Source organism: Halarchaeum salinum (assembly GCF_039520965.1).
Classification (GTDB): domain Archaea; phylum Halobacteriota; class Halobacteria; order Halobacteriales; family Halobacteriaceae; genus Halarchaeum; species Halarchaeum salinum.
Genome location: NZ_BAAABL010000033.1, coordinates 53,009 through 107,869 on the forward strand (window position 1 = coordinate 53,009; position 54,861 = coordinate 107,869).

General features: G+C 68.4%; 57 protein-coding genes and 1 tRNA gene (2 of these 58 only partly in view). 33 read left to right on the forward strand and 25 right to left on the reverse strand.

Annotation, left to right across the window (positions count from 1 at the left end):
- Nucleotides 1-289 carry the end of a DNA primase regulatory subunit PriL gene (gene priL, locus ABDZ36_RS03480; RefSeq protein WP_211311650.1) on the forward strand. Its footprint begins 788 nt before the window's first position, so 289 of the gene's 1,077 nt are visible here — the last part of the coding sequence; its start codon lies off the left edge, out of view; its stop codon occupies nt 287-289.
- A gap of 1 nt (nt 290) precedes the next feature.
- On the opposite strand, the gene ABDZ36_RS03485 is transcribed toward priL, so the two are convergent.
- Entirely contained in the window at nt 291-494 is a 204-nt protein-coding gene (locus tag ABDZ36_RS03485) for a DUF7472 family protein (protein ID WP_211311649.1), read from the reverse strand.
- 99 nt (nt 495-593) lie between these two features.
- Nucleotides 594-1,091, reverse strand: coding sequence for a Holliday junction resolvase Hjc (gene hjc, locus ABDZ36_RS03490; protein ID WP_343749212.1), 498 nt, complete (start codon nt 1,089-1,091; stop codon nt 594-596).
- Between the two features lie 95 nt (nt 1,092-1,186).
- On the opposite strand from hjc, the gene ABDZ36_RS03495 reads away from it, so the two are divergent.
- Complete coding sequence (locus ABDZ36_RS03495; RefSeq protein WP_343749204.1) at nt 1,187-2,011, forward strand: formate/nitrite transporter family protein; 825 nt, start codon at nt 1,187-1,189, stop codon at nt 2,009-2,011.
- 10 nt (nt 2,012-2,021) lie between these two features.
- Here the strand turns inward: ABDZ36_RS03495 and ABDZ36_RS03500 are convergent, their stop codons facing one another.
- The 5 genes from ABDZ36_RS03500 to ABDZ36_RS03520 form a co-directional block, all read right to left on the reverse strand.
- On the reverse strand, nt 2,022-3,305 hold the full coding sequence (locus tag ABDZ36_RS03500) for an adenosylhomocysteinase (protein WP_211311646.1): 1,284 nt from the start codon (nt 3,303-3,305) through the stop codon (nt 2,022-2,024).
- A 62-nt stretch (nt 3,306-3,367) separates the two neighbouring features.
- Complete coding sequence (locus tag ABDZ36_RS03505) at nt 3,368-4,657, reverse strand: amidohydrolase (RefSeq protein ID WP_211311645.1); 1,290 nt, start codon at nt 4,655-4,657, stop codon at nt 3,368-3,370.
- 25 nt (nt 4,658-4,682) lie between these two features.
- Nucleotides 4,683-5,756: a hypothetical protein gene (locus ABDZ36_RS03510; protein ID WP_211311644.1), complete on the reverse strand. Its 1,074-nt coding sequence runs from the start codon at nt 5,754-5,756 to the stop codon at nt 4,683-4,685.
- A gap of 51 nt (nt 5,757-5,807) precedes the next feature.
- On the reverse strand, nt 5,808-6,170 hold the full coding sequence (locus ABDZ36_RS03515) for a hypothetical protein (protein ID WP_211311643.1): 363 nt from the start codon (nt 6,168-6,170) through the stop codon (nt 5,808-5,810).
- Nucleotides 6,171-6,359: 189 nt separating this feature from the next.
- Nucleotides 6,360-6,920 carry a TATA-box-binding protein gene (locus tag ABDZ36_RS03520; protein ID WP_211311642.1) on the reverse strand — a complete coding sequence of 187 codons (561 nt, stop codon included), beginning with the start codon at nt 6,918-6,920 and terminating at the stop codon, nt 6,360-6,362.
- A 114-nt stretch (nt 6,921-7,034) separates the two neighbouring features.
- Here ABDZ36_RS03520 and ABDZ36_RS03525 point away from each other — a divergent pair, with 114 nt between their 5' ends.
- Nucleotides 7,035-8,003, forward strand: a complete 969-nt coding sequence (locus ABDZ36_RS03525) for a THUMP domain-containing protein (protein WP_211311641.1) — start codon at nt 7,035-7,037, stop codon at nt 8,001-8,003.
- Here ABDZ36_RS03525 and ABDZ36_RS03530 read toward each other — a convergent pair.
- Entirely contained in the window at nt 8,000-8,374 is a 375-nt protein-coding gene (locus ABDZ36_RS03530; protein ID WP_211311640.1) for a hypothetical protein, read from the reverse strand. The genes ABDZ36_RS03525 and ABDZ36_RS03530 overlap by 4 nt on opposite strands.
- 94 nt (nt 8,375-8,468) lie before the next feature.
- Here ABDZ36_RS03530 and ABDZ36_RS03535 point away from each other — a divergent pair, with 94 nt between their 5' ends.
- Complete coding sequence (locus ABDZ36_RS03535) at nt 8,469-8,696, forward strand: hypothetical protein (protein WP_343749205.1); 228 nt, start codon at nt 8,469-8,471, stop codon at nt 8,694-8,696.
- Nucleotides 8,697-8,703: 7 nt separating this feature from the next.
- Here the strand turns inward: ABDZ36_RS03535 and ABDZ36_RS03540 are convergent, their stop codons facing one another.
- A complete protein-coding gene (locus tag ABDZ36_RS03540) occupies nt 8,704-9,714 on the reverse strand; it encodes an AAA family ATPase (protein ID WP_211311638.1) in 1,011 nt (336 codons plus the stop codon).
- Nucleotides 9,715-9,893: 179 nt separating this feature from the next.
- On the opposite strand from ABDZ36_RS03540, the gene rnz reads away from it, so the two are divergent.
- The 9 genes from rnz to thsA all read left to right on the forward strand — a co-directional run bounded on the left by rnz (nt 9,894) and on the right by thsA (nt 21,391).
- Entirely contained in the window at nt 9,894-10,814 is a 921-nt protein-coding gene (rnz, locus tag ABDZ36_RS03545) for a ribonuclease Z (protein WP_211311637.1), read from the forward strand.
- A gap of 74 nt (nt 10,815-10,888) precedes the next feature.
- Nucleotides 10,889-12,463, forward strand: coding sequence for a hypothetical protein (locus ABDZ36_RS03550; RefSeq protein WP_211311636.1), 1,575 nt, complete (start codon nt 10,889-10,891; stop codon nt 12,461-12,463).
- A 48-nt stretch (nt 12,464-12,511) separates the two neighbouring features.
- Nucleotides 12,512-13,915, forward strand: coding sequence for an MmgE/PrpD family protein (locus ABDZ36_RS03555; protein WP_211311635.1), 1,404 nt, complete (start codon nt 12,512-12,514; stop codon nt 13,913-13,915).
- A gap of 48 nt (nt 13,916-13,963) precedes the next feature.
- Nucleotides 13,964-15,928, forward strand: coding sequence for a DUF460 domain-containing protein (locus tag ABDZ36_RS03560; protein WP_211311634.1), 1,965 nt, complete (start codon nt 13,964-13,966; stop codon nt 15,926-15,928).
- 75 nt (nt 15,929-16,003) lie between these two features.
- Nucleotides 16,004-16,984, forward strand: a complete 981-nt coding sequence (locus ABDZ36_RS03565) for a tyrosine--tRNA ligase (RefSeq protein WP_211311633.1) — start codon at nt 16,004-16,006, stop codon at nt 16,982-16,984.
- Nucleotides 16,985-17,161: 177 nt separating this feature from the next.
- The gene (eif1A, locus tag ABDZ36_RS03570) at nt 17,162-17,443 is read left to right on the forward strand and encodes a translation initiation factor eIF-1A (RefSeq protein ID WP_211311632.1); all 282 of its coding nucleotides are present in this window, start codon (nt 17,162-17,164) and stop codon (nt 17,441-17,443) included.
- Between the two features lies 1 nt (nt 17,444).
- Nucleotides 17,445-18,311, forward strand: a complete 867-nt coding sequence (gene rio1, locus ABDZ36_RS03575; protein ID WP_211311631.1) for a serine/threonine-protein kinase Rio1 — start codon at nt 17,445-17,447, stop codon at nt 18,309-18,311.
- A gap of 642 nt (nt 18,312-18,953) precedes the next feature.
- Nucleotides 18,954-19,508, forward strand: a complete 555-nt coding sequence (locus ABDZ36_RS03580; protein WP_211311630.1) for a KH domain-containing protein — start codon at nt 18,954-18,956, stop codon at nt 19,506-19,508.
- 194 nt (nt 19,509-19,702) lie between these two features.
- Entirely contained in the window at nt 19,703-21,391 is a 1,689-nt protein-coding gene (thsA, locus tag ABDZ36_RS03585) for a thermosome subunit alpha (RefSeq protein WP_343749206.1), read from the forward strand.
- A 245-nt stretch (nt 21,392-21,636) separates the two neighbouring features.
- Here thsA and ABDZ36_RS03590 read toward each other — a convergent pair whose 3' ends face one another.
- Nucleotides 21,637-21,837, reverse strand: a complete 201-nt coding sequence (locus tag ABDZ36_RS03590; protein ID WP_211311629.1) for a hypothetical protein — start codon at nt 21,835-21,837, stop codon at nt 21,637-21,639.
- 84 nt (nt 21,838-21,921) lie between these two features.
- Here ABDZ36_RS03590 and ABDZ36_RS03595 point away from each other — a divergent pair, with 84 nt between their 5' ends.
- Nucleotides 21,922-22,908, forward strand: coding sequence for an ornithine cyclodeaminase family protein (locus ABDZ36_RS03595; RefSeq protein WP_211311628.1), 987 nt, complete (start codon nt 21,922-21,924; stop codon nt 22,906-22,908).
- A 3-nt stretch (nt 22,909-22,911) separates the two neighbouring features.
- On the opposite strand, the gene ABDZ36_RS03600 is transcribed toward ABDZ36_RS03595, so the two are convergent.
- A complete protein-coding gene (locus ABDZ36_RS03600; protein WP_211311627.1) occupies nt 22,912-23,142 on the reverse strand; it encodes a DUF7535 family protein in 231 nt (76 codons plus the stop codon).
- 60 nt (nt 23,143-23,202) lie between these two features.
- On the reverse strand, nt 23,203-26,100 hold the full coding sequence (gene leuS, locus ABDZ36_RS03605) for a leucine--tRNA ligase (protein WP_211311626.1): 2,898 nt from the start codon (nt 26,098-26,100) through the stop codon (nt 23,203-23,205).
- A 92-nt stretch (nt 26,101-26,192) separates the two neighbouring features.
- On the opposite strand from leuS, the gene ABDZ36_RS03610 reads away from it, so the two are divergent.
- The gene (locus tag ABDZ36_RS03610; protein WP_211311625.1) at nt 26,193-26,708 is read left to right on the forward strand and encodes a hypothetical protein; all 516 of its coding nucleotides are present in this window, start codon (nt 26,193-26,195) and stop codon (nt 26,706-26,708) included.
- Here the strand turns inward: ABDZ36_RS03610 and ABDZ36_RS03615 are convergent.
- The 3 genes from ABDZ36_RS03615 to pheA all read right to left on the reverse strand — a co-directional run bounded on the left by ABDZ36_RS03615 (nt 26,694) and on the right by pheA (nt 28,645).
- A complete protein-coding gene (locus tag ABDZ36_RS03615) occupies nt 26,694-27,140 on the reverse strand; it encodes a peroxiredoxin (RefSeq protein ID WP_211311624.1) in 447 nt (148 codons plus the stop codon). The genes ABDZ36_RS03610 and ABDZ36_RS03615 overlap by 15 nt on opposite strands.
- 156 nt (nt 27,141-27,296) lie before the next feature.
- The gene (locus ABDZ36_RS03620; protein WP_211311623.1) at nt 27,297-27,716 is read right to left on the reverse strand and encodes an Hsp20/alpha crystallin family protein; all 420 of its coding nucleotides are present in this window, start codon (nt 27,714-27,716) and stop codon (nt 27,297-27,299) included.
- 119 nt (nt 27,717-27,835) lie between these two features.
- Nucleotides 27,836-28,645 carry a prephenate dehydratase gene (gene pheA / locus ABDZ36_RS03625; RefSeq protein ID WP_211311622.1) on the reverse strand — a complete coding sequence of 270 codons (810 nt, stop codon included), beginning with the start codon at nt 28,643-28,645 and terminating at the stop codon, nt 27,836-27,838.
- Between the two features lie 128 nt (nt 28,646-28,773).
- Here pheA and ABDZ36_RS03630 point away from each other — a divergent pair, with 128 nt between their 5' ends.
- The 4 genes from ABDZ36_RS03630 to ABDZ36_RS03645 all read left to right on the forward strand — a co-directional run bounded on the left by ABDZ36_RS03630 (nt 28,774) and on the right by ABDZ36_RS03645 (nt 34,604).
- Complete coding sequence (locus ABDZ36_RS03630) at nt 28,774-31,131, forward strand: DEAD/DEAH box helicase (protein WP_211311621.1); 2,358 nt, start codon at nt 28,774-28,776, stop codon at nt 31,129-31,131.
- Between the two features lie 35 nt (nt 31,132-31,166).
- Complete coding sequence (locus tag ABDZ36_RS03635; protein WP_211311620.1) at nt 31,167-31,895, forward strand: endonuclease NucS domain-containing protein; 729 nt, start codon at nt 31,167-31,169, stop codon at nt 31,893-31,895.
- A gap of 69 nt (nt 31,896-31,964) precedes the next feature.
- Nucleotides 31,965-32,996: a tRNA-intron lyase gene (gene endA / locus ABDZ36_RS03640; protein ID WP_211311619.1), complete on the forward strand. Its 1,032-nt coding sequence runs from the start codon at nt 31,965-31,967 to the stop codon at nt 32,994-32,996.
- Nucleotides 32,997-32,999: 3 nt separating this feature from the next.
- The gene (locus tag ABDZ36_RS03645; RefSeq protein WP_211311618.1) at nt 33,000-34,604 is read left to right on the forward strand and encodes a tryptophan--tRNA ligase; all 1,605 of its coding nucleotides are present in this window, start codon (nt 33,000-33,002) and stop codon (nt 34,602-34,604) included.
- A gap of 1 nt (nt 34,605) precedes the next feature.
- Here ABDZ36_RS03645 and ABDZ36_RS03650 read toward each other — a convergent pair whose 3' ends face one another.
- On the reverse strand, nt 34,606-35,295 hold the full coding sequence (locus ABDZ36_RS03650) for a plastocyanin/azurin family copper-binding protein (RefSeq protein ID WP_211311617.1): 690 nt from the start codon (nt 35,293-35,295) through the stop codon (nt 34,606-34,608).
- A 171-nt stretch (nt 35,296-35,466) separates the two neighbouring features.
- On the opposite strand from ABDZ36_RS03650, the gene ABDZ36_RS03655 reads away from it, so the two are divergent.
- From ABDZ36_RS03655 to ABDZ36_RS03670, 4 genes are read left to right on the forward strand one after another with little or no spacing between them, the layout of a single operon-like run.
- Nucleotides 35,467-36,048: a hypothetical protein gene (locus tag ABDZ36_RS03655; RefSeq protein ID WP_211311616.1), complete on the forward strand. Its 582-nt coding sequence runs from the start codon at nt 35,467-35,469 to the stop codon at nt 36,046-36,048.
- Nucleotides 36,049-36,050: 2 nt separating this feature from the next.
- Nucleotides 36,051-36,713, forward strand: coding sequence for a QcrA and Rieske domain-containing protein (locus ABDZ36_RS03660; protein ID WP_211311615.1), 663 nt, complete (start codon nt 36,051-36,053; stop codon nt 36,711-36,713).
- A gap of 4 nt (nt 36,714-36,717) precedes the next feature.
- Complete coding sequence (locus ABDZ36_RS03665) at nt 36,718-38,118, forward strand: cytochrome b (protein ID WP_211311614.1); 1,401 nt, start codon at nt 36,718-36,720, stop codon at nt 38,116-38,118.
- A gap of 10 nt (nt 38,119-38,128) precedes the next feature.
- Entirely contained in the window at nt 38,129-38,314 is a 186-nt protein-coding gene (locus tag ABDZ36_RS03670) for a DUF8120 family protein (RefSeq protein ID WP_211311613.1), read from the forward strand.
- Here ABDZ36_RS03670 and ABDZ36_RS03675 read toward each other — a convergent pair.
- The 5 genes from ABDZ36_RS03675 to ABDZ36_RS03695 all read right to left on the reverse strand — a co-directional run bounded on the left by ABDZ36_RS03675 (nt 38,311) and on the right by ABDZ36_RS03695 (nt 41,320).
- On the reverse strand, nt 38,311-38,562 hold the full coding sequence (locus ABDZ36_RS03675; protein WP_211311612.1) for a glutaredoxin family protein: 252 nt from the start codon (nt 38,560-38,562) through the stop codon (nt 38,311-38,313). The two genes, ABDZ36_RS03670 and ABDZ36_RS03675, sit on opposite strands and share 4 nt — an antisense overlap.
- A complete protein-coding gene (locus tag ABDZ36_RS03680; RefSeq protein ID WP_211311611.1) occupies nt 38,563-38,772 on the reverse strand; it encodes a DUF8123 family protein in 210 nt (69 codons plus the stop codon).
- 101 nt (nt 38,773-38,873) lie between these two features.
- Nucleotides 38,874-38,947 (reverse strand) — tRNA-Lys (locus ABDZ36_RS03685).
- A 45-nt stretch (nt 38,948-38,992) separates the two neighbouring features.
- The gene (locus ABDZ36_RS03690; protein WP_211311610.1) at nt 38,993-39,652 is read right to left on the reverse strand and encodes a DUF7119 family protein; all 660 of its coding nucleotides are present in this window, start codon (nt 39,650-39,652) and stop codon (nt 38,993-38,995) included.
- Nucleotides 39,653-40,030: 378 nt separating this feature from the next.
- The gene (locus ABDZ36_RS03695; RefSeq protein WP_211311609.1) at nt 40,031-41,320 is read right to left on the reverse strand and encodes an MBL fold metallo-hydrolase; all 1,290 of its coding nucleotides are present in this window, start codon (nt 41,318-41,320) and stop codon (nt 40,031-40,033) included.
- A gap of 127 nt (nt 41,321-41,447) precedes the next feature.
- On the opposite strand from ABDZ36_RS03695, the gene ABDZ36_RS03700 reads away from it, so the two are divergent.
- The 4 genes from ABDZ36_RS03700 (at nt 41,448) to ABDZ36_RS03715 (ending at nt 47,856) form a co-directional block, all read left to right on the forward strand.
- Nucleotides 41,448-43,382 (forward strand): acetate--CoA ligase, encoded by a 1,935-nt coding sequence (locus tag ABDZ36_RS03700; RefSeq protein WP_211311608.1) that lies wholly within the window; start codon nt 41,448-41,450, stop codon nt 43,380-43,382.
- 115 nt (nt 43,383-43,497) lie between these two features.
- Nucleotides 43,498-45,213, forward strand: coding sequence for a bacterio-opsin activator domain-containing protein (locus ABDZ36_RS03705; protein WP_211311607.1), 1,716 nt, complete (start codon nt 43,498-43,500; stop codon nt 45,211-45,213).
- Nucleotides 45,214-45,292: 79 nt separating this feature from the next.
- Nucleotides 45,293-47,278 (forward strand): acetate--CoA ligase, encoded by a 1,986-nt coding sequence (acs, locus tag ABDZ36_RS03710; RefSeq protein WP_211311606.1) that lies wholly within the window; start codon nt 45,293-45,295, stop codon nt 47,276-47,278.
- Between the two features lie 2 nt (nt 47,279-47,280).
- Nucleotides 47,281-47,856, forward strand: coding sequence for an acetate uptake transporter (locus tag ABDZ36_RS03715; RefSeq protein WP_211311605.1), 576 nt, complete (start codon nt 47,281-47,283; stop codon nt 47,854-47,856).
- 27 nt (nt 47,857-47,883) lie between these two features.
- Here the strand turns inward: ABDZ36_RS03715 and ABDZ36_RS03720 are convergent, their stop codons facing one another.
- On the reverse strand, nt 47,884-48,156 hold the full coding sequence (locus tag ABDZ36_RS03720) for a WNWW family protein (protein WP_211311604.1): 273 nt from the start codon (nt 48,154-48,156) through the stop codon (nt 47,884-47,886).
- 114 nt (nt 48,157-48,270) lie between these two features.
- Between ABDZ36_RS03720 and ABDZ36_RS03725 the strand changes: the two genes are divergently transcribed.
- On the forward strand, nt 48,271-48,639 hold the full coding sequence (locus ABDZ36_RS03725; RefSeq protein WP_211311603.1) for a universal stress protein: 369 nt from the start codon (nt 48,271-48,273) through the stop codon (nt 48,637-48,639).
- Complete coding sequence (locus ABDZ36_RS03730; protein ID WP_211311602.1) at nt 48,636-49,193, forward strand: GNAT family N-acetyltransferase; 558 nt, start codon at nt 48,636-48,638, stop codon at nt 49,191-49,193. The genes ABDZ36_RS03725 and ABDZ36_RS03730 overlap by 4 nt, the downstream gene beginning before the upstream one ends.
- Here the strand turns inward: ABDZ36_RS03730 and ABDZ36_RS03735 are convergent.
- Nucleotides 49,172-49,624 (reverse strand): universal stress protein, encoded by a 453-nt coding sequence (locus tag ABDZ36_RS03735; protein WP_211311601.1) that lies wholly within the window; start codon nt 49,622-49,624, stop codon nt 49,172-49,174. The two genes, ABDZ36_RS03730 and ABDZ36_RS03735, sit on opposite strands and share 22 nt — an antisense overlap.
- Nucleotides 49,625-49,700: 76 nt before the next feature.
- Between ABDZ36_RS03735 and ABDZ36_RS03740 the strand changes: the two genes are divergently transcribed.
- Both ABDZ36_RS03740 and ABDZ36_RS03745 read left to right on the forward strand, forming a co-directional pair.
- Nucleotides 49,701-50,156, forward strand: coding sequence for a universal stress protein (locus ABDZ36_RS03740; protein WP_211311600.1), 456 nt, complete (start codon nt 49,701-49,703; stop codon nt 50,154-50,156).
- 37 nt (nt 50,157-50,193) lie between these two features.
- Nucleotides 50,194-51,294: a DHH family phosphoesterase gene (locus ABDZ36_RS03745; protein WP_211311599.1), complete on the forward strand. Its 1,101-nt coding sequence runs from the start codon at nt 50,194-50,196 to the stop codon at nt 51,292-51,294.
- Between the two features lie 63 nt (nt 51,295-51,357).
- Here ABDZ36_RS03745 and ABDZ36_RS03750 read toward each other — a convergent pair whose 3' ends face one another.
- Together ABDZ36_RS03750 and ABDZ36_RS03755 are read right to left on the reverse strand one after the other, a co-directional pair.
- A complete protein-coding gene (locus ABDZ36_RS03750; RefSeq protein ID WP_211311598.1) occupies nt 51,358-51,789 on the reverse strand; it encodes a DUF5807 family protein in 432 nt (143 codons plus the stop codon).
- A 191-nt stretch (nt 51,790-51,980) separates the two neighbouring features.
- Nucleotides 51,981-52,496: a deoxyuridine 5'-triphosphate nucleotidohydrolase gene (locus tag ABDZ36_RS03755; RefSeq protein WP_343749213.1), complete on the reverse strand. Its 516-nt coding sequence runs from the start codon at nt 52,494-52,496 to the stop codon at nt 51,981-51,983.
- Nucleotides 52,497-52,675: 179 nt separating this feature from the next.
- On the opposite strand from ABDZ36_RS03755, the gene ABDZ36_RS03760 reads away from it, so the two are divergent.
- Both ABDZ36_RS03760 and rimI read left to right on the forward strand, forming a co-directional pair.
- The gene (locus tag ABDZ36_RS03760) at nt 52,676-54,664 is read left to right on the forward strand and encodes an aconitate hydratase (protein ID WP_211311596.1); all 1,989 of its coding nucleotides are present in this window, start codon (nt 52,676-52,678) and stop codon (nt 54,662-54,664) included.
- Nucleotides 54,665-54,764: 100 nt separating this feature from the next.
- A protein-coding gene (gene rimI, locus ABDZ36_RS03765) for a ribosomal protein S18-alanine N-acetyltransferase (RefSeq protein WP_211311595.1) crosses the window boundary here: on the forward strand, nt 54,765-54,861 show its 5' portion. It continues 374 nt past the right edge of the window; only the first 97 of its 471 coding nucleotides appear in the window; it begins with the start codon at nt 54,765-54,767; the stop codon falls past the right edge of the window.

Sequence of the window (54,861 nt, forward strand, 5' to 3'; positions counted from 1 at the left end):
GGACGAGATCGTCGAACTCTACGAGGTGAACCCGGGGTTCGGCGAGGAGATGACGCGCTATCAGACCGACCACATCAAAGGCGAATCGAGTCCGACGGAGTACACCGCGCCGTCCTGTGCGACGATGCAGGCCTACGGCGACTGTGTGAACCCGGACGCGCTCTGCGAGCACATCAGTCATCCGCTCAGCTACTACGAGGCGAAAATCGACGACGCCGACGAGGAGGAACTCGAGGACTGGCGTGAGGGTCGCGATGGCGACGAGGAGAGCGCCGACGCGGACGCCTGAGCTACTCCTGTTTCGTCGAGAGATAGAAGCCCGCACCGGCCATCACGAAGATGAAGGCAACGATGGCACCGACGACGGCGTACGCCCCACTCTCGGTGAGCCCCGCGGAACTCACCTCGCCACCGAGGATCACGATGGCGACGAAGACGGCGACGGCGACGAGCGTGACGCCAGCCTCAACCGCGGTTTCGCGTTCCATGTACATACTCCGTGTTCCCGGAGTGCGCGCAAAAACGTGGCGGTCCGCTGCGACCAAAGCGGCCGTCACGGTCGGCTCACGGGCCGCGGCGACGGTTTCGCCGTCTCAGTCGAGCATCTCCGTGGCTTCCTCAACGCTCAGCACGCCCTGCGCGACGGCCTGGAGGACGCCCTCGACGTCTGCGCCGTCGTCCCCGTTTGCCTCGCCCTCGCCCGCGGCCGCGAGGTCCGCGATCGTGTCGCCCGCCGAGAGCGCCGTCTCCTTTTTAACGCGGTAGTTTCCCCCGTCAGTGACGTGGAGGTCGCTCGGGTGGAAGAAGTACCAGTCCTCCCTGTCGAATCGGACGCCGATCTTCGGTCTCGCCCCGAAGTTCTGCGAGAAGTAGACGAGCGCCTCGACCTCCTCGCCGGTGAGATAGATCGGATCACCCGCGGACGATTTCGCCTCGACGGCGTAGAAGACCTCGCCGTCGCCCGCGAGGACGTCGGGGAGCTCGCGCGTCGTCGCGGCCCCCGAGGCGGGCGCGCGCATCACCGCGAAGCCGGCCTCGTCGAGGCGGTTGACGAGCTCGCGCTCGCGGCGATCGCCCTTCTCGTTTCGCACCATGCGCTCACTCGCCGCCGCTCGCGGATAAACCGGCCGATGGTGTCGGGATGCGGGCACGGGGCTTAATCGGCTCCGCTCCGAACCCCCACACAGTGAGCGACGACGAATCACCCGCCGAGTTCGAGGCCGACGTCCCCCCTGATCAGGGGACGTCCGGCACCGACATCCTCGCCCGACAGATCCGATCGGGGTTGAACGAGCTCCAGCGGCCCGCGGACGGCCTTCTCCTCTCCGCGCTCTCCGCCGGCCTCGACATCGGCTTCGGGCCGCTCTTCATGGGGATCGTTCTCACGTTCACGGCGGGCGTCTACGACCCCGCCACCCAACGGCTGCTCGTCGCGAACGCCTACGCGATCGGCTTCGTCTTCGTCGTGCTCGGGCGCTCCGAGCTCTTCACCGAGCACACGACGCTCGCCGTACTCCCCGTGCTCGACGGGCGTTCCACGTTCGCATCGCTTGCACGCCTCTGGGGGCTCGTCTACGTTGGCAACGTTGTCGGCGCATCTATCTTCGCCGCCGCGATGGTGTGGCTCGCGCCCGCCTACGGGATCATCAACTATGGCGTGTTCGCCGAACTCGCCGCGCCGCTCCTCCACCACAGCGCGCCCGTCGTCTTCGCGGGCGCGGTCCTCGCCGGCTGGCTCATGGGCCTGCTCTCCTGGCTCGTCGCCGGTGCCGACGGCACGATCGCACGCTTCGCCGTCGTCTGGCTTGTCACCGCCGCGATCGGCCTCGCACACCTCCCACACTCCATCGCCGGAACCGTAGAAGTGCTTGCCGGCGTCCTCACAAGCGACGCCTACCCGCTCGTTGCCTACCTCCGGTTCCTCGTTGTCGCCACCACCGGGAACATCGTCGGTGGCGTCGTCTTCGTCGCCCTTCTCAAGTACGGCCACGTCGTCCGCGGGAGCGAGTAGTCGCGACGTTTCAGGTCCCGTGCCGCCAGGAGCCCATATACTCCTCCTGCGTCGTCGAGAGCACGTCGTGCTCGATGCCCTCGGCGTCGAGTTTCGTCTCCGCGACCTCGCGGTCGAGCTCATCCGGCACGCTGTGAAGGCCAGCGTCGTACTCGTCGCCGCGCTCGGCGAGCTCGCGCACGCAGACCGCCTGCACGCCGAAGGACTGGTCCATGACCTCGACGGGGTGGCCGAGGGCGTTCGGCGCGGCGAGGTTGACGAGCCGGCCCTCGGCGAGCACGTTCACCCGACTGCCGTCGTGGAGCTCGTACTCACGGACGCCTTCGCGGGCCTCGCGCTCGTCCACAGCGAACTCGGAGAGTTGTTCGAGATTGATCTCGACGTCGAAGTGCCCGGCGTTCGCCAGCACGACGCCGTCCTGCATGACTTCGAAGTGCTTCTCGGTGATGACGTCGCGATTGCCCGTCGTCGTGACGAAGACGTCGCCCACTTTGGCGGCCTCGTCCATCGGCATGACCTCGTAGCCCTCCATGTGGGCCTCGAGGGCGCGTCGTGAGTCGACCTCGGTGACGACGACGTTCGCGTTCTGCCCGGCCGCCTTCTTCGCGACGCCGCGCCCGCAGTAGCCGTAGCCCGACACGACGACGGTCTTGCCCGCCCACGAGAGGTTCGTCGTCATCGCGATGTTCGCGAGCGCGGACTCCCCGGTGCCGTGCACGTTGTCGAAGAGATGCTTCATCGGGGTGTCGTTCACGTTGAACATCGGGTAGTCGAGCGCACCCTCCTGGTCCATCGCGCGGAGGCGATGGACGCCGGTCGTGGTCTCCTCCGTCCCGCCGACGATGTCCTCGATGAGCTCGGGGTACTCCTGGTGGATGCGGAAGACGAGGTCGCCGCCGTCGTCCACGGTGATGGTCGGCTCCGTCGCGATGACGGCGTCCATCGCCTCGTAGTACGCCTCGTCGTCCACGCCGCGCTTCGCGTAGGACGTAATGTTCTCGTGGGCGTCGAGCGCCGCGCTCACGTCGTCGTGTGTCGAGAGGGGGTTACAGCCCGTGATGGCGACCTCGGCACCGGCCTCGGCGAGCGTCTCCACGAGGACGGCGGTCTTCGCCTCGACGTGGAGCGCCATCCCGATGCGGTGATCGCGTAGGGGTTCGCCCGCCTCGAACTGTTCGCGCAGCGCGGTGAGGATGGGCATGTGTTCGAGCGCCCAGTCCATCTTGCGTCGCCCCTCCTCGACGTGCTCGTCGACGTCGTCGAGGCGGTCGCTGATAGGTGCGGCCGTGTCCATATCCCGAAATCGGCGGGCCGGGTGGAAAGCGCTTCGATACCGCGCGTGGCGTTCTCGGGCGCTCACTCGGCCCGCGCGACGAGGTCGGCCGCGTGCTCGGCGGCCCGCTCGCGTACCGCGTCCTCGTCCAGCGTCAGCACCTCTCGATCGCACATTACCACCTCGCCGTCGCAGATCGTGTGCCGGACGTCGCTCCCGCGCGTCGCGTACGCGAGGTTCGACACCGCGTCGTGCGTCGGCGTCAGGTGTGCGGCCTCGAAGTCCACGACCGCGAGATCGGCCCTCCGTCCCGCCTCGATCCGCCCCGCGTCGAGGCCGAGGGCGTCCGCGCCGCCCGCTGTCGCCATCTCGACGACCGCTTCCGCGGGCACGGCACTCGCGTCCCCGGCGGCGTGCTTGCCGAGCATCGCCGCGTCGCGCATCTCATCAAAGAGGTCGAGGTCGTTGTTCGACGCCGCGCCGTCCGTCCCGAGCGCAACGGTCACGCCGGCCTCGCGGTAGGACGGGATCGGTGCCGCACCGGACGCGAGCTTCATGTTCGACGCCGGGCAGTGGACGACGGCCGTCCCGCGCTCGGCGAGCAACTCGACTTCGCGCGCGTCGCTGTGGACGCCGTGCGCGACGAAGTCGTCCTCTTCTACCATCCCGAGGTCATCTGCGTATTCGAGGGGGCGCTCGTCGCGCTCCTCGACGATCGGATCGACCTCGTCGCGCGTCTCGTTCGCGTGGTAGTGCAGCGGCACGCCGGCTTCGCGGGCCTTCGGGACGTACTCGCGAAGGAGGGATTCGTCCACCGTCGTGAGGCTGTGCGGCGTGTAGATCGTCCGCACGCGACCGTCCGCGTAGCCGTCGTACTCGCGGGCGAAATCGAGACTCTCCTCGTGGTCGGCCCGTGCGGCCTCCTCGTCCTTCCCGACGCCGACGACGCCGTGGCCGAGGCGCGCGCGCAGCCCCGATTCGGCAACGGCCTCCGCGACCTCGGGCATCGAGAAGTACATGTCCGCGAACGCGGTCGTCCCCGCCTTCACGAGCTCCACGAGCGCCAACTCTGTCCCGGCGCGGATGTCCGTGTCCGTCAGCTCGGCCTCGACCGGCCAGACGTCCTCGCGGAGCCAGCTCTCGAGGGGTTTGTCGTCCGCGTATCCTCTGAGTAAGGTCATCGCCGCGTGGCAGTGCGCGTTCACGAGGCCGGGCATCACCAGACAGCCGTGAGCGTCGAGCGTTGCGTCGCCGTCCGCGACGTCGCCCACCGCGAGGATCTCGCCCGACTCGTCGTCCACGAGCACGTCGCCCTCGCGCACCGAGAAGTCCGGGTGGAGGACGCGCCCGCCCGCGATACGGAGCGTGGTCATACGCTCGACTGTGCGCCGCGCCGCCTTAGTCCGCCCGCTCTTCGAGGCGCGCGATGCGCGAGCGCAGACTCGGCCGCACTCGGAGGACGCGCCGTATCCGGCCGCCGCCGTCGAGCGAGCGACCCGCATCGTCTGCGACCGTCCGATACGTCTCCGCGACCGTCGCCGGGTCCGTCGCGGCCGCGGCGTCCGCATCGGCCGCGTAGACGACCCGCCGCCCGTACCAGAGCAGCGCGATACCGAGCACGAGACCGCCACCGACGAGCACACCAGCGAGCGCGTCGCCGACCGGCGCGAGGAGGCCGACGACCGCGGCGACGAGCCCGAGAGCTGCGCCGAACCGCGACTCGACGTATCCCCGTCGCGCCCGTCCCGCGGCGCGCGCGACCTGCGCGGTCAGCGCGTCCGCGTCGTACGCCGCGAGCAGGTGGCTCCCGACCAAGAATGTCCGGAATCGCGGCGGCCCGCGGACGAGCACGCCCGCCCAGCGCGTCGTCTCCGACTCGATCACGTGCACGGAGCGCGGGTCGAGGCCGACGCGCTCGCAGGCCGCGCGAATCCGCTCGCGCTCCCCCTCCTCCGGGTCGCGCGTCGACTGCGAGACGCGAATCAACTGCCCGCTCGCGGCGTACACGAGGAGGGCGATGCCCGCACCGAGCGCTAGCACGCCCCACGCGCTCCCGACGGGGACGTGCCCGAGCGCGTAGAGCGCGAGCGCGAACGCGCCGAAGAGCGCGGCGAGCCACCGGCCGACGCGGGCGGCCGCCCACGCCGTGCTCGCGTCGAGATCACGCGTCGCCCGAATCGCCGGCCAGAGCCCGAGGTAGTACGCGAGGTCCGCGACGACGACCGCGCCCGCCATCGAGAGCAGCGTCAGCAGGTCACCGAGCGCGCCGTCACCGAACGCGTCAAAGCCGCCCGCGCCGACCGTCGCGACGAACGCCATGAGCGTGACGACGACGAAGCCGACGTAGAGCGCGCGCCGCAGTCGCGTGAGCGCGCTCTCCGAGCCGTGGACGGCCGCGCCGTAGAGGCGCGCGACGGCGTACACGAGGACCGAGACGACGAGGAGGGCGGTGAGGGAGCCGAGGAGGGACACGTCGGAGCCTCGACGTGCCGGGCAATCAACGTGGCGGTGGCCGTCTTTTCGTCACTCGCGCAGCTTCTCGCCGACGCGCTCGCCCAGTTCGGCGGCTTTCGCGGGGATGAACCAGAGGAGTGCGCTGCCGATCGACACGCCACAGAGGACGATCGCGTGCGACCGCAGGCCCGCGGCGTCCGAACTCAGATAGACGACGACGGCGGCGAGCCCGAGGCTGAGCCAGACGAGCCCGAAGCGATCGCCGAGCCGATCGGTGACGACGCCCACGAAGACGCCGACGCACGCGACGCCGAGCGCAGCGGCGAGCGGTGTCGTGGGCGCAACGACGTAGCTCAGCCCGGCCAGCGCGATCGCGACGGCGATCATGGCGGCGCTTGACCGGAGGATTTGTCGGCGATCGGAGGGCGGCATACCACGATATATCGACTCCCGGACAAAGTGTTTTTCCGGTGTTCGCCTCCTGGCGTCCGCTCACCGCCCGTGCGGACCGATGTTGTCACTTGTTCGCCGGCGGCGAACGAGGATTTGGGTGTGTCTGGTTGCCCGAGCGGATCCCGCCGTGGGCGCGGAGCGCCCGCGAGGAAAACCCGAGGAAAAAACTTACTCGAGGAGGCCCAGCTCTTCGAGCCGGGAGACGATCTTGTCGACGGCCTTCTCGGCGTCCTCGGGCTCCTTGCCGCCGGTGATGACGAGCTTGCCGGAGCCGAAGAGGAGCGCGACGACCTCGGGGCCGTCGAGGCGGTAGACGAGGCCGGGGAACTGCTCGGGCTCGTACTCGATGTTTTCGAGGCCGAGGCCGATGGCGATGGCGTTCAGGTTGAGCTGGTGGCCCAGGTCGGCCGAGGTGACGATGTTCTGGACGACGATTTCGGGTTCGTCCTCGACTTTGATGTCGAGCTCGCGGAGCTTATCGAAGACGATGCGGAGGGACTCGTGGACGTCCTCGGTACTCTTCGCGCCGGTACAGACGATCTTGCCGGAGCGGAAGATGAGCGCCGCGCTCTTGGGCTCCTGCGTGCGATAGACGAGGCCGGGGAACTGCTCGGGATCGTAATCCGCCCCTTCGAGGTCCATCGCGACGGACTGGAGGTCGAGCTCCTGTCCGATGCCCGTCGACGCGACCACGTTTTCAATGTTGATGGTTTCCTTTGGGTCGGTCATCCTTCGTCTTTAAGTCGTATTTAACCTTTATAAAGGTTGGCGGTCCCGACACCGCCTGCCTTATATCGCCGCTCCGTCCGACAGAACGAGGGTTGTGGCCGACACAGTGAGCGCGTGTACTGCCTCGAACTCGCGGGGGAGGACGACGCCTTTGCCGCCGCGGAGGCGGCCGCCGGGGCTGCTACGGCCGTTGAACGGGTTGCGCCCGGACTCGCCGTCGCCGCCGATATCGACGCCGCAGGCGTACGGACGCTCGCCTACACCCGGCACGCCGACGCCCTCCTCACGCGGACGGGCGCAACGATCGACGACGCCGTCGCCGCCCTCGCCGCAAGCGACCTCGATCGCTCGGGGAGTGTCGCCGTCCGCGCTCGCGACGTCCGGAACACGACCGGCGTCGACACCCAGCGCGCCGAACGCGCCCTCGGGAGCGCGCTCGTCGAGCACGGCTTCTCGGTCGACCTTGACGACCCCGATCATGAACTTCGCGCGTGTTTCAGCGACGGCGTCTGCTGTCTCGGCTGGCACGCCGTCGCCTCCGTGCGGGACTACGGGACACGCAAACCCACCGATCGCCCCTTCTTCCAACCGGGGAGCATGGATCCGCTCCTCGCGCGGGCCTGCGTGAACCTCGCGGGTGCAGGGAGCGGAAAAACGCTCCTCGATCCGATGTGCGGGACGGGGGGCGTGCTCATCGAGGGCGGCCTCGTCGGCGCGCGCGTGGTGGGTAACGACGCGCAGGAGAAGATGGTCCGGGGCACCGACGAGAACCTCACGCAGTTCCTCGACGATCACGCGGTTCTGCGGGGCGACGCGACCCGCCTCGCGCTCCGCGACGACGCGGTCGACTGTGCGGTCTTCGACGCGCCGTACGGCCGCCAGTCGAAGATCGAGACACATCGCCTCGACGACCTTGTTGCGGGGGCGCTCGCGGAGGTGCGACGCGTCGCCACCGGTCGGTGCGTCCTCGTCGCCGACCGGGACTGGCGTGCGGCGGCCCGCGCGGCCGGCTGGGCGGTCGACGATCGCTTCGATCGCCGCGTTCACCGCTCGCTCACGCGAACGGTCCTCGTTCTCGATTAGTCGAGAACGAGCACGCCCCAGAGCCGCCGATAGTTCGCGACGGCGACGGCGAGGAGCGCCGCACCGCCCCAGTAGCCGACGGCGACGCCGGTCTCGTGTGGCGGGACGGTGAGCCGCGCGAGCTGCCACCCGCCGTAGCTCAACACGCCGGTCGTCAGCGCCCACCAGTAGAACGTTCGGTACGGAACCGGGAGCCGGCCGATCATGACGGCGGCGACGGGGCCTGCTCCCCCGGCGACGACGAGACAGATCGCGACCCACGCCGGGACGACAGCGAGCAGCGCGACGCCGAGCGGGAGGACGGCGAGACAACCGAGGAGCGCAACCCCACCGAGTCGCCCGGCGCGCGCGACGCTGTCTGCGAGTGTCATATCGTGGCGAGTACGCTCTACGGGGAAAACCCACCGCTGCGTCAGACATGATTTATCGTTACACTCTTCCGCTCGGAAGCGTTTATTGTCGCCCGTGGCCCAATCGTCGTTCGGATCCGTGAACGACGCGGTCGCATCGATCACCGATGAGGGCGTCGTCGGAGTCGCGTTCGCGCTCCTCGGTCTCTGCCTCGCCGCCTACATGCACACCCTGCCCATCGAGAATGTCGCCGCGGAGAAGTTCTACTTCACCATCGGGCTCGGACTCCTCGCGTTCGGCGTCCTCGGTGCGCTCTATCAGCGTGACGTCATCGGCGCGTAGGACCCCATCATGCCTCGCGCCCCAGCTCGGCCAGCAGCCGCGAGAGGTGCACGCGGTCGTTCGTCCCGGTGTTCAGGGCGAACTCGATCTCGCCGGCGAGCGCGTGGAGCTCGGCGAGTTCGTCGCCGCTGTACTTCGAGCGTCCGACGCGCAACAGCTCTTGGAGGAGCTCGGGCCCCTCGTACCCCTCGTCGACGAGCAGGTCGTCGAGCGTCGAGCGTGCGTCCGTGAACGCGCCGTTCGCGGCGTCGTCGAGCATTCCTCTGATGTCGTCGTCGAGCCCGACGTCTTGGAGGGCCTCGTAGGCGGCGTCCATCGTCACCTCGTCCGCTTCCTCCGCGGTCGTCTGCGCGGCGAGGATTGCCTTGCGGAGGTTGCCGTCCGCGTAGCCCGCGACGAACTCCAAGCCGTCCGCGTCGGCGGCGACGCCCTTGTCGTCGAGGATCGACTCCAACACCGCGACCGTCTCGGCGTCCGTCGGCGCGCGCACCGAGACGGGGAAACAGCGCGAGCGGATCGGCGGGATGAGTTTCGTGGGCTGCCGCGTCGTGAGCACGAACTGCGTCGTCTCGTGGTACTGCTCCATCACGCGCCGCAGGGCCTGCTGGAAGTCCTCGCGGATCGCCTCGGCGTTGTCCAGCACGACCGTCGTGTACCCGCCCGAGACGGGCGCGTAGCTCGCCGACTCCTTCAGGACGTGGTTGATGAGGTCCGCTTTCGAGGAGTTGCGTCGACGCTTCGACGTGATGAACCGCGAGAACCGCGGGTCCTCGCTCACCTCCTTTTTCGTCATCCCGAAGAAGTCAGCAACGTTCACCTCGACGAGGTCGTTCTCGGGGTCGTCGTGCGCCTCGCGGGCGAGCGCGCGCACCGCCGCGGTCTTCCCCGCGCCGACCGGCCCGTGGACGACGAGGTTCTGTGGCTCGTCGAGGGCGTTACGGAGCCGATCGCGGACCGACTCCTGCGGGAGGTCGTCGATCGCGGGCGCGTGTGTGTCGGTCCAGAGCGGCGCGTCCATCACGTCTCCCTACCGCTCGCCCGGCAAAGAAAGGGGCGATTGTGCGCCGATCGGGTGGCCGATCGATGCGCTCGTGCTCGCCGACAGCCCGACGTGCGCAGCGTTGCCGCGACGCCGGCGTTCGCGTTCGCCCCCGGCGTTCCGAAGGCGGTTTACGCCGCCCGACCCCAGGTGCCCCCATGACTCTCTCCGCCACCTTCCTCGGCACCAGCGGGGCCGTCCCGACCGTCGAGCGAAACACGAGCGCCCTCCACCTCCGTCGGGAGGGCGACGCCTTTCTCTTCGACGCCGGCGAGGGCACCCAGCGCCAGATGATGCGCTACGGCACCGGATTCGACGTCGACGCCGTCTTCCTCTCGCACGTCCACGGCGACCACGTCCTCGGGCTCCCCGGCCTCGTCCAGACGCTCGACTTCAACGACCGCGAGACGGCCCTCGACATCTACACGCCGCGCGGGACCGGCGACGAGGTGCGCGACCTCGTCACCGCCACCGGCGCGACCACTTCGTTCCGCCTCGACGTTCACGAGGTCTCCGCGGGCGAGACCGTCCTCGAACGCGACGAGTACGGCGTCGAGGCGTTCCACACCGAACACCGGACGCGCTCGGTGGGCTACGCGCTCGTCGAGAACGACCGGAAGGGCCGCTTCGACCGCGAGCACGCGGAGGAACTCGGCGTTCCCGTCGGCCCGCAGTTCGGTAAACTCCACGCGGGCAATTCGGTCGAACTCGACGACGGGACGGTCGTGAAACCCGAACAAGTCGTCGGCAACCCCCGACCCGGCCGGACGGTCGTCTACACCGGCGACACCCGTCCGATCGACGCGACGGTCGCCGCCGCCGAGGACGCCGACCTCCTCGTCCACGACGCGACGTTCAGCGATCAGGACGCCGAGCGCGCCCGGCAGACCGCCCACTCGACCGGCGGCGAAGCCGGGCGGATCGCCCGCCGGGCCGGGGTCGATCGCCTCGCCCTCACCCACATCTCCTCGCGCTACGGCGGTGCCGTCGGCGCGCTGAAAGCCGACGCCGCCGACGAACACGACGGCGAGACGCTCCTCGCCCACGACGGCCTCACCATCGACATCCCCTACCAGTAGTCACGGGATCGCCCGCGGGACGAGACCCGACTCCGGCGGAACCGTCAAGGGCGCATAGCGAGGACGTGCGAGCGATGCCCGCTCCCCGTGACGCCGTCCGCGACGGCCTCCGCGTCGCGCTCAACCGTCCGCGTCTCTTCGGACTCGCCGGCGGTGCGCTCCTCTGCGAGGTCATCCTCCGCCTCGCGCTCGGCACTGTCCACCCACTGCTCACCGTCGTCTGCCCGCCGGTCGCCGCCATCCCACTTCTCGGCGCGGCCGCCCCTTCCGTCAGTGACGCTGTCGCCGACGCCGACGCGACGCCCGACGGGGGCCTCCGCGCGACGCTCCGCGAGCGCGGCCCGTCGCTCCTCGCGGTCGCCGTCGGCGGCCACCTCGTCGCGCTCGCCTGCGGCGCGGCGGCCTTCCTCGTTCTCGACACCGCGATCCGGTGGGTGCTCTACGCGACGGGCGGTATCGTCTCGACCGTCGTGGTCCACGTCGCGCCGCTCCTCGGTGTCGCCGGCGGTGCGTTCGTCGCGTGGGCGTTCCTCGCGCCCGCCGTCGAACACGCCATCAGTGGCAGTGACGTCCGGACCGTCGCCCTCGCTCCCCTTCGGGGACTCCGTGATCGCCGCCGGACCGCGGCTGCCGTCGGCGTGCAAGTCGCGTGCGCGCTCGTCACCATCGGCGTCTTTTTCGGGTGCGCCGCGCTCGCAAACAATCGGTACGCGACGCAGACCGCGGCGCTCCTCGCGTTCGCCGTCGCGCTCGTCTCCACCGTCGGGACGCTCGCGCTCCTCGGAACGCTCGCCTATCCGACCCACGTCGCGCTCGCCCGCCGCGTCCCGCACCCGCTCCGCCCGACGCGCGCTGCCCCCGTGAAACGCGCCGTGCTCGCTGTCCTTCTCGTCACGGGGCTCGTCGTCGGCGCGAGCGCGATCCGCGTCACCGAGACGCGGCCCACGCCCGACGTGCCCGACACGTCGCTCCCCGCGGACGCGATTGACGCGTACGCCGCGGCGCTCGACCGGACGGCCGCGCGGGACCACCGCGTCGTCGTCCGCGACGTCCACTCCGAGGGGCGCGTCGTCTCCACCACGACCGTCGAGCGCTCCGATCGCCGGATCCGCACCGTCCTCGACACCGGCGACGGCCGGCCGGTGCTTGGCTACGCGGACAGCGGCGTCGCCTACGGCTTCAGCGCGTTCTCCCCCGGCCTGTTCGCGCTCGGCGAGCGTGACGTCCGGAACTGGCAAAGCGCGCGCGCCCTGCCGGGCTACTGGTACCTCCGCGACGAGTACACGATCACCGATGGCCTCCCGTACGGCCTTCCCGCGGCCCGGACGGGATCGTGGACGACCGTGAGCGAAACCGACGGCGTGCGAACGCTCGCGCTTACCGACGGCCCCGCGGTGTTCGACGCGCTCCAGAACGCCGACGCCGCCGATGCGACCGTGCGGACGGCGCGCGTGCGGATGCAACTCGACACCGAACGCGGCGTCGTCCTCGGCGGGTCGGCGCGCCTGAACGCGACGATCAGCGGGTCCACGCTCGTTCGGAATCACACCTATGACGTCGCCTCCGGGCCCGACGTGGACGCCCGCCGGCCGGACGCTCTCGGGGCGCGCTCGCTCGGCGAGTGGGCATGGGACCTGTTCGCGTACTGAGCGCCGCGATCCGGACCGGTTTTCCCATCGCCGGCCTCACACTCCGCCATGACGACCGCCGCCGACATCGCCGCCTTCGTCGCCGACGTGACGTACGACGACCTCTCCGCGGCCGTCGCCGACGCGACGAAACGCCATCTCTTCGACGCGCTCGCGGTCGCGCACGTCGACTCCGACGTGGCTGACGCGATTGGGGGCGTCACCGCTGTCGAGGGCGGTGACGCCTGTGCGTGCTGGGGAGCGGCCGCTCGCGCCGGGCCGGCGGCGGCGACCCTCCACAACGCCGCCCGTGTCAGTGGCTCCGCAGCCGCCGACGCCTTCCTCACACCCGACGGGCCGAGCTATCCGAGCGACGCTGTTCCCGCCGTCGTCGCCGCTGCCGAAGCCGCCGACGCGGACGGCGAGACGCTACTCGCCGCGCTCGCGTCGACCTACGAGGTCCACGGCGAACTCGCGTGGCACGCGCCGGTCCGCGAGCACGGCTGGGGGCCCGCGATCCACGCGCTCGTCGCTGCAGCCGCCGGGGCGGCGCGCGCCCGCTCGCTCGACGCCGCGGAGACCCGTGACGCCGTCGCGCTCGCCGTCGCCAACGGCGCGTCGTTCTCGGAAGCCGACTTCGCCGGGCCGCTCGCCGCCCGCGCCGGCCTCACCGCCGCGTCGCTCGCCGCCGCGGGCGTCAGCGGCCCCGCCGACCCCTTCGCGGGCCACCCGGTACTCGGCGACCTCGGCGGTGCCCCTGGCCTGACCGGGGACGCCGCGGGCACCGACGATGGAGGTGAGGCGGCTACCGACGCCGAGGGCGCGGCCTGCGAGTTCGGCGAAGACACGGACTCCATCGAGGCGCACGCCGACGAGGGCGGGTTCGCCCTCGATCCAGCCTGTGAGCGCGTCCACGACGCCGCGGCGAGACGCGTGACCGGGCCGTTCGCCGTCCAGTCGGCCGTCGCGGCCGCCGCGGACCTCGGTGCGCGCGTCGACCTCGATCCCGCGACCGTCGAGCGCGTCGTTGTCCGCACCTTCGACCCGCTCACGCTCCCCGCGCCCACGGACGACCCGACGCCGGATACCGTCGCGGACGCCGCGCGCTCGCTACCCTACTCCGTCGCCGCGGCGCTCGTGGCGGGGCAGACCGCGCTTCCGGACACGCTCGGTGATCCGACCGTTCGCGACCTCGCCGCGAGCGTCGCCGTCGAGGAGACTCCAGGCCTCACCGCACAGTTCGAGGCCGGCCTGCTACCCGCCGTGATCGACGTCGAACGCGACGACGGAGATGTCCACCACGCCGAGGTCGGCGCGTACCCGGGCCACCCGACTCAGCCGATGGACTGGGATACCCTCGCCGCGAAGGCTGCGCGCCTCCTCCCCGCGGAACGGGCGACGACGCTCCGCGCGGCCTGCGAACACGCCGACGAGGCCGAGCGCGTCGCGGACGTTCTCAGCGCCCTCGCCTGATCCCGGAGCGGAACTTATACGCCACGAGCGCCTAGTCGCGTCCGTCGAATGAGTACCCGCACGCGCGCGCTCGACACGCTCGTCTACGGGGTGGACGTGCAGAGCGGCGACGTCCGTGGCGACGCGCCCTCCTACGCCCTCGTTACCCACGACGGCGACGCGCTCGAACGCGACGTCGTGACGCGCCGGAAGCTCCTCCGCCTGATCGAGTCGGAGGTCCCGGACATCGTCGCGACGGACAATATGTACGAACTCGCCGCCGACAAGGACGCCCTCGTCCGCTTCTTGGGCGGGTTGCCCGACGAGACGAAGCTCGTCCAGGTCACCGGCGACGAACGGCCCGAACCCCTCTCGCGCGTCGCGAAACGCCACGGCGTGCCGTACGGCAAACCCGCGATAGAGGAGGCCGAGGCCGCCGCCCGCCTCGCCGCGCGCAACGTCGGCCACGAGGTCTCGGCGTTCACCGACGAGACCACCGTCAAGGTCTCGCGCGGCCGCTCGACCGGGAAGGGCGGGTGGAGTCAGGACCGCTACACGCGCCGCATCCACGGGAACGTCAAACGCGAGACTCGCGACGTCGCCGCGAAACTCGACGACGCCGGCCTCGACTACGAGCGCGACGTCACGAAGAAGTACGGCGGCTTCTCGAACGCCGTCTTCACCGTCGAGGGCCGCCCGCAGGACATCCCGGTTTCGAACAAGCGTTCGGGTGACGTCCGCGTCGTGATCGAGCGCGTCCGACGCGACGGCATCGAACTCCGCCCGCTGGCGAAGCGCCGCGACCGCGTCTTCGTCGGCGTCGACCCCGGTACCACGACCGCCGTCGCCCTCGTCGACCTGGACGGCCACCTCCTTGATGTCCTCTCGACGCGCACCGCGGACACCGCCGACGTCATCGAGTGGATCATCGAGCGCGGCCGGCCCGTGCTCGTCGCCGCGGACGTCGACCCGATGCCCGCGACCGTCGACCAGATCCGCCGCAGCTTCGACGCCGCCGGCTGGCACCCGGCGAGCGACATCCCGATCGACGAGAAACAACACCGGACCCGCGAGGAGGGGTACGACAACGATCACGAGCGCGACGCGATGGCCGCCGCGCTCTACGCCCACGACGATCACGCCGATCAGATCAGACGCATCACGCGTAAGATCCCGCCCAGAGTTGATCGCGGCGAGGTCGTCAAACGCGTGCTCGCGGACGAGTCCACCGTCGAGGCCGCCGTTGACGACCTCACCGAGGACGACGGCGACGACGATGACGAGCACGAACACGAGGCGCGCGAATTCACCGAGGAGGAGCAGACGATCAAACGCCTCCGCGAGCGCGTCACCCGTCTTGACGACCACGTCACGGACCTCGAAGCTGACCTCGATGCGAAGGACGAGCGCATCGCCGAACTGGAGTCGGAACTCGAGGAATCGCGCCGCGAGGAGCGCAAGGAGGCCCGCGAGCGCCGCGAGGTCACGCGCCTCGAGTGGGAGAACGACCGATTGGAGACCGAACTCGACGAGGAGCGCGAACGCGCCGATGAACTCGCGGGAAAGCTCGAGCGCCTGAAGGAGCTCTGGAAGCTTGATCATTCGAACTTCGCGGACGTCAACGACTCGGGATCGCTCACCGCCGTCAAACCGGTCGGCCAGTTCACGCTCGACGCGATCGAGGCCGCGGACGACGACTACGGGATCGCGCGCGGCGACGTCGTCTACTTCCGCGATGCCAGCGGTGCGGGCCGACGCACGGCCGAAGCGCTCGTCGAGCGCGAGCCCCGCGTCGTCCTGCTCGACGGGGAGACCAGCGACATCGCCGAAGAGATGCTCTATGAGGCCGACGTCGCCTTCGGCGGCGCAAGCGATGTGTCCATCCGCGAGATCGACGAACTCGCGATCGCCCGCGAAGACGCCGTCGCAGCCGTTGAGGCCGACTACGCGGAGCGTGCCAAACGGCGCGCGCAAGAGGAGACCGAGAGCATGGTCGACTCGATCATCTCGGAGCACCGAACCGACCGGGAGTAGCGCCGCCCGATTGCCGTTGTCCCTGTTTCGACCGACACCGCAACCGCTAACCCCGTCCTCCCGTTTTGCCACGCCATGGACGCCTACGAGCGTATCACTCGGAACGCGGCGGAAGTCGTGACCGAGGAGGAGGTGGAGGCACTGGCCGAGGACCCCGACGGGAAGCGGGCGTACGTCGGCTACGAGCCCTCCGGCGTGCTTCACATCGGTCACCTCCTCACGGCGAACAAACTCATCGACCTCCAGGAGGCGGGCTTCGAGGTCGTCGTCCTCCTCGCCGATGTCCACGCCTACCTCAACGACAAGGGGACCTTCGAGGAAATCCGCGAGACTGCGGAGCGGATGAAAGAGCAGTTCCTCGCCTACGGTCTCGACGAGGACGCGACGGAGTTCCGCTACGGCTCCGAGTTCGAGAACGACGAGGACTACGTCCTCGATCTCCACGAACTTGAGCGCGAGACCTCCATCTCGCGCGCCGAGCGGGCGATGAGCGAGATCAAGAGCGGTGACACCGTGCGGGTCTCACAGGCTGTCTATCCGCTGATGCAGGCCCTCGACATCGAGTATCTCGACGTCGATCTGGCGATCGGCGGGATGGAACAGCGCAAGGTCCACATGCTCGCCCGCGACGTCCTCCCGAAGGCCGGCCACGACGCGCCGACCTGCCTGCACACGCCGCTCATCGCCGACCTGAGCACCGGCGAGGGGAAGATGAGCTCCTCCACCGGCATCTCGATCAGCATGGAGGACAGTACGGAAGACATCGCCGAGAAGGTCAACGATGCCTTCTGCCCGCCGACGGCCAACCCCGACGGCGACCTCGAAAACCCCGTACTCCAGATCTTCGAGTACCACGTCTTCCCGCGCGTTGAGGACGTGGTCGTCGAGCGCCCCGACGAGTACGGCGGCGACCTCCGCTACGAGCGCTACGCTGCCCTCGAGGCCGACCTCGACTCGGGCGAACTCCACCCACAGGACGCGAAGACCGCGCTCGCGGGCTATCTCGACGACCTCATCGCGCCCGGCCGCGAGCGCCTCCGCGAACTGCGGGACTGAGGCGGAATTGGCGAACGGTGGCCCGACATCGCCCGCGGCGGAATGGGCCACGCGTCGCGTGGCCGCCGCGGGTCTCTCTTTCAGCGCACGCTCGCGTGTGGTCCCGCCATCACGGGTGAACCCCCGGATCGGCCCTGTGAGTTGCATTTAACCGTCTGCCGAGGCTATACGGGCCTAATGAGCGAGGAACACGAACGAGTCGACCTCCGGATGCCTGAGGGGGACGAGGTGTTCGCCGAGGTGACGGAGATGCTCGGCGCTAACCGGATCGCGGTCCGGTGTGCTGATGGCACCGAGCGGACGGCGCGTATCCCCGGCCGGATGCAAAAACGCGTCTGGATCCGCGAGGGCGACATCGTGCTCGTCGACCCGTGGGACTGGCAGGACGAGAAGGCCGACGTCGAGTGGCGCTACGAGAAGGACGAGGCCGATCAACTCCGCGAGGAGGGGCTCGTCTGACGTGGCCGGCGAGTTCATCGAGGAGACGGAGGGCGCGCCGGGCGACGAGTGGACGGACATCGACGTCTCGGACGACGAGGTCGATCGGATCACGCGCCGTCAGGACCGCGCGTTCGAATCCTTCCTGAAACGGATGAAGGACGCCGACCAGCTCAAGGTTCAGGACGGCGCGTTCGACGACGCGACGTTCGCGGCGCTCTACAAGCTCGTGCAGGACGGCCATCTCGCGGCCTTCGGCGGCCCGATTTCGACGGGGAAGGAGGCGAACGTCTACGAGGCCGCCGCGCCCGAGGGCGACGACGTCGCCGTCAAGGTCTACCGCATCAACGCCTCGAACTTCCAGCACATGCGCGACTACCTTGAAGGTGACCCGCGCTTCGAGGGCATCCGCGGCGACAAGAAGGCGGTCGTGCTCGCGTGGACGCGCAAGGAGTTCGCGAACCTCTCCCGCGCTCACGACGCCGGCGTCCGCGTGCCGGAACCGATCGCCGTCCAGCGCAACGTCCTCGTGATGGAACTCATCGGCGAGGCCACCGATCCCGCCCCGACGCTCCACGACGTGACGCTGGAAAACCCCGGGACCGCCTACGACGTCGTCCGCGAGTACATGCAGCGCCTCTTCGGGGCCGGCCTCGTTCACGGTGATCTCTCCGAATACAACATCGTCGTCCACGATGGCGAACTCACCATCATCGACGTCGGGCAAGCCGTCACCATCCACCACGGCAACGCCGCGGAGTTCCTCCGTCGGGACTGCGAGAACGTCGCGTCGTTCTTCGCCCGCCAGGGCGTCGAAACCGACGCCGACGAACTCTACGAGCATGTGACCGACGTTGAGGCCGACCCGAGCGGCGACGCCGGCGAATAATCCGTCTCTCCGCCGCGCTCTCCGTTCTGAGGGCGTCGCGGCTGCTCCCGGTCGTTCGCCGGTCGCCCGCAACGATACACTGCATACGACGATACGAAATCCGTTGCCGGGCTCGTTTCGCCGATCGTTCGCCGACCCACACGTTCACCGAAGCGACTCGCCGCCGTCACCACCGCCACTACCGGCGGAACGCGGCCGAGACCGCTGTCTCTATTCCCGCCCCGCAGAGCGGGGCAGTCCGAGAACGAACGCCACCGGGACCGTCCGAACCCCGCGAGCGGCCCGCACCGCCGGTGTCTTCACGGTCGCCGCGCCGTCGCCCACCCCCCGAAGCTGGTCCGTCAAGGGGGGCGCGGGACGCTTTCGAGTCGCGTTCCGGCACCGACGCCCTCGCCGGCGTCCGTCCCACTAGCGGGATTCGGCGTCACCGGGCTGGTCGGGAGTGACCGCTCTGTTCTCGATCCCCCCGCCTGCTCGACTCCGCGTTGCCCGCCGCAGCGCTCGCCACTGAGCGTGATTCCGGCACGCCCACCGGAATTTAATATCGCGATATATGGTTTATTCTTGTTCGCCATCGCCCCTCTGTTCGACGCCGCGCGCGGCGTGTAAGTCTTAAACCGCTTCGTCCCGTATCGTCTGCATATGACGCAACACGTCAAGATTCCGCAGGACCGCATCGGCGTCCTCATCGGGGAGGGCGGGGAGACCCTGCGCCGCATCGAGCGGTCCGCGGAGGTCGACCTCGACGTGAACTCCGACGACGGCGCGGTCGCGATCGAGAAGACCGGTGACCCACTTCGCGGGATGAAGGGCCCCGACATCGTGCGGGCCATCGGCCGCGGCTTCAAGCCCGACGCGGCGCTCTCGCTGCTTGAGGACGACATGCGGCTCTTCGAGACCATCGATATCGAGCGCGCGGCGCGCAACGACAACGATCTCCGCCGAAAGAAGGGACGACTCATCGGTGACAGCGGGCGTACGCGCGAACTCATCGAGGAACTCACGGGCGCGGACGTCGTCATCTACGGCTCGACGTTCGGGATGATCGGCGGCCCGAACGAGGTCGACGTCGCCCGATCGGCCGCGGAGATGCTCCTTGATGGGGCTCCCCATGGCTCCGTCTACTCCTTCCTCGAACGCAAGCACGTCGAGGAGCTCAAACATCAGGGGATGGAGTACCACGAGTTCTCCGGCTAGCCGTCTCCCGCTCTTTTCGCTAGTTGCCAGCCACTGCCGCGCCTCGATCGCACCTGTCGCGTACTTCCGACCGCCGGATACACTTAAACACTATTGTTGGTATTGTCTCACATGCTGTGTTCGTGTGGCCCGAGACGTGCTGACGCACCTCTCCCAAAGTTTTATATAGAATGGCAAACAATCAACGAGTGATTATGGCGCAGCAGATGGGCAATCAGCCGCTGATCGTACTCTCCGACGATTCGCAGCGAACGTCGGGCGAGGACGCACAGTCGATGAACATCTCCGCCGGGAAGGCCGTCGCGGAGTCCGTCCGGACGACGCTCGGCCCGAAGGGGATGGACAAGATGCTCGTCGACTCGCAGGGTTCGGTCGTCGTCACGAACGACGGCGTCACCATCCTCAAAGAGATGGACATCGAGCACCCGGCGGCCAACATGATCGTCGAGGTCGCCGAGACACAGGAGAACGAGGTCGGTGACGGCACGACGTCCGCCGTCATCGTCGCTGGTGAGCTCCTCGACGAGGCCGAGGACCTCCTCGAGCAGGACATCCACGCGACCACGCTCGCGCAGGGGTATCGGGAGGCCGCAGAAGAGGCCAAATCGATCCTCTCCGAGATCGCCATCGACATCGACGCCGACGACACAGAGCACCTCGAGGAGATCGCCGCCACGGCGATGACGGGCAAGGGTGCGGAGAACGCGAAGGACGCCCTCTCCGGTCTCGTCGTGCAGGCCGCACAGGCTGTCGCCGACGACGGCGTCGTCGACACCGACAACATCAAAGTCGAGAAAGTCACCGGCGGCTCCATCGACAACTCCGAACTCATCGAGGGCGTCATCGTCGACAAGGAGCGCGTCAACGAGAACATGCCCTTCGCGGTCGAGGACGCGAAGATCGCGCTCATCGACGGCGCGCTCGAAGTGCAGGAGACCGAGATCGACACCGAGGTCAACGTCACCGACCCCGACCAGCTCCAGGAGTTCCTCGACCAGGAAGAGGAGCAGCTCAAGGAGATGGTCGACGCGATCGCCGCGACCGGCGCGAATGTCGTCTTCGTCGACGGCGGCATCGACGACATGGCCCAGCACTACCTCGCGCAGGAAGGCATCCTCGCCGTCCGCCGCGTGAAGGACTCCGACCTCAGCCGTCTCGCCCGCTCGACGGGCGCGATCCCGGTCTCCAACGCGACGGAGATCGAGTCCGAGGATCTCGGTGAGGCCGGCAGCGTCGCCCAGAAGGACATCGGCGGCGACGAGCGCATCTTCGTCGAGGACGTCGCGGACGCGAAGTCCGTCACGCTCATCCTCCGCGGTGGCACCGAGCACGTCGTCGACGAGGTCGAGCGCGCCATCGACGACTCGCTCGGCGTCGTGCGCGTCACCCTCGAGGACGGCCAGGTACTCCCCGGCGGCGGTGCCCCGGAGACCGAGCTCGCCCTCGAACTGCGCGACTACGCGGACTCCGTCGGTGGGCGCGAGCAGCTCGCCGTCGAGGCGTTCGCCAACGCTCTCGAAGTCGGCCCGCGCACCCTCGCCGAGAACGCCGGCCTCGATCCGATCGACTCCCTCGTGGACCTCCGCGCGCAGCACGCGGACGGTGACACGAGCGCCGGCCTCGACGCCTACACGGGCGAGGTCATCGACATGGAGGAGGAGGGCGTCGTCGAGCCCCTCCGCGTGAAGACGCAAGCCATCGAGAGCGCCACCGAGGCGGCCGTCATGATCCTCCGCATCGACGACGTCATCGCCGCGGGCGACCTCGCTGGCGGGCAGGTTGACTCCGACGACGGCGGGGACGAAGGACCCGGCGGCGCGGGCGGTCCCGGCGGCGCGCCCGGCGGCATGGGCGGCATGGGCGGCATGGGCGGCGCTATGTAAACGAGGTTCTGAAAGAACCTCGGGAAGTCGAACGGGATGGAGTCCCGTGAGACAGGCCGTCAGCCACCCACACCACAACCACCCGACCCGAACCGCACGCTCGACTCCCGACGCTCCGGTTCTTTTCGACGCTATCGCGTAGCGACGGCTCTCCTCGATACGCTTGACGGCGTCGGCGCTCTGTGTCGCGTCGGAGCACGTTCCGTTCGTCGTTGTTCCGTCCGCCGCTCCGTCGCTGCCTCGCCTTAGACCGGGTTCTCCGCCGCAAAGACGCCCTGCGTCATCCGGTAGGCGGTGAGTAAGAAGAGGACGACGGAGAGACAGATCGTGATCGCGAGAAGGAAGAAAACCGCGGGCTTCGGCACCGGGAGCCAGCCGCCGATGGTGCCGAGCGCGAGGATGAGCGACACCGTCGCGACCGACGAGAGGACGCTATGTGCTCTCATGCACGGCGTTTGGGCCCGGATCGCCATAGTTGATGCGGTGCCCACTCCACGCGTTCTAAGTGGCTATCGGTCCTCCCCTCGCGTATGGAGACGCTCCTTCTCGATACGGACGACGTGGACGCCAACGCGTCGATGGCCGAGATCGTCCCGGCCGTTCGCGACGCCTTCGCCGCCTACGAGCGCGGCGACGCGCAGATGCCCGCGAAGTCCTACATCGACCTCCCGCAGTACAACGGCGACTTCCGCTCGATGCCCGCGTACCTCGACGCGGGCGAGTGGGACGCCGCCGGGATCAAGTGGGTGAACGCCCACCCGGACAATCCCGACTCGTTCGACCTCCCGACGGTCATGGGGACGATGATCTACTCCGACCCCGAAAACGCCTATCCGCTCGCGATCATGGACGGTACGGTGCTCACGATGAAGCGCACGGGCGCGGCCGCCGCCGTCGCGACGGACGCGCTCGCCGTCGCGGACGCGACTTCGGTGGGCATCGTCGGCGCGGGCGTCCAGTCCTACACCCAACTGGAGGCCATCAGCCAGGTTCGCGATATCACGGAGGTCGTCGTTAGCGACCTCCGCGAGGAGCGTATCACCCGCTTCATCGAGCGCTTCGGGGACGAGTTCGACGTTCGGGCGGGCTCGATCAGCGAGGCCGGCCACTGCGATATCCTCTCGACTGTCACGCCCGTCGAGGACCCGATCGTGGGGCCCGACGATCTCGGTCCGCACACGCACGTCAACGCGATGGGCGCGGACGCGGCCGGGAAGCACGAGCTCGCCGATAGGCTCCTGCTCGCGGCGAAGCTCGTCATCGACGACTACGCACAGACGACGCACTCCGGCGAGATCAACGTCCCGTGGAACGCCGGCGTCCTCGACGACGACGACCTCTACGGCGAGATCGGCGAAATCGTGACGGGAGCGAAGGCGGGCCGCGTCGAGGCGGACGACGTGACCGTCTTCGACTCCACCGGGCTGGCGATCCAGGATGTCGCGGCTGCCCACGTCGTCTACGAACACGCCGCCGAGCGGGGGAGCGGGACGGCGTTCGACCTGCTCGGCGTCTAACGCTCAGTCCCGCGGCCGTCGGAACGGGTCGTAAAAGGAGCGCACCATGGAGTTGAGGACGTGTGCGACGACGAGGAAGGGGACGAGCGGGACGACCAGCACGAGGATGACGACGAGGTAGAGCAGGCCGAAGAAGTCCATCTCGGCCCGGCCGGTCAGCCCGCCCTCCTCGATGTGCGGCGAGAGCGTCCGCTTCAGTTTCTCGCGTAGCGTCCGCGGCGCTTCGGTGGTCATACCGCCGGCTTCGACGGCCGGGGGATTAAGCCCCCCGGCTTCCGCTCGGCTCGCGCTTCGTCACTTCAGGCGGATCGCGGGGCGGAACGGCACGGCCTGTTCGGCCTTCTCGTCCTCGGCGTCCGCCTCAGGGATGACATCGACATCGGCGTCGAACTCCCGTGCGAGGAAGCCCGCCGCGTCGGCGTAGAGCTCGGCTTCATCGACGGCTTCGAGTGCCGCGAGCTCCTCGTCGTCGTACTCCCGGATATCGGCGACGAGGTCCTGTACGAGGTCGTTCACGGCGTCACCCTTCTCGCGCAGCGATTCCTTCTGCATCACTTTGCCCATCACCGCACCGATGTCCGTTCCGGTCTCCGCGACCGTCTCGAACACCGTGCCCTTCCACTCCGCGGGCGTGTAGACGGTGATGTCGTCGGGATCGGTACCCGTGACGTCCACGATGTCCCGCACGTCGTCGACGAGGGACTCGATCAGCTCCTCTTCGACCTCGACGCGCGTGCTCTTCCGGTCGTGATCGACGCTCGGCCACGCCGCGTCCTCCACCGGGACGCCGTCGAGCTCGTCGTGGAGTTCGTTCGCGAGGAAGGGCACGACGGGCGCGAGCAGGCGCAGGCGCGTGCGCAGCACTTCCTGGCGAACCCACTGCGCCGCCGGCCGCTCGGTGTCCGTGCGCTTGCGGTACCAGCGCAGGTCCTCCTCGAAGCGGTAGAAGGCCTCCTGGGAGGCGCTTCGCGTCTCGAACTCGTCCATCGCGCGCGTCGTGCGCTCGATCGTTCCCTGGAGCTTGGAGAGCAGCCACCGGTCGATGCGCTCCAGTTCGATGTCCTCCCGAGCGGGAGCCTCGAGATCGACGACATCCTCGGCGCGGTCGTAGAAGCGATTCAAGCTCTTGCGCGTTGAGGCGACCTCGTCGGCGCGCCAGTCGTAGTCCTGCCACGGCTGGGCGGAGTTCAGCAGGAAGAAGCGCACCGTGTCCGCGCCGTACTCCTCGATGGCCTCGGCGGGGAGGACGACGTGGCCCTTCGAGGACGACATCTTCTCGCCCTCCAACAAGCCCATCCCCATGATGGCGACGCCCTCCGGCCAGTTCGCGCGCTCGAAGAGGTCCGCGTGGTGGAAGAGGAAGAACGTCAGGTGGTTACTGATGAGGTCGTTCCCGGAGACGCGGTAGTCGACGGGGTACCAGTAGTCCCACTCCTCGCGGAGTTCGAGGGCCTTCTCGGGTGCATCGCCCTCGACGGCGTCCGGCCCGTCGAAGAGCGCGTCGAAGAACTCGGGCGTGAGCTCCTCGGGGGGGACGTCCTTGATCCGGTGGGCGATCGTGTAGTACGCCATGTAGATCGTGGAGTCCGAGAGCGGCTCGATGACGAAGTCGTCGTCCCACGGGAGCTTCGTCCCGAGGCCGTAGTTCCGGATACACGGCCACTCCTCCAGCCAGTCGATCGTGTGGTCGAACTGATCGCGGCTCGTCTCCGGGACGACGTCCATCTCCGAGACGACCTCGTGGGCAAGCGCCTTCCAGTCCTCGTCGTTGTACGTGAGGAACCAGGTCTCCTGCTCCGCGATCTCGACGTCGCCGCCACAGCGACAGACCACAGGCTCGGAGAAGTCGTACATCGCGTCGAACTGCCCCGAATTGCGATAGCGCTCGGCGAGCTCGTCGCGGACATCCTCGACGACCTTCCCGGCGTCGTCGCCGTACATATCCCTCAGCGTTCCGCCGTGGAACTCACGGTTGTAGACTTCCTGAGTGGCCTCCTCGAGCAGCGGGTCGTCCGCGCTCGTGATCCCGTGCTCCTCGACGGCTGCGCGGGCCGGGAAGACGTCGTCGTAGGCCTCCACGTCGATGATGGCCTTCGGCTCGATTTCGTCGACCTCGGCGGGGTCGATGCCGTACACGCGCATCCGCTCGTCGTCCGCCTTCGCGGCTTCGAGCGCCATCCAGTCGTCCGGCGAGTGTGCCGGGACGGACATGACGACGCCCGTCGCGTTGTCCGGATCGACGAAGTCCGCGGGCAGGATCAACACGTCCTCGCCCGTCACCGGGTTCTCGACGCGCTCGCCGACGAGCGCCTCACCCTTGAACTCCTCTTTGATCTCGACGTCGCGCTGCTGGAGCAGCAGTTTGCGCGCGGCGTCGTGGCTGATGAGCCACGTCTCGCCGTCGACTTCGGCCTCGACGTAGTCGCCGTCGGGTTTGATGTAGGCGTTCGTGACGCCGCGTACCGTCTCCGGGCGCAGCGTCGCCATCGGGACTTTCACTGCTCGCGGCTGCCCGCCGCTCGCTCGTTCCGAGTCGCTACGCGACTCGTGCCCCCCAAGCCCGAACTTGACGAGCGTGTACTCCTGGCGCTCGGCATCCTCGCCTTCGAGGAGGTCGTGCGTGGTGACGGGGTTCTCCTCCTCGGTGCAGTATTTGACGGGGTGGAGCCCCTTCTCCAGCCGGTCGTTCTCGCGCAGGGTCTCGTACTGCCAGGTGACGAACTTCGAGTAGCGCCGATCGTTCGTCGTAAACTCCCTGCGCCAGTCGATGCTGAGGCCGAGGGACTTCATGTTGCGCTTGTAGTGGTTCTCGATGAAGTAGCGGGCGAACCCCATCGGCGTCTCCAGCTCCTCGAGCTCGTCCTCCGGGACGTTGTACGTATCGCGTAGCACGGAGAGCTGTTCTTCTTCGCCCTTCTGGAGGCGGTTGACCGCGCCGATGATCGGCGTGCCGGTCACATGCCACGCGATCGGAAAGAGCACGTCGTCGCCCTGCAGACGGCGATAGCGTGCGTAGACGTCCGGGACGGTGTACGTACGCGCGTGGCCGATGTGCATCCCCCCGCTGGGGTAGGGGTAGGGGACGGTGACGAACGTCGCGTCCTCGTCGTCGCCCGGGTCGGCTTCGTACCGCCCGCCGTCCTCCCAGCGCTCCTGCCACTTCCGCTCGAGTGCCCGCGGCTCGTAGGTCATGCCCCGTCGTTCACCGCGGCGAGCCAAAAGGCCTCCCATCCCCGGGAGGCCGGGGCGAAACGCTTTCCCTCGCCCGCGCCGACGGCCAGCTCGTGGCCGACTTCACGGCGCGCGTCCAACGCGCCCTCCGGGACGCTCTCGCCGAGCGCCTCCCCGCGCGTGCGTGGGAGACGGAGTGGTACGCGCGCCGAACGCCGGTCGACGTCGCCGGCGTGCCCGAGTCCGATGGCGACGCCGCTGGCGTCTCCCGCTCCGGGACCGATGCCGCCGACGCGCCGCTGATCCTCGTCGAAGTCGAGATGCGCCGTGCCGACCCCGCCAACAACCCCGTGAAACTCGCCCGCTACGCTGACGAGGGGGAGTTCGAGCGTCCCGTGGTCCTCGTCCAGTTGTTCAGCGACTACTACGACCTGGAGACGGGCGGCGTCTCCTCGAAGCGCGAAAATGCGGCGTTCGTCGGCCGTCTCGCGACCGCGCACGTCGAGGGGTTCACCTACGCTGCCCGCGACCTCGCGCTCTCGCCGCCGAAACACGGCGCGGACCCCGACGGGGAGTGGGAGGCTGCCGTCACGACCGTCGCCGACGGGATCGCCTCACGCCTCGAGTAGGCCCGCGTCGCGGATGTCCGCCAGCACTGCCTCGGCGTGTCCGTCCGGCGACACACCGCTGTACGCCGCCTGTACCTCGCCGTCGGCAAGGACGAACGTCACGCGCTCCGCCGCGCCGCCCGACGTGTCGACGTCGAATGCGTCGGCGATCTCGCCATCGGGGTCCGCGAGCAGGTCGAAGCCGAGCCCGTACTTCTCACAGAAGTCCCGGTGGGAGTCCGCGTCGTCCGTCGAGACGCCGTAGACGTCCACGCCCGCGTCGTCGTACGCCCCCAACTCCGCGTCGAACCCCTTCGCCTCCACCGTACACCCCGGCGTGTCGTCGCGCGGGTAGAAGTAGAGCACCGTCGGCGTCGCGAAGTCGGGTTCGAGCGTTTCGCCGTCCTGGTTCTCCGCCGACACCGTGGGTGCGTCGTCGCCTGCTTCGAGCATACACCGACACACGCGCCGTCGGCACATCGCCGTTGTGTCCGCGGCGAACGCCGTTTAAGTCGTTCTCGTCACAAGTAGTAGATACGACCGAGGTGCGGTCGGCCTTCTCGACCGCCCACGCCACATCGTCGAGCGACAGCGTTCGCGTCCGGTCACCTAGTCGGCGGTGCTCTCGTCCTCCGTCGCCTCCTCGACGGTGATGTGTTCCTCGTTCGGCCCGTCCTTCGGTACGCGGACCGTCAGTACGCCGTTCTCGTGCGTCGCCGACGCGCCCGCCTCCTGTACGTCGCCCAGCAGGGTCACGGCTCGCTCGACCGTCTCGTGACTGCGCTCTCGGATGATGTAGCGCTCCGTCACCGACCGGTCCGTATCCCGCTCGGCCCGGACGCGGAGTGTGCGCCCGTCGAGTTCCACGTCGATGGCCGCCCGGTCGTAGCCCGGGAGGTCCATCCGCACCTCGTACGCCTCACCCGTATCGGCCACGTCGACGGGCGTCGCGCGACGCTCGCCGCCCCCGAACGCGGCGTTCAGTTCGTCCAGCGTCTCCCCGAGCTCGTCGAACGGATTACGTCGCATACCCCGACTGACGCCCGGTCCACGCAAAAAGCGGTCGGCCGATCGCGTCGTCCCGTTGCCCGCCGCTCCGCCCGCTCACGGGTCGTTCCTCCCCGTTCGTGTTAGTGGGCTTCGCCCACTCACACCACATGCTCGACATCGTAACTCCCCAGCTTTCGCACCCAGCCGTTCTCAGCGAGCTCCTCGACTTCCGCGAGCGCCGCCTGCGTGCGCTCCTCGAAGAGGCCGCCATCGACGTCGAGGTGGAAGAGATAATCCCCGAGATGCTCGCCGCTCGGGCGGGATTCGACGCGCGTGAGGTTGACGCCGCGGTCCGCGAACGGCTCTAAGAGTTCGAGCAGGAGGCCGGGGTAGTTCGCGCCCGGATAGACGACGAAACTCGACTTCCCGCCGGCGTCGGAGCGCTCCTCGGGTGGCGCGACGACGAAGAAGCGCGTCGCGTTCGAGCGGCGATCCTGGATGTCCGCCGCGATCACCCGCAAGTCGCTCGTCGCGTTGTCCGGGTGGCCGATGCCGGCGACCGTGGGGTCCTCGCCGGCGAGTTCGACGCCGCGCGCCGTGGAGGCGACGGCCTCGATCGTCGCGTCGGGGTAGTGTTCGTCGAGGTATTCGCGACACTGCGCGAGCGCCTGCGGGTGGCTCGCGACGGTGTTGAACTCCTCCGATTGGGCGAGGAGGCCGTGCTTGATCGGCGTGATGACTTCGCGGACGACCGTGACGTCGCGCGCGGCGAGGGCGTCCAGCGTCTCCGTGACGCTCCCTTCGATGCTGTTCTCGATGGGGACGACGCCGCGCGGCGCGTCGCCGTCCGCCACCGCGTTCACGATGTCGCGGATGGACTCGCGGAACTCGATCTCGTCGTCGCTCGCGATCGCCCCGGCGGCGCGATGCGAGTACGTCCCCGAGGGGCCGAGCGTGACCGTGTGCATACCACACAATAGGCCGCGTACGCGGGAAAAGAGCGTCGCCGTCGTGCACGGTGCCGGCGACTGTTTCCGGCGACCGCCGCGCGGGACGGAAACGCTTTCCCCGCCGCCCGCCCTTCGCTCACTCGATAATGCAGGTCGCCGAGGCGGTCCCGGAGTTCGCGGACGCCTTCCCCTTCGAGGAGTTCAATCGGATGCAGCGCGAGGCCGTCCCCGCCCTCACCGAGCGCGACGGCAACGTCGTCGTCGCCGCCCCCACCGGCTCGGGGAAGACCGCGCTCGCCGAACTCGCGATCTGTAAGGCGCTCGCCGCCGGCGGGACCGCGCTCTTCATCGCGCCGCTGCGCGCGCTCACCAACGAGAAGGAAGAGGAGTGGGAGCGCTTCGAGGACATGGGGTATTCGGTGTACGTCGTCACGGGCGAACGCGACCTCGACCCTCGCCGCGCCGAGCGCGCCGACGTCCTCGTGATGACGCCCGAGAAGGCCGATTCGGCGACGCGGAAACACGACTCGCCGCGATACTCGTTCGTCACGGACGTCGACGTCGTCGTCATCGACGAGGTCCACCTCCTCGACAGCGACCACCGCGGCTCCGTCCTCGAAGTCGTCGTCTCGCGCTTCCGGCGGCTCTGTGACCCCCGGATCGTCGCGCTCTCGGCCACGATGCCGAACGTCGAGGACGTCGCCGCGTGGCTCGATGCGCCCCCCGACTGTACGTTCGAGTTCGGGGACGAGTACAGACCGGTCGACCTCCACGCGGACGTCACGACGTACGTCCACGGCGACAACTCCTTCGCCGACAAGTATCGGCGACTGTACAAGGCCCTCGATCGGGCCGAACCGCACCTCCGCGAGGACGGCCAGGCGCTCGTCTTCGTCGCCTCCAGACAGGACACCGTCCGCGCGGCAGAGAAGGCCCGCGACGAACTCGCCGAACGCGACATCCCGATGGGCGCGCGCGGCGACTACGACTTCCACACCGACGCCGAGGAACTCGACAACGACACCCTCCGAAAGAGCGTCCTCGACGGCGTCGCGTTCCACCACGCCGGCCTCTCGAAGAACGACAAAGATCACGTTGAGGCGTGGTTCCGCGAGGGGAAGATTGGCCTCCTCTTCTCGACGTCGACGCTCGCGTGGGGCGTCAACCTCCCCGCGCGCTGCGTCGTTATCCGTGACACGAAGTACCACGAACCTCTAGAGGGCGAAGTCGACATGAGCCCGCTCGACGTCCTCCAGATGCTCGGGCGCGCGGGCCGTCCCGGCTACGACGACGTCGGCTACGGCTGGGTCGTCTGCGACAACGCGGAGGCCGACAAATATCGCACGCTCCTCCGCGAGGGCAAGGAGATCGAGTCGGCGCTCGCCGCCGACCTCCCCGAGCACCTGAACGCCGAAATCGCGATGGGCACGGTCGACGACCTCGACGACGTGATGGCGTGGCTGGAGACGACCTTCTACTACCGGCGTGCGCAGTCCGCGCCCGATGCTTACGACTTCGCGAACGTTCGCGAGCGCGTGCGCGGCGTCCTCGACGACCTGATCGAGGAGGGGTTCGTTCGTGCGCACGATGATCTCGGGCTCACCGCCACCCAGCTGGGGATGCTCACCTCGACCTACTACCTCGATATGGACACTGCGGTCGGCTTCCGCGACCTCGCTGAGGGCGACGTCGACGAGGCCGGCGTCCTCCGCGCGATCGCGCGCGCCGCGGAGTTCGAGAGCGTGAGCGCCCGTCGTGACGAGCGTGAGGCCGTCGCGTCCGTCCTCGGGAATCGCGGCGATGACCTCGATGCCGGCCCCCGGAAGGTGCTCGGCGTCCTCTACGGCGCGATGCGCGGATCCACGCCGCCCGAACTCCGCTCGGACGCGTGGATCATCCGGCAGAACGCCCTCCGATTGCTCGCCGCGCTCGCGGAGTTCCTCGAACGCTTCGAGAAACCCGACGGCGCGAACCTCGCCCATCGCTTGGAGGCGCGCATCGACACCGGCGTCCCCGCGGAGGCGGTTGAACTTACCGCGCTCGACGGCGTCGGGGCCGGACGCGCACACCGACTCGTCGACGAGGGGCTCACGAGTGTCGCCGCCGTGCGCGCGGCGGGCCACGACGGTCTCGTGGATGCGGGCCTCTCCGGTGGCGTCGCGGACGCCGTGATTGAGCAGGCTGCCGCACTCCCCGACGTCTCGATCGACTGGGGCGACTTCCCCGAGAGCGTCGCGCGCGGCGAGAACGACATGCGCGAGGTGACGGTGTGCAACGACGGTGGGGCCGCACGCGTCGCCTGTCGCGTCACCGCGACCCGAAACGGCGGCGACGGCGAGACGGTAGAGATGACGAGCACAACGGCGTATCTCGACGATGCCACGACGCTCCCGATCGGTGTCTTCGGCGCTGACGACGACGCGCTCGTCTACGCCGTCGAGGTCGTCTTCCCCGAGAGCGTCCTCGATACCGTGCGCGCGGAGCGCATCGTCGAGATCGTCTGAGGATTCTTGTAGCGGGACGGGGCCATTTCGTCCCGATGCAGGATGCGACCCGCGTGCTGGCCGGCGACTGTACTGTCTCCTACGAGGACGAGGAGCGCACTGAGAAACGCGGCGAGGTAGTGGTGCTCGTCAAACCCGACAACACCGTGCTCGTCCACGACGCCGATGGGTATCAACCCGCCTCGTGGCTGACGCGCGCGGACGTTGTCCGCTACGCGAGCGACGCCGACGGTGTCCGGCTCGTCGCGGGCTCCGGGACCGAGCGCCTTGACGTGCAAAGCCACGAGACGACGCTCGATACCTTCGCGCCGGTGACGCCGGCGGGACCCGAGGTGGGTACCTGCCCGGACTGCGGCGGGCCGCTCGTGCGTGCGCGCGGCGACGTCGTCTGCGTCGGCTGTCGGGCGCGTTATCCGCTGCCGCGGGACGCGACTGTCCTCGACGAGCGCTGCGATGACTGTGGGTTGCCCGAGATCCGCGTCGAACGCGGCGCGGTCTTCGACGTCTGTCTCGATCGCTACTGCGAGTCGATCGACGAGGCTGTCCGCGAGCGATTCGACGGCGCGTGGGACTGTCCGGCCTGCGGCGGGACGCTACACGTCGAGCGGCGAAGCGCCCTTCGCACCGTCTGCGAGGATTGCGGGAACGCGTACGCCATCCCGACGGGAACCGTCGTCGGCGAGTGCGACTGTGGCGGACCGCGCTTCGAGACGCCGAGTGGGACGCGCTGTCTCGCGACGGCGTGCCCGGCCCGCGCACCGTAGCGTGTCGTCCGGCGGGACGCGAGGACCGCACCGTAGCCCCTTTGGTCGCCGCAATCAGACGGTATCGGTATGAACGGCCAACTTCGGGGGGACCGCGTCGTCGTCGGTGACGACGCCCGCCAGCGGTTCCACGACGCCAGCGGGTACGGGGTGCCCCGCGACGGGAACGAGATCGCCCTCTCGCGCGTCGAGGCGGCCCACCTCCTCTTCCGCGGCGAACTCGACGCCGTGGACGGGATGGAGTTCCGCGAGTTCCTCGCCTCCGGCGATAGCGGCTTTAGCACCCGCTTTCTCGTCTACATGGACCTCCGCGACCGCGGCTTCTACCTCTCGCCTGCGCGGGAGGACTGGGTCGATGAACCCGGGACCGCGGATTTCGTCGTCTACCCGCGCGGGAAGGGCCCACGCGACGACGAAATCGCCTATCGCGTCCGCGTCGTCGGCGAGCGCACCGACGTCCCCGCGGACGAACTCGGCAACACCGTGCTCGCCGTCGTCGACGAGGAGTCCGAACTCACATACCTCGAAACCGAACGCGTCGATCCCGAGGGACATACCGAATACGACCTCGACGACCCCGCCGAGGGCGTCCTGCTCGACGATCGCGTCGTCGTCTGGGACCCCCCGATGGCGCTCCACCGCTCGGCGTTCTACGGGCAGGAGCTCTCCGGTCGGGCGTCCGACATCGACGCCGTCCAACTCTCGCTCGTCGAGGCCGCATACCTTGCCGCGGAGGGCGACCTCGTCCTCCCGGAGCGTGACGCCGGCGTGAACGCGCTCGTCGAGCGCGGACGCGCGGTCGAACGTGGGCGCTTCGACCGGCGACTCCGCACGTATCGCGAACTCCGCGATCGCGGCCTCGTCCCCAAGACTGGCTTCAAGTTCGGCGCGGACTTCCGCACGTACGCCGACGTCGAGGACGTCGAGGACCTCGGCCACTCCGAGTGGCTGGTGCGCTGTCTCGAATCCGACCACCTCTTCGACCCGCGGGACCTCGCGCTCGACGTCAGACTCGCCCACGGTGTGCGGAAGCGAATGGTTTTTGCGCTGGCACACAGAGACGACATCACCTGGCTCGCCGCGAGCCGACTCACGCCCTAACTTATGACTGCAGACCACACGGACACGACCGCGACGGACGGCGGGACGGAGACGGACGGTGCCGACGACCTCGCGCTCGACCCGTGGGGCTCCTCGACCGTCTCGGACTACCGCAAGCTCTTCGAGGAGTTCGGTATCGAGTCCTTCGAGGACGTCCTCGGCGACGTTCCGTCTCCCCACTACCTGATGCGTCGCGCGATCATCTTCGGCCACCGCGACTATCGGCGCGTCCTCGAGGCGATGCAGGACGACGCCCCGTTCGCCGCGCTCTCCGGGTTCATGCCGACCGGCGACCCCCACATCGGCCACAAGATGGTGTTCGACGAGATCATCTGGCACCAAGCGCAGGGGGGCGACGCGACGGCGCTCATCGCCGACCTCGAAGCGCACGCCGCGCGCGATCTCACATGGGCGGAGATCGACGAGCACACGAAGGACTACCTCCTCAGCCTGCTCGCACTCGGCTTCGACCCCGACGAGGGCACCCTCTATCGCCAGTCGACGAACCGCGACGTGCAGGACCTCGCCTTCGAACTCGGGATCGAGGCCAACTTCTCCGAGTTCCAGTCCATCTATGGCTTCGACGGCGAGACCGACGTCTCGCACATGCAGTCCGTCGTCACGCAGATGGCGGACATCCTCTCGCCGCAGCTCGACGAGCCGAAGCCGACCGTCGTGCCCGTCGGCCCCGACCAGGACCCCCACGTCCGCTTCGCGCGCGACCTCGCCGCCAGAACGCGGTATTTCGGCGTCACCGAGGCGTTCGCGTCCTTCGAGGTCGACGACGACGCGGAGCGCGCGGTCCTTCGGGATGCATACGCCCGGCTCCGCGAACATGCACCCGCGGAGACGACGATCCGCTGTCTGCACGCGGCGCAACTGCTCGATGACGGGATGGACGCCGTGGAGTGGGAGGCACCGAGCTCGCTCGACCACGTCGCCGTGACGACCGGGGACCCGGAGACGACCGTGCTCCCGAAGCTCAACAACGCCGGGATGGAGCCGCTCCGCCCGCGCGTGCGATTCCTCGACCGGAACGCGACCGACGACGCCTTCGAGGCGCTCATCGACGCTGTCCCGGGTGAGAAACGCGTCTTCGAGGCACACGTCGACAGCTTCGACATGGACCGCGCGGCGGCCGAGGACCTCGCCCGCGAGGTCGAAGTCGACCATGGAGGGTACGGCTTCGTCCCGCCCTCCTCCATCTACCACCGCTTCATGACCGGGCTCACCGGTGGGAAGATGAGTTCGAGCATTCCGGCGAGCCACATTAGCCTCCTCGACGACCCCGACGAGGGGTACGATAAGGTGAAGGCGGCGACGACGGGCGGTCGGACGAGCGCTGAAGAGCAGCGCGAGCTCGGCGGCGAACCGGACGACTGCCCGGTGTACGAACTGTACGCCTATCTCCTCGCCTCGGACGACGACGAGTTCGCAGAACGCGTCTACGAGGAGTGCCGCGAGGGCGAACGCCTCTGTGGTGACTGTAAGGAGCAGGCGGCGACGCTGATGCGCGAGTTCTTAGCGGAGCACCAGGAAAAGCGAGCGGAGGTCGAAGAGCAGCTCGAGGCGGCGGACATCGAACTCGAATCGCCGCGACGGCGTTGATCTAGATTTCGGTGTCGTCGGTGGTATCTTCGCTGTACCGGCCGGAGAAGCGATCCGTCTGACTCAGCAGGTAGACGTTCCCGAGGCCGAACAGCGCGGCACCGCCGAGCGCGAGGCTGGGGAGCGGGCCGCCACCGGTCTCCGGGATGTACGGGTAGCTGAGGGCCTTCTCCTCGACGATCGTCTCCGAGTCCGGGAGGACGCCGCTGCCGACCGCGTCCGGCGGCTCGCTCCCGGCGGCAGGACCGCCGGGCTCGCCGCAGACGATGCGCGCGACCATCCCGAGCGTCTTGTGCGGGATGCAGTAGTAGTCGTACGTGCCGGTCGCCTGGAACTGGTAGGTGAACGTCGCACCCTGTTCTTCGAGTACGCCGCTGTTCCACGGCTCGGCATCCTCGGGGATGAGGCTCGTACTTGCCTGCGGGTTCGACGGCGAGTACGACGTCGCCGAGTGGCTCCCGCTCGCGTTGACCCACTGGACGTACTCCCCCGGCTCGACGTAGAGCCCGACCGGGTCGAAGATGAACTCCGACCCCTCGGTGCGCATCTCGACGACGTACGGGTCGCTCTCCGTACCCGATCCCGTCCGAGGGTCCTCCCCGCCACTCTCCTGTGCGGCGGCGGAGCCGACGATACCGCTCGCGGCGAGCCCCGCGCCACCCGTCTTGGTGATGAACTGCCTCCGTTTCATGACAACGCCGTTCGTACACGGATATATCCAACCCCGGATTGAGTGTGTTTCGGTCGCGCGCTCGCGGTTGCATCCGAGCACAACCGAAACAAGGATGTACGTAACCGGGTAACACTCGAATATCGACGAGTACCGAGCGCCGCTAGCGCGCCGGGACTTCGAAACCAAACAATGAGACGCGAAACGGCCATCATACTGGTGCTCATCGGCATCGTGCTCCTGCCGATGTGGGGCATCGCAATCGCGAGCGGAGGGAATAGTTTCCACGAGATTCCCCTACAGGCAGGGGAGAACGTCTCACTCGCACCGACGGGACAGTTCGTGACGATGCCCACGGAAATCTCGGTCTACGCGGCCGGCATCGTCTCGTGGCTCGCGCTCTTCGCGCTCGTCGGTGTGCTCTACGCGCAGGTGCGCTACGCACACAACGTCGGGAGGCGAACGGAGCCACTCCACCCTGAGCAGGGTGACTCGCTTCCGTACGTGCCGAGCTTCCTGCAAACCGCGCATAGACGGATAATCGCGTACTATCCCGCGGACGCTAGCCTCCGGGCCGTCTGGCTCATAGGCTTGTTCACGTTCCTGAGCGCCGTCTTCGCCGTGCTGTTCGCCGGTGAAGTTATGGGTCTCTCACGGAACCAGTTCCTCGGGTTCTACGGTGCAATCCTTGCGTTCTCCCTCTCCGAGACCATCCTGATGTACTACACACACTTCATGCCGACCATCGAGGTCGCGGAGGAACGCGACCACTGACCATGTCCACGAACGACGATACCGACACCGACGCCCAGGCACAGTCCGACGTCGACTACGAGGAGGACCGCCTCCAATCGACCCGGCGGAACGCCGCCAAGTTCTTCGCGGCGCTCGGTGGTGCGGCAGCCGTCGGGAGTTTCGCGGTTACCGGGCTCTATGGGCTCGACGAGTCCGCGCGCTCCGGCGGCCCCGACTACAACTACCAGACGCTCTACACGCAGGGCACGCGGGTCGTCGACGGCGAAGGCAACCCGGTCACCGTCGACGCGATTCCCCAGGGGAGCGGCGAGAGCATGACGGTCTTCCCCGAGAAGGAGGGCGGCGGTGCGCTCAAGGTCCCCATAGCGACGACGCTCCTCGTGCGCTTCTCACAGGACGCCTACGAGGAGCCGACGATGCTCGACGGGACCGCACAGGGCTACTCCGCGTACTCAGCCACCTGCACGCACGCCGGCTGTACGGTCTCCCAACGAACTGGCCCGAACGACCAGAACTTCCTCTGCCCGTGCCACCAGAGCGTCTTCAACCCGCTTCAGGGCGCGAAAGTCGTCGGTGGCCCAGCGCCGCGCCCGCTCCCACAGCTCCCGGTCGGCATCGCTGAGGAGGGGGACCAACTGATTATTGCGACGGGGCCGTTCGAGGCCCACATCGGGGTGGAGTAGATCGATGAGCACGATCACCGAATCCGACGAGTCGGAGGACGCAGAGAAGTACGAGCAGAGCCGGGTCTACAACTGGCTCGACGATCGCCTCGACCTGAACGAGGAATTCCTCGGGAAGGCCTTCCCAGAGGACCGCTATGCGTCGTTCCTGCTCGGTGAAGTCTCGCTGTTCACCTTCGTTATTCTCGTCCTGACGGGGACGTTCCTCGGGATGCTCTACCGTCCGGGCGCTGCGGACACCACCTACCAGGGCATCGTCGCCGGGTACGCCGGCACGGAGGTCCCGATGGCGTTCGCGTCCGTCCTCCGCATCACGTACGACGTCCCGATGGGGATGTTCATCCGGATGGTCCACCACTGGGGCGCCTACCTCTTCGTCGCCGCGATGGGCCTCCACATGCTTCGGGTCTTCTTCAGCGGCGCCTACCGGAACCCGCGCGAGCTCAACTGGGTGGTCGGTTCGACCCTGCTCTTCCTCGGTATCGGCGAGGGGTTCATGGGGTACGCGCTCCCGTTCGACGAGTACGGGGCGACCGCGACTGGGATCGGGTTTACCGTCGCGGGCTCCATCCCGGTCATCGGCGAGACGCTGACGAAGATCCTCTTCGGCGGGATGTGGCCGGACAACGCCGCGGTCATCCTCCCACGGATGTTCTTCTACCACGTCTTCTTGCTCCCGCTCATCATCGGCGGCCTCATCGCCGTCCACATGCTCCTGCTCATTCGGCAGAAGCACACCGACCAGGAGGGGTCGCGCGACGAGGAGGCCGACGTCGAGGCTGACGACGAGTCGATCGTCACTGGCGTCCCCCTCGTTCCGAACCAGATCGCGGTGACCCTCATCGTGTTCCTCTCCGTCTTCGGTATGCTCGCGCTGCTCGCGGGCTTCTTCCCCGTACAGCGCCTCCCCGTTTGGGGGCCGAATGACCCGTTCAGTACGCCCGCGGGGGTCGCACCTGACTGGTACTTCATGTGGGTGTTCGGCATCCTGAAGGTCATTCCGGGCTTCATCCCGCGTGGTGAGTTCGTCGCCGGCGTTGTCGCGCCGGGCATCATCGCGACGGTGCTCATCGCCTGGCCGTTCATCGACTACAAGAAGGAGGCCGTCCACTTCACCGCCGACCCGATCAAGCGGCCGTTCCAGACGGCCGTCGGCGTCGGCTCGATCACGTTCATCATCATGCTCTCCATCGCCGCGATGAACTCAACCGTCGGGACGCTCCTCCGTGTGGACACCGCGGTCGCGTCGAACTACCTGCTCTACGCGACGATCATCGTCCCGATCGTCTGGGGGATCATCACCTATTTCGTCCTCAAGCGCGGGGTCGAACGCCGCGAGTCGTCGAACGCGGTGCCGACCGACGACGACACCGACACGGCGAACACGGCGACCTCCGACGACTAACCCTCTCTCGATGCCCCCCCTCTCGCCGCGTCGCTATCGCCTGCTCGATCGCGTGACGAAGCTCCTCGGATTGGTGTTGCTGACGCTCGCGCTCGTTCCGGGAGCGCTTTACGGCCCGCTGAAAATCGTCTGCGGGGTGCTCGGCGTCGCGCTCGGCGTCGCCACGGTCTTTCTCGACCCAGCCAACGAGAACTAAGCGGCGTTCTCGACGGCCGCGCGGAATCGCTCCTCGTCCACGCGGTGCTCGAAGCTGACGCCGCCCTCGACCGTCACGTACGGGACGCGCTCGCCGTACGCCGCTTCGAGCTCGGAATCGTCGTCCACGTCGTACGTGGTCACGTCGACCGTTGTGTCGAGGTCGTCGACGACGCGCTCGATGGTCCGCTCCGCTTCGATACAGAGGAGACAGTTATCGCGCCGGTAGACGGTGACCGCGACGGCCATCTACTCGGTGCGGTAGACGAGTGCGAGGAGTGCGGCACCGACGAGGAACGTGAGCACGCAGCCGACGATCTGGATGACCATCACGGCCGCGCCGCCGGTGTACTGCCACGGCATCCCGACGAGTGTCGCGAGCGCGGCGAGTGCGAGGTAGACGCCGAGGACGGTCCCCAGCGCGTCGAACGGGTCGTAGCCAGCGAGGGTTGCTGTCATATCCGTACCTCTTGGCGTCGTCGCCCCTAACGCTACCGGATGCGGTTGGCACACCGACTCGAATAGCCGGCCGCTTCGCTTCACGTCGTTTACAACGAAAGCGGGCCGAGCGCGATTTGAACACGCGACCGTCTGGTTAAAAGCCAGACGCTCTGCCGGACTGAGCTATCGGCCCTCATCGGATACGTGGGGGCCGCGGCGTTAAACGTTTATCATCCCGCTATTCGAGATACTGTTCGAGCGCGTCGGTCACGACGCTCCCGGGGGTCACGTCCTCGACGGCGGCTCGTCGTCTGAGCTCTCGATACGTGTCGAGTGGGAGCGAGACGGTGAGTTCGCCTGGCGTCACGCCGCGCTCGCGGAGCGCTTCCTCGATGGGTCGTCCGTCGTTCACCTCGCTCGCGATCGCGCGCACCTCGCGGACCGTGAGGTCGTTGTCGATGGCGGCGAACGCGAGCTGATAGCGTGCCTCACCGCCGACGCGCGCGATGTGCTTCGCGGCGGTCGGGGCGATGTGGCCGACGGCGACGTGTCGGCGGACGGGACGCGGGAGGTCGTGCACGCGTGCCCACTTCCGGATGAACGAGACAGTCACGCCGTCGCCGGCGCGTTCGGCTGCGGCCTTGTACGAGCCTTCGGCGCGCACGAGCGCGGCGCAGGCCGCTGCCCCGCGGAGCATGTAGAACCGGTCGTCGCCGAGGTCGCCATCGGCGAACGAGGCGACCGTCTCGGCGGCTTCCGCGACGCTCTCCGGGTCGTCGGGATCGAACTCGACGGCTTCCTGCGCGCGCTCGCCGGCGACACGCTCGTCACCGCGGATGACGGGTCGCCCGACCGGCGATTCGCGGTCCGTCGGCGGGATCTCTGACCCGTCGCTCATACTACTGGTAAAACGTGGCCAATATAAATCTCTACTCCTCGGCGCGGCGTTCGCTGAGGTGCTCCCAAATCTCGGTGCACCCTGCCCCCGGCTCGACGTCGTCGAGATGATCGTCTCCGTCGCGGCCGGCGTCGGTTTTCGTCTCTGCCATGTGCCCTCTCGTAGGATGTCCACGGGTATAAACGCCGCTTCGGACGCACTACCCGCCTTTGCTTCCGGGTAGTGGTTGTTCTCGCCCCTATCGGCGACGGACTGGTGATCGTCGCGAAACGACTGGAACGACAGCTCATGGACACGCACGACCGGTATCTGGCCGGGTACCGATTACCTGGCGAGCCGACTGGACCCGATACCGGCAGCAAAAACCGGTTCTCCGTTTTACAGCTGTCCCGCCTCGATGGTCACCGTGTCGCCCGCACGCGGTGCCGTCGCGTCGTAGCCGTCCGCACGAAGGTCGGCGGCGAACCGTTCGGTCGCATCGCCGTGCACGGTAAAGACGCGTGCGTCGCGGTAGGCGTCGAGGAACGAGCGGAGCCCGTCGCGATCCGCGTGGGCGGAGAAGTCGAACGAGTCGGTGCGCGCCGCGACCGGGAGGACGCGACCGTCGAACTCGGCACGGCCCCGTTCGAGCAGATTGTGACCTGGCGTCCCCGCGACCTGATGGCCGACGAACGCGACGAGGTTCGTCGGATTCCCCCGGATCTCGGGTACGTACGTCATCGCCGGCCCGCCGGTGAGCATCCCGCTCGTCGTGATGATGACGGCGTTCTGCTCGGCGATGCGCTTCTTCTGACCGCGCCCGCCGGTCACGAAGCGGGCGTTCCCCATCGCCGCGCGGAACGCCGCTGGATCGCGGAGGAACTCCTCGACGCGCCGCAGCCGCTCCGCTACCGTGATGCCCATCCCGTCGACGTAGCAGTCGATGTCGTGTGCCGCACAGACGAGCATCGCCTCCTGTGTGCGCCCGACTGCGAACGCGGGTACGACGACGGTTCCGCCGCGGTGCACCGTCTCGCGGAGTTCGCGCGCGAACCGCCGCTCCGTCTCGTGTCGATCGCCACGCGTGACGTCCGCGTACGTGCTCTCACAGACGACGACGTCCGCCTCGGGCCGCGCCGTCGTCCCCGAGAGCAACCGTTGGTCCGCGGTGTGGAAGTCGCCCGTGTAGAGCAATCTGGTGTCGCCGTCGTCGCCGGATCCCGTCCGACTGCTGGCAGGACCCGATCCCGCTTCGTCGACGAGGACGTGTGCGCTGCCCGGAATGTGGCCGGCGTCGAAGAACGTGACCTCGTGGCCCGCCGCTTCGAAGGGCTCGCCGTAGCCGTGCGTGTGTGAGACCTCGCCGAGCTTGCCGATCTCCGCGCGGGTGAACGGCCGATCGTAGCGATCCCGTTGCAGCTTCAGGGTGTCGCGCGCGAGGAGGTCGGCGAGTTCGCGCGTCGGCGGCGTCCAGTGGATCGGCGGTCGGCGCTCGCCGTTCAGGAGGCTCGGCACCGCGCCGACGTGATCGAGGTGGGCGTGCGAGACGACGACGGCGTCAGGCTCGACGTCCGGCGGTGTCCGGGCCGGTGTCCCGCCTTCGAGGCCGTAGTCGATGAGGAGCGAGTCGTTCACCAGCAGGGCGCTCCGGCCGATCGCGTCCGCCCCACCCAGGAACCGTACGTCCATTCGTCGGATGCTACTCGCGCGCGGGGCTTGGACCCGTTGATCCCCGCGGGCGTCTCGACGCGCACCGAACCCCGACCCTCCCGACTTTAGTCGTCGGGCACCGTACGTGCGAGCGAGCCACCGCCACATGAACGAGGGTACGTCCTCCACGGGCCGTTCGTCTGCCGCGGACGGGACGCCGATCGACCCGCCCGCGTCGTTCGTCGCGCGAGCGAACGTCACCGATGGATCGCTTCGGGACGCGTTTGCGGAGCGCTGGCCGGAGTGCTGGGACCGCGCGGCTGACTTCCTCGACTGGACGTCGCCGTATGACCGCGTGCTGGACGCTGCGAACGGCTACGACTGGTTCGCCGGCGGCACGCTGAACGCGTCGTACAACTGCGTCGATCGACACGTCGAGGCCGGCCGGAAGAGCCACGCGGCCCTCAAGTGGGAGGGATGCCTCGGCGAGACCCGGACGTACACCTACCACGACCTCTACCGCGAGGTGAACGCACTCGCCGCCGCCCTCCGCGCTCGCGGCGTCGAGGCGGGCGATGTCGTGACGACGTACATGCCGGTACTCCCCGAACTCCCCGTGACGATGCTCGCGTGCGCGCGCCTCGGGGCCGTCCACTCCGTCGTCTTCGCGGGCTACTCGGCCGACGCCCTCGCCATGCGCCTCGCCGACACGGGCTCGACGTGTCTGCTTACCTGCGACGGCTACTACCGGCGCGGAACGGCCCACGACTTGAAACGGAAGGCGGACAACGCCTGCCTCGACGTCCCGCAGTCGGTCGATCGGCTCATCGTCGATCGCCTCGACGACGACCGGACCTATGGGGACAACTACGTCGAGTACGCGACGCTCGTGGACGAGTACGGCGGCGAGACGGTCGATCCGGTCCCCCGCGAGGCGACCGACCCGCTCTTCGTCATCTACACCTCGGGGACGACCGGCCGCCCGAAGGCCGTCCGCCACACGACGGGCGGCTACCTCGCGCAGGTCGCATGGACGTCCCACGCCGTCCTCGACCTCGAACCCGGGGACACCCACCTCTGCTCGGCGGACGTCGGGTGGATCACCGGCCACTCCTACGTCGTCTACGGCCCGCTCGCGCTCGGGGCGACGACGGTACTGTACGAGGGGACGCCGGACTACCCGGAGCGCGACCACCTCTGGGGGATCGTCGAGCGCAACGCCGTGGACGTCTTCTACACCGCGCCCTCGGTCATCCGGGCGTTCATGAAGTGGGGTGCGGAGTACCCCGAGCGCCACGACCTCTCCAGCCTGCGCCTCCTCGGCACCGTCGGCGAACCGGTCGACGAGACGACGTGGCGGTGGTATTACGATCACATCGCAAACGGGGAGTGCCCGATCGTCGACACCTGGTGGCAGACCGAGACCGGCGGGATCCTCGTCTCCACGCTGCCCGGCGTCGACCCGATGCGGCCGGGAGCCGCCGGCCCGCCCCTTCCGGGCGTCTCCGCCGACGTTCTCGGTCCGCGCGGGACGTCGGTCGATGCGGGCGAGGCGGGGTCGCTCGTCCTCACGCGCCCCTGCCCGGGTATGGCCGTCGGCCTCGGCGAATCGACGGGCGAGGCTCCCGCGGACTGGCGCTACGTCACCGGCGACGCCGCGGCTGTCGGTGCGGACGGATACATTCGGCTCCTCGGCCGCGAGGGGAACGCCCTCAACGTCGCAGGGCGGCGACTCGGGACGCGCGAGATCGAGGCCGCGATCGTCGGCGTCGAGGGCATCGCGGAGGCTGCCGTCGTCGGCGTCGAGGGACCGCAACGCGACACCGCCCTCTATGCGTACGTCACCCCGCAGCGCGACGCGGGCCCCGTCTCGCCGTTGCGCGAGCGCGTCCGCGAGGCCGTCGCGGCCGCGATCGGCGGGTTCGCAGCGCCGGATGTCGTCGTGTTCACGCCGGATCTCCCGAAGACCCGTTCCGGGAAGGTGCTCCGCCGCCACCTCCGGCGGATCGCGGACGGTGAGGCGGTCTCCGATACGGGGTCACTCCGTAACCCCGAAATCGTCGGCGAGCTCGAATCGATCGTCGACAGCGTTTCGGAGTAGCGTGTAACCGCGAAACGACACTGACTGGACGGATCGTCCGACACCTCTCTCTCGGTGTGCTGACGCCGTCGACCGCACAACACTTATTTCGCGGTACTGTGGAGAACGAACTGAGATGGGTGATCCGTCGGCCGACGACGCGCTCACGACGGCGGAGTACGAGCGACTCCTCCGTGCGGCCGACTCGTATCGCGTGGAGCTCCTCGTGACGCTCTGCGGGCGCGTTGGCCTGCGACCCGGCGAGATCGCGCGCCTCCGCCTCGGTGATCTCATCCGGACCGAGGCCGACCACGACTTTCTCGTCGTTCCCGGGGACGACGACGCGCGGGACGCGTACGCCCCCCCGGATGTCGCGGCGACGATACGCAAGTACGCGGATGCAGCCGATATCGGTGACGACGACCGGCTCTTCGAGGTGACGCCGCGCCGCCTCCAGATGCTGGTCGCGGAGGCGGCACAGCGCGCCGCGGACGGTGATGACGACCGCCTCTCCCGGGCTTCCACGCGCGACCTCCGCGCGCATTTCGCCCGCAGACTTCTCGCGCGGGACGGCGTCGATGCTCGGATCGTGCGGGCTGCGGGCGGCTGGTCCAGCCTCGGGAGTCTGGAGCCGTACGTCGAGCCCCCGTCCCGTGAGGAGATCGCTGCCGCACTGCACGACGCGAACGCGTCCGTGGACGATGCGCCACGAGACGACCCCGGCTCCGAGCACTTCGACGGGTCGGTGTTCGCGGAGACGGCGGCGGCTCTCGGGACGGCGCTGGCGGGCGCAGCGAGCCGGCCGGCTGTCGAGGAACGGGCGTGTGAGGCGATCGCGGCAGTGTGCGGGCCGACGGCGATCTGCGACGAGCGCGGCGAGATCCGGGCGGTAGCGGACGTGGAGGACCCAGACGCCCGCGCGGCGATCACCGACATGCTTCAGGAGACCGCCCTCCTCGACGTCGAGGGCGGCGTTCGGTTCGTCGAGCGGGAACTCGATGCCGAGACGTGGCGGGCGGACCGGACGTTAGCGGCCAGCGCGATCCGCGCCGGCGACCGGGTGCACGGTCTCCTCTGTGTCGTCGTCGGCCCCTCGACGCCGGCGGACGGCCTCCGGCGTGCACTCGTCGATGCCGGCCGGCGCGTCGGCTGGGCGGTCGCGGCGACCGAGCGCAAGGAGCAATTGCTCTCCGATACGGGCGTCGAGCTGGTGTTCGAGGCGACCGGTGGGTCCGTTTTCGCGGCGGCGTCGCGTGACCTCGACTGCCGGCTGGAGCTCGACGGGATCGTCCCCATGGGTGATCAGTCGCTCCTCTGCTTCGTGGCGGCCGGCGAGGTGTCGATCGACGCCCTCCTCGATCGGGTCGGTGCGGCCGAGACGGTCGCCGACGTCCGCCTCATTCGCGACGCGGGCGACCACGCGCAACTGGAACTCGTGCTCCGCCCCGCTGCGCCGGTCGCGGCAATCGTCCGATCCGGCGGCGCGGTGGCGTCGCTGACGGCGGCGGACGGCGTCGCGCGCATCGCCGCCGTCTTCTCGACGCAGACGGACGTCCGAGCGGTCGTTGAGGATGTCACGTCGGCGTATCCCGAGGTCTCGTTTCAGGCCAAACGCGAGGCCACACAGCCGACCTCGCCGGGCGACGTCCATCGGACGCTGGAGCGCGATCTCACGGAGAAACAGCGCTCGACGCTCCGGGCGGCCTACTTCGCGGGGTACTTCCAGTGGCCGCGCGGCAGCACCGCCGAGGAGATTGCCGACTCGATGGACGTCTCGGCACCGACGCTGCACAACCACCTCCGCAAGGCCCAACAGAAGGTTTTCACCGCCCTCTTCGGCTCGCTGTCGTAGCGCGCTTGCAGCCATCCGGTCGGGCTGAACTAATTAGTATGAACGTTTATTATAATAGCTTCGAGTGCTACGTAGTGGTATGACAGAGGAAACCAACCTCGAAACGAGAATCGCGGAGCAGGACGTGTTCGAGCCGCCTGCATCGTTCGTCGAGCAGGCCAACGTCACGGACGCGGGGATCTACGAGGAGTTCGAGGAGAACTGGCCCGACTGCTGGGAGGGGGCCGCCGATCTGCTCTCGTGGGACGAGGACTACGAGACGGTGCTCGACGACTCGAATCCGCCGTTCTACGAGTGGTTCACCGGCGGGACGCTGAACGCCTCGTACAACTGTGTCGATCGCCACCTCCCCGAGCGCGCCGACGAGGTCGCCATCGAGTGGGTCGGCGAACCGACGGACGAGTCGAACCGCTCGATCACCTACGGGGAACTCCATCGAGAGGTCAACGAGTTCGCCGCCGCGCTGCGCGATCTCGGCGTCAGCGAGGACGACGTCGTGACGATGCATATGCCGATGGTCGCCGCTCACCCCGTCGCGCTCCTCGCCTGCGCGCGCATCGGTGCGCCCCACTCCGTCGTCTTCGCCGGCTTCTCCGCGGAGGCACTCGCCGACCGGATGAACGCCGCCGACTCCGAGTATCTGATCACGGCGGACGGCTACTATCGCCGCGGCGACCCCCTTGATCACCTCTCGAAGTCCCGCGAGGGCGTCGCGGACGTCGATCACGACGTCGAGACGGTCGTCGTCGACCGACTCGGCGACGACGGCCACGGACACGACCTGCGGGCGGACGAACACGACTACGACGACCTGATGGCGGCACACGAGGGCGCGACGGTCGAACCGGTCGAGCGCGACGCCGAGGACATGCTCTTCCTCATGTACACCTCCGGCACCACCGGGAAGCCGAAGGGGGTGAAACACACCACCGCCGGCTACCTTGCGTGGACGGCGTGGACCTCGCAGAATGTCCTCGACGTCAAGCCGGAAGACACCTACTTCTGCTCGGCCGACATCGGCTGGATCACCGGGCACTCCTACATCGTCTACGGCCCGCTCGCCCTCGGCACGACGACGACGATGTACGAGGGGGCCCCCGACTACCCCGAGCAGGACCGCTTCTGGGAGATCGTCGACGACCTCGACGTCACGCAGTTCTACACGGCACCGACGGCGATCCGCTCGTTCATGAAGTGGGGTGCGGAGTACCCCGAGCGCCACGACCTCTCCAGCCTGCGCCTCCTCGGCACCGTCGGCGAACCGATCAACCCCAAACCCTGGAAGTGGTACTACACGCACATCGGCGGCGAGGAGTGCCCGATCGTCGACACCTGGTGGCAGACTGAGACTGGCGGTCACATGGTGACTACGCTCCCCGGCGTCAACGACATGAAACCGGGCAGTGCCGGCCCGCCCCTTCCCGGCGTCGACGCGCAGGTCGTGGACGGCGACGGTGAGGAGGTACCTGCCGGCGGTGCCGGCTATCTGACCGTCCAGAAGCCGTGGCCCGGGATGCTTCGGACGCTCTACAACAACGACGAGCGCTTCATCGAGGAGTACTGGGCCGAATACTCCGACACCGAGAGCGACGACCCCGAGGACTGGGTCTACTTCCCCGAGGACGGCGCGAAGGTCGACGAGGACGGCTACATCACCGTCGTCGGACGCGTCGACGACGTCGTCAACGTTTCCGGACACCGCCTCGGAACCATGGAGATCGAGTCCGCCGTGGTCTCCGCCGACCACGTCGCCGAAGCCGCCGTCGTCGGTGCCGACCACGACGTGAAGGGTGAGACCATCCACGCCTACGTCATCCTCGAGAGCGGTGTCGACGATGAGGAGGCGGTCCGCAAGCACATCGAGAATGCCGTCGAGGACAAGATCGGGCCGATCGCACGGCCGGAGCGGATCGTCTTCACGCCCGAGCTCCCGAAGACCCGCTCCGGGAAGATCATGCGCCGCCTCCTCGAGGAGATCTCGGACGGCGAGGAGCTCGGCGACACGTCGACGCTACGGAACCCCGAGATCGTCCGTGACATCGAAGCTGAAGTCCGAGGTGAGTGATCATGCCTGCTAACACCGACACCGCGAACCCCGCACCGCTCGGCCTCGTCGCCTTCGGGTTGACGACGGTTCTCCTCAGTCTCGTCAACGGCGGGATCCTGCCGAGCGCCGGCGAGTCCGTCGTCCTCCCGCTCGCGTTCGCGTTCGGCGGGACCTGCCAGATGTTCGCCGGCCTCCTCGAGTACAGAGAAGGAAACACGTTCGGCTACACGGCGTTCAGTAGCTACGGCGCGTTCTGGTGGTGGTTCGGCCTGCTCGTGCTCTTCGCGGGCAACGGCTGGCTCTCCCTCAACGCGGCCACCGTCGGCGCGGCCCTCCTCCTCTGGGGGCTGTTCACCGCCTACATGTGGATCGCGACGTTCAAGCTCAACTGGGCGCTCTGGTCCGTGTTCCTCACGCTGACCATCACGTTCCTGCTGCTCGGCCTCGGCGACCTCGGCTTCGGGACGGGAACCCTCGGCGGTTACGTCGGTATCCTTACCGGCCTGCTCGCGATGTACACCTCGTTCGCGGAGGTCGCGAACTGGGCGTGGGACCGTACCGTGGTCCCCATCGGAAGCGCGCCGCTGAGCGACTAACCCGCACGACCCCCCGTTTCCGGCTCGCTACTCTCGCCATCGACGCACGACGAACTCGGCGTACTCACCGTAGGCGAGATCGAGACTGCCGATCCACCAGTTCCACCGCGACGCCACGCGCTCCGCGGGCGCGTCGCCGAGGTGTTCGACGACTTCCGGAGGTGTGAGTTCGCGGCCGGTGTCGCGCTCGTAGCGGCCGCTCGCGGCGAGGTCCGCCGCCAGTCGTGCGACGGCGGCCCGCTCTGCGTCACTTCCCGAGAACACCGTGAGCGCGTCCGCGAACGCGGCCGGTTCTCGCATATCCCCGTCGACGTCCTCATCGGTCAAGAGTCTGCGCCACGCCCACAGTGCCCCCCGAGATTCGCGTCCGGCGTGCCGGAAAGGCTTTTGCGCGGCCGGGGTGACGTATCGTTCATGAAAGTGCTGTTGGGCATCGGTGGGAGCGACGACTCGCTCGACGCCCTCGAACGCACGGTCGAGCGCGCCGTCGAGGCGGGCGACGAGCTCACCGTCGCCGTCCTCGACAACCCCGAGAGCGAGCGCTCCGCCGACGAGGTCATCGACCACGCGACATCGGTGTTGGAGGAGGCGGGACTCGATGCGGACGTCCGCCACCTTACGGGCGATCCGGGGAGCGAACTCGTCGAGCTCGCCGGCCACGAGGACTTCGAACAGGTCGTCCTCGGCGGTGGCGAACGGAGTCCGATGGGGAAGATCCGACTCGGCCACATCTCCGAGTTCGTCCTGCTGAACGCGCCCGTCACCGTCACACTGGTCCGATGACTGATGATACCGACGCGCCCGGCCCGTTCCCGACGCCGCCCCACGCCTTCGAGGACGGCGAGGGACGCGAGATCGAGGTGCGATCGCTCGCCTCGACCGACGACGACGGGATCGAGTCGCTGGTCGCGATGTACGACGACTTCGATCCGAGCATGCGCGCGCAGGGGATCCCGCCGACCGGCGAGGACCGCGTGCGCTCGTGGCTCGACACGCTCGTCGGCGGCGACGCGTACAACGTCGTGGCGTGGCACGGCGACGACGCGGTCGGCCACGCGACGCTCGTCCCGGACGGCGACGACGCGTACGAGCTCGCCATCTTCGTTCACCAGGACTCTCAGGGGTGTGGCGTCGGCACGCGGCTCATCCGCACCCTCCTCGGCTACGGCGCGGTGAACGGCGTCGGCCACGTCTGGTTGACGGTCGAGCGGTGGAACCACGCGGCGATCGCGCTCTACGAGAAGGTGGGCTTCGAGACGATGAACGCCGAGAGCTTCGAGATCGAGATGGAGATGGACCTCTCGACGGTGTCCGTTCAGACGGACAGCACGGGCTGACTCGCGTAGAGCAACACGTACTCCGCGACCTTCTCCAGCACCGCGCCCGGCGGGTCGACGCTCGAACGCGCCTCGCGCGGCATGACGAGGAAGTCCGCGTCGACGTCGTCGGCGCAGTCGAGGATCACGCTCCCCGGATGGTGGGTCTTGCGTCGCGTCGAGAAGCCGTGCATCACGGAGGTCCCGATTGGGACGCCCGCGTCGTCGGCGAGCGCGCGGACGTCGTCGAGGAACGACTGGTGTGCGTCCGCGATCCCGTCTTCATCGCTGTCGCCGTCCGCGATGCTTCGCGCGACGTCGTCGCCGAGGACGAACAGCGCGTGCACGTCGGCGTCGTAGCGCTCGGCGACGGCGACCGCGTACTCGGCGGCGGTCCCGGCGGCGTCGCTCCCGTCGACGGGGACGAGGACCGTCCCGACTTCGAGGCTCATGTCGGCGTCTCCGGCGGCCGCCACCAAAAGCCCACCGAGGAGTGGAGTTAAGTGCGGACGCGGCGACGTCCCGCACATGATCGACACCGTTGTCGTCGCCACGGACGGGTCGGAGAGCGTCGGTCGCGCGATCGACGCCGCCCTCGACCTCGCCGCCCGCTTCGACGCCGACGTTCACGCCCTCTCCGTCGTGGACACCGCGGCGCTCGATACGACCCCGGACGACCTCCGCGCGGAGATGGCGGACGCACTCGCCGAACGCGCCGAGGACGCCCTCGCGGACGTCTCCGAGCGCGCCGATGGGCCGGTGACTACCGCGGTCCGCGAGGGCCGACCGTCCGACGAGATCCTGTTGTACGTCCGCGAGAGAGACGCAGACGTCGTCGCGACGGGGACGCGCGGCCGCCACGGCGAGAACCGCCTGCTCATCGGCTCGGTTGCCGAGCGCGTCGTCCGGGATTCGCCCGTCCCCGTGTTGACGGTGCGGCGTCTCGAAACCGACGAGGCGGCCGACGCCGACGAGGCCGCCTAACCGCCGGGTTCTTCTCCCTCCCCGCGCTTCTCTCAGTATGAAAGACCGGGTCATCGACGACGATACCCTCTCGCTCGAACGCAAATCCCGTCTCCCGGGGCGGGGCTTTTTCGTCCCGGACGACGTCTCGGAAGCCGAAACGGAGCGCGAGCTACGCGAGCGCCTCGACGGCGCGGACGTGGTCGTGGTAGCAGATCCTGACGCCGACGGCCTCGCCTGCGCCGCGCTCGTCCGTGAGGTCCACGGCGACGCCGCGATCGTCCCCGCCGGCCCGCACAACCTCGAGGAGGGACTCGAACGCACCGCCGAGTACGCCCCCGCGGGCGTCACCGTCTACGTCTGTGACCTCTGTCCCGATGAATACGCGTACGTCCGCGAGGAGCTCGAACGCCTCGTCGCGCACGCGAGCGCCGTCCACTGGTACGACCACCACCAGTGGACCGAGGACGCGGCCGAACAGGTCCGGGCGGCCGGTGTCGACCTCGTCGTCGGCGACTCCGACGAGGAGTGTACCGCTGACGTCGCCGTGCGCTCCCTCGATGCCGATCTCCCCCGTCACCTCGTCGAACTCGCGGCCGTCACCCGCGATCACGACCTCTGGATCAAGGAGGACCCGCGCAGCGACGACCTCTCCGACTACTCGCACCGCGCGGACGACGAGGAGTACGTCGAGACGGTCCGCGAACACGGTCCCGACCTTCCCGCCGAAGTTCTCGAGTTCCTCGAAACCGAGCGCGTCGAGAAGCGCGAGCTAATCGATAAGGCCCTCTCGCGCGCCGAGCTCCGCGAGGTCTACGTCGCCGATGAACCCGTGACGGTCGGCGTCACCTACGGCCGGTGTTCACAAAACGAGGTCGCCGACGCGCTGCGCGAGCAGGGCGCGGCTGCCGCCGTCATCGTCAAGCCCGCGGGCTCGGCCTCCATCCGCGGGAGCGAGGAGTTCGAGCGCTGCCACGAGGTCGCCCGGCAGGTCAACGGCGGCGGCCACCCGCAGGCCGCCGGCTGCAAGCCCGACATCTACGACGACATGCTCGACTACGCGAACCACTGGACGACCGGCGGCGCTGTCGCCACTCAAGTCATCCTCAACGCCTTCCGCACGCTCCCCGACGAACCCGCGGAGAGCGCCGACGAATAGGACGCGTAGCGCGCTACTCGCGTCGCTCCCCGTTCGTCTTGCCACGGAGCCTACGGCTCCGCGTTACTCACACAGCCAGCGTTCCGAGTAGCTTGCCCCACACTCGCAGTGTGCGTAGGCGTGGACGACCGCGCCCTCGGCGTAGAGCCCGCCGACCTCTTCGTTTTGCGCTTCGGTGAACGCGAAGACGAACGCGACGTCGTGGTCCTCGCCGTCGCCGGCCTCGGGACAGTCGCCCCCCGCGAGGTCGCGATCGACGTGGCCGTCCGCACCCATCGCCTCCTGGGCGAACTCCATCGCGGCCATGCCCGTCGTCTTCTGGAAGACGCTCCGGCCGCGATCGCCATCGACGACGAGCACGACGCCGTCATCGTGCGCGACGGCGTCGTCGCGATCCGCGAGGCTCGCGACGTTGTCGACGACGTCCTCGGTGAGGTAGAGCGCGACGTCCTCGTGGCGTTCGCCGGCGAGGAACTCGGTGTACCTATCGGTCATACCCCTTCTACCCGCTCGTGCAAGAAAAACGGCGTGCGTTCGCCTCGAAGTCCGCACTCACTCGCGGGCTTGGAGCCCGCTTGCGTGCTCGGTCGTCCGACGGCGACCTTACACGAAATCGAGGAGAAAGCGCACGACGGTAGTCGTGGGAGGCTATCATGAGCGCTCTTCGCGCCCGTTCCCCTCCTCCGCTACTCGACGCCTTCGCCCTGGTAGCTCCCGTCGTACTCGCCAACGTGCTCGGCGTCGGCGAGGACGAACTGCGCGAAGCGCGCGCCGCGCTCGATCTCGATTGAGTGGCCGACTTCGAGGAGCCCCTCGCCCTTGCCCTCGTAGCCGGCGTCCCAGACGGCGGTGTGGAGCATGCAGGAGTTGCGCATCAGACTGGAGCGCGGATAGACGTAGCCGACGTGGCCCTCGGGAACGCGGACGGTCTCGGCGTACCCGGCAACGTAGTAGCCGGGGTCGAGCTCGTAGAGCTCGCGGCCGTCGCGTTCGACCGTCGCGACCTTCCCTCGCGCGCCGATGGTCTTGCCGTCGGTCGTGATGCGTCCGGGATCGCGCTGTGCCTCAACGTGCGCGAGGGTGAGGTCGACGCCGTTCGGCTGGACCTGTTCGTCGTCGACGTCGCCGAGCGCATCGGCGACGTACGCACCGCTTTCGAACATGTCGTTCTCTGTCGAGGGGCGGAGTAACTGTCTGTCGATTTCGCTCGTGCGCCTCTGTCACGAAATTCTACGAAGAACGCGTCTCGCGTCCGCTCGTCGCCGTTCTCCCCATCGGTCGTACACACGCTAATCACGGTCGGACGCCGCGTTTCTCGGGCGTCTACGGGATGCACAAACACGCGGGATTTATAGTCGTCGGCTTCCGACTTTCGGGTGCTATGGGACAAACGCTGACGGAGAAAATCCTCGACGACCACCTTGTCGAAGGGGAACTCGAGACCGGCGAGGAGATCGGGATCGAGATCGACCAGGTCCTCACGCAGGACACCACGGGCACGATGGTTTGGCTCCAGTTCGAAGCGCTCGAACTCGACGAAGTCCAGACCGAGCTCGCCGCGCAGTACTGTGACCACCAGACCTACCAGTTCGACTTCAAGAACACGGACGACCACCGCTTCCTCCGGTCGGCCGCGGGCACCTATGGGGCGTACTTCTCCCGGCCCGGCAACGGCATCTGCCACCAGGTCCACAAGGAGAACTTCGCCGCGCCCGGCAAGACCCTCCTCGGGTCCGACAGCCACACGCCGACCCCCGGTGGGCTCGGCGAGCTCGCGATCGGTGCGGGTGGCCTCGACATCGCCGTCGCGATGGGCGGCGGCCCCTACTACGTCGAGGTGCCGGAAGTCGTCAACGTCCAGCTCGAGGGCGAGCTCCCCGAGTGGGCGACCGCGAAGGACATCGCACTCGAGATGCTGCGTCGCCTCTCCGTGAAGGGCGGCGTCGGCAAGATCTTCGAGTACACGGGCGAGGGCGCGGAGTCCCTCACCATCCCCGAGCGCACCACCATCACGAACCTCGGTACCGAGCTGGGTGCGACGTCCTCCATCTTCGGGACGGACGAGAAGACGAAGGACTGGCTCTCCCGCATCGGCCGCGAGGACGAGTACGTCGAGCTCCAGCCCGACGAGGACGCGGAGTACGCGGACACGGTCTCCATCGACCTCTCCGACCTCGAACCGCTCATCGCGCAGCCCTCCATGCCCGACAACGTCGTTCCGGTCCGCGAGGTCGCGGGCGAGGACGTCGAGCAGGTCATGGTCGGCTCCTGTACGAACGGCTCCTACGAGGACATCCTCCCGGCCGCGAAGATGGTCGAGGGCCGCGAGGTCGCAAAGCACACCGAGCTCATCGTCGCGCCCGGCTCCAAGCAGGCCTCCGAGATGCTCGCCCGCGAGGGCTGGACGGCCGAGATGATGGCCGCCGGCGTCAACTTCAGCGAGGCGACCTGTGGTGCGTGTATCGGGATCGGTCACGTGCCCGCCTCGGACTCCGTCAGCCTGCGGACGTTCAACCGCAACTTCGAGGGTCGTTCCGGTATCGAGGACGACTCCGTCTATCTCTGCTCCCCCGAGGTCGCGGCGGCCGCCGCGATCAAGGGCGAAATCGTCGATCCGCGCGACCTCGCGGATGAACTCGGCGACCTCGAGGCACCCGGCCTCGAGATGGGCGAGACGTACAGCCCCGGCATGGGCCAGGACGACCCCGACATCATCGCGCCCGACGAGGCCATCGACGACGACCTCATCAAGGGCCCGAACATCGGCGATGTCCCGCTGAAGGACCCGCTCGACGCGCACCTCGAAGGTGAAGCCCTCCTGAAGATGGAGGACAACATCACCACGGACCACATCATCCCGGCGACGTCGGACATCCTGAAGTTCCGCTCCAACGTCCCGAAGCTCTCCGAGTTCACGCTCTCGCGCGTCGACGACACGTTCGCCGAGCGCGCGAAGCAGTCCGACGGCGGCTTCCTGGTCGCCGGCGAGAACTACGGGCAGGGCTCCTCGCGTGAACACGCGGCCCTCTGTCCGATGTACCTCGGTATCGAGGGCGTGCTCGCGCAGTCCTTCGCCCGCATCCACAAGGCGAACCTGTTCAACTTCGGCCTCCTCCCGCTCACCATCGACGAGGAGACGTACGCGAAGATCGACCAGGGTGACGACGTCGAGATCGTCGACGACGTCGAGGAAGCCGTCAAGTCCGGCCAGGAGGAGTTCACGGTCCGCGTGAACGACGACTGGGAGGCGACCGGCTACCTCGATGCGTCCGAGCGCGAGCGTCGTATTCTCGCCGCCGGTGGCAAACTCTCGCTGACGAAGCAGCAGTACGGCGAGGGTGACAGCGGCGCGACGCCCGCGGACGACTAACGCCTTCGGTTCTCTCTTCTCCGCTTCTTTCGTACGCCGTGCAGCGACCGCGCCGCCGCGGGCCATAGACTACATAGTCCCTCGTCCGATAGTCTTCGACGTGAGGTCGGCCGCCAACCGCGTCGAGCACGATGGTGTCCGCCAGGCGAGGCGGGAGGACCTCCTCGACGTCTTTCGGATCGAAAAGGAGTCCTTCG

Bases quoted from the DNA above. Each gene is read 5' to 3' on its own strand.
- ABDZ36_RS03485 (WP_211311649.1), bottom strand. From the start codon at position 494: ATGTACATGGAACGCGAAACCGCGGTTGAGGCTGGCGTCACGCTCGTC.
- ABDZ36_RS03500 (WP_211311646.1), bottom strand. From the start codon at position 3,305: ATGGACACGGCCGCACCTATCAGCGACCGCCTCGACGACGTCGACGAG.
- ABDZ36_RS03505 (WP_211311645.1), bottom strand. From the start codon at position 4,657: ATGACCACGCTCCGTATCGCGGGCGGGCGCGTCCTCCACCCGGACTTC.
- ABDZ36_RS03515 (WP_211311643.1), bottom strand. From the start codon at position 6,170: ATGCCGCCCTCCGATCGCCGACAAATCCTCCGGTCAAGCGCCGCCATG.
- ABDZ36_RS03520 (WP_211311642.1), bottom strand. From the start codon at position 6,920: ATGACCGACCCAAAGGAAACCATCAACATTGAAAACGTGGTCGCGTCG.
- ABDZ36_RS03530 (WP_211311640.1), bottom strand. From the start codon at position 8,374: ATGACACTCGCAGACAGCGTCGCGCGCGCCGGGCGACTCGGTGGGGTT.
- ABDZ36_RS03540 (WP_211311638.1), bottom strand. From the start codon at position 9,714: ATGGACGCGCCGCTCTGGACCGACACACACGCGCCCGCGATCGACGAC.
- rnz (WP_211311637.1), top strand. From the start codon at position 9,894: ATGACTCTCTCCGCCACCTTCCTCGGCACCAGCGGGGCCGTCCCGACC.
- ABDZ36_RS03550 (WP_211311636.1), top strand. From the start codon at position 10,889: ATGCCCGCTCCCCGTGACGCCGTCCGCGACGGCCTCCGCGTCGCGCTC.
- ABDZ36_RS03555 (WP_211311635.1), top strand. From the start codon at position 12,512: ATGACGACCGCCGCCGACATCGCCGCCTTCGTCGCCGACGTGACGTAC.
- ABDZ36_RS03560 (WP_211311634.1), top strand. From the start codon at position 13,964: ATGAGTACCCGCACGCGCGCGCTCGACACGCTCGTCTACGGGGTGGAC.
- ABDZ36_RS03565 (WP_211311633.1), top strand. From the start codon at position 16,004: ATGGACGCCTACGAGCGTATCACTCGGAACGCGGCGGAAGTCGTGACC.
- eif1A (WP_211311632.1), top strand. From the start codon at position 17,162: ATGAGCGAGGAACACGAACGAGTCGACCTCCGGATGCCTGAGGGGGAC.
- ABDZ36_RS03580 (WP_211311630.1), top strand. From the start codon at position 18,954: ATGACGCAACACGTCAAGATTCCGCAGGACCGCATCGGCGTCCTCATC.
- thsA (WP_343749206.1), top strand. From the start codon at position 19,703: ATGGCGCAGCAGATGGGCAATCAGCCGCTGATCGTACTCTCCGACGAT.
- ABDZ36_RS03590 (WP_211311629.1), bottom strand. From the start codon at position 21,837: ATGAGAGCACATAGCGTCCTCTCGTCGGTCGCGACGGTGTCGCTCATC.
- ABDZ36_RS03595 (WP_211311628.1), top strand. From the start codon at position 21,922: ATGGAGACGCTCCTTCTCGATACGGACGACGTGGACGCCAACGCGTCG.
- ABDZ36_RS03600 (WP_211311627.1), bottom strand. From the start codon at position 23,142: ATGACCACCGAAGCGCCGCGGACGCTACGCGAGAAACTGAAGCGGACG.
- leuS (WP_211311626.1), bottom strand. From the start codon at position 26,100: ATGACCTACGAGCCGCGGGCACTCGAGCGGAAGTGGCAGGAGCGCTGG.
- ABDZ36_RS03615 (WP_211311624.1), bottom strand. From the start codon at position 27,140: ATGCTCGAAGCAGGCGACGACGCACCCACGGTGTCGGCGGAGAACCAG.
- ABDZ36_RS03620 (WP_211311623.1), bottom strand. From the start codon at position 27,716: ATGCGACGTAATCCGTTCGACGAGCTCGGGGAGACGCTGGACGAACTG.
- pheA (WP_211311622.1), bottom strand. From the start codon at position 28,645: ATGCACACGGTCACGCTCGGCCCCTCGGGGACGTACTCGCATCGCGCC.
- ABDZ36_RS03630 (WP_211311621.1), top strand. From the start codon at position 28,774: ATGCAGGTCGCCGAGGCGGTCCCGGAGTTCGCGGACGCCTTCCCCTTC.
- ABDZ36_RS03635 (WP_211311620.1), top strand. From the start codon at position 31,167: ATGCAGGATGCGACCCGCGTGCTGGCCGGCGACTGTACTGTCTCCTAC.
- endA (WP_211311619.1), top strand. From the start codon at position 31,965: ATGAACGGCCAACTTCGGGGGGACCGCGTCGTCGTCGGTGACGACGCC.
- ABDZ36_RS03645 (WP_211311618.1), top strand. From the start codon at position 33,000: ATGACTGCAGACCACACGGACACGACCGCGACGGACGGCGGGACGGAG.
- ABDZ36_RS03650 (WP_211311617.1), bottom strand. From the start codon at position 35,295: ATGAAACGGAGGCAGTTCATCACCAAGACGGGTGGCGCGGGGCTCGCC.
- ABDZ36_RS03655 (WP_211311616.1), top strand. From the start codon at position 35,467: ATGAGACGCGAAACGGCCATCATACTGGTGCTCATCGGCATCGTGCTC.
- ABDZ36_RS03660 (WP_211311615.1), top strand. From the start codon at position 36,051: ATGTCCACGAACGACGATACCGACACCGACGCCCAGGCACAGTCCGAC.
- ABDZ36_RS03665 (WP_211311614.1), top strand. From the start codon at position 36,718: ATGAGCACGATCACCGAATCCGACGAGTCGGAGGACGCAGAGAAGTAC.
- ABDZ36_RS03670 (WP_211311613.1), top strand. From the start codon at position 38,129: ATGCCCCCCCTCTCGCCGCGTCGCTATCGCCTGCTCGATCGCGTGACG.
- ABDZ36_RS03675 (WP_211311612.1), bottom strand. From the start codon at position 38,562: ATGGCCGTCGCGGTCACCGTCTACCGGCGCGATAACTGTCTCCTCTGT.
- ABDZ36_RS03680 (WP_211311611.1), bottom strand. From the start codon at position 38,772: ATGACAGCAACCCTCGCTGGCTACGACCCGTTCGACGCGCTGGGGACC.
- ABDZ36_RS03690 (WP_211311610.1), bottom strand. From the start codon at position 39,652: ATGAGCGACGGGTCAGAGATCCCGCCGACGGACCGCGAATCGCCGGTC.
- ABDZ36_RS03695 (WP_211311609.1), bottom strand. From the start codon at position 41,320: ATGGACGTACGGTTCCTGGGTGGGGCGGACGCGATCGGCCGGAGCGCC.
- ABDZ36_RS03700 (WP_211311608.1), top strand. From the start codon at position 41,448: ATGAACGAGGGTACGTCCTCCACGGGCCGTTCGTCTGCCGCGGACGGG.
- ABDZ36_RS03705 (WP_211311607.1), top strand. From the start codon at position 43,498: ATGGGTGATCCGTCGGCCGACGACGCGCTCACGACGGCGGAGTACGAG.
- acs (WP_211311606.1), top strand. From the start codon at position 45,293: ATGACAGAGGAAACCAACCTCGAAACGAGAATCGCGGAGCAGGACGTG.
- ABDZ36_RS03715 (WP_211311605.1), top strand. From the start codon at position 47,281: ATGCCTGCTAACACCGACACCGCGAACCCCGCACCGCTCGGCCTCGTC.
- ABDZ36_RS03720 (WP_211311604.1), bottom strand. From the start codon at position 48,156: ATGCGAGAACCGGCCGCGTTCGCGGACGCGCTCACGGTGTTCTCGGGA.
- ABDZ36_RS03725 (WP_211311603.1), top strand. From the start codon at position 48,271: ATGAAAGTGCTGTTGGGCATCGGTGGGAGCGACGACTCGCTCGACGCC.
- ABDZ36_RS03730 (WP_211311602.1), top strand. From the start codon at position 48,636: ATGACTGATGATACCGACGCGCCCGGCCCGTTCCCGACGCCGCCCCAC.
- ABDZ36_RS03735 (WP_211311601.1), bottom strand. From the start codon at position 49,624: ATGAGCCTCGAAGTCGGGACGGTCCTCGTCCCCGTCGACGGGAGCGAC.
- ABDZ36_RS03740 (WP_211311600.1), top strand. From the start codon at position 49,701: ATGATCGACACCGTTGTCGTCGCCACGGACGGGTCGGAGAGCGTCGGT.
- ABDZ36_RS03745 (WP_211311599.1), top strand. From the start codon at position 50,194: ATGAAAGACCGGGTCATCGACGACGATACCCTCTCGCTCGAACGCAAA.
- ABDZ36_RS03750 (WP_211311598.1), bottom strand. From the start codon at position 51,789: ATGACCGATAGGTACACCGAGTTCCTCGCCGGCGAACGCCACGAGGAC.
- ABDZ36_RS03760 (WP_211311596.1), top strand. From the start codon at position 52,676: ATGGGACAAACGCTGACGGAGAAAATCCTCGACGACCACCTTGTCGAA.